Here is a 55,910-nt window from a genome sequence, read left to right on the forward strand (position 1 = left end):
TGGGCGTTCTCGGCCGCGGTGACGACCGACCCCTCCGAAGGGGCGGCGGGCGCCGGGGACGGGGCGGAGGTCAGGGCCAGCGCCCCCCGCTGCGACGGCTGAGGCTGCTCCCGCACCGCGTCGGCTGCCGGAACCGTGCCCGGGGCCGCCTCGGCCGGGCTGGGACGCCCGCGCCGACGCCCGGAACCCTCGCCCTGCTGGGCCGGGATCAGCTCGGGGGCCTGCTGCTCCTCGGGCGCGGCCGGTCCACGGCGCGCCCGCCGCCGCCCGGTCGGCTCGGCGACGGGCCGGTCGTCGGCGACGGGAGCAGCGGCCTCGGCCGTGCCGTCACCCGCGCTCTCCGGCGTACCGACCGGGCTGTCCAGGAACGTGTCGGTGGAGGACCTGCGCGCCCGCCGCCGGCCGCCGCTGGTGACGCCCGGTGCTCCGAGGCCCTCGGGCGAGGAGGACGCGACGGGAGCAGGTTCCGGCGGCAGGGCGTTGCCGTCCGTCTCCGGCGGGGCGATCGTGCCGGACGCGGTGCCGATGGGCAGGTCGAGGACGTACGCGCTGCCGCTCATGCCCGGCATCTCGTGCGTCTGGAGGACCCCGCCGTGCGCCTGCACGATGCCGCGCACGATCGGCTCGTGCACCGGGTCGCCCCCGGCGAACGGCCCCCGCACCTCGATCCGTACGACGTCACCGCGCTGGGCGGCGGCCACGACCACGGTGGAGTCGACGTAGCCGCCGCCGGGCACCGCCCGGGTCTTGCCGGTCGAATCGACCCCGCAGACGTCCGCGACGAGGTGGGCGATGGCGGTCGCGAGCCGGGGCGCGTCGACCTCGGCCTCGATCGGCGGGGCGTGCACGGCGAACTGGGCGCGCCCGGGGCCGATCAGCTCGACCGCCCCGTCGATACCGCCCGTGACGATGCCGTCCACCATCGCCGGGGCCTTGTGCAGCCCCTCCACCCCCGCGTCCAGGCGCTGGTACCCCAGCACGTTGTCGACGAGCGTGGTCATCCGGGCGTACCCGGCGGCGAGGTGGTGCAGGATCTGGTTGGCCTCGGGCCACAGCTGCCCGGCCGGGTCGGAGGCGAGCGTGGTCAGCTCGCCGCGCAGCTCCTCCAGGGGCCCGCGCAGCGAACCCCCGAGGACGGCGGTGAGCTGGGAGTGCTGGGCGCCCAGGGAGGCGAGCAGCTCGGCCTGCCCCTCGATCTCGGCGGCGTACCGCTCGGTCCGGTCGGCGAGCTCGGCGGCGTGCGCCTCCTTCAGCGCCTCCAGTTCGGCGGCGTGCGCCTCCTTGAGCGCGGTGACCTCGGCGGAGTGGCTCGTGGTCAGCTCGGCGACGACGCTCGTGTGCTGCGTCGACAACTCCTCGTACGGCCGGCGGTCGGTGAACGTCATCACCGCGCCGACGAGCTGGTCCCCGTCCCGTACCGGCGCGGTCGTGAGGTCCACCGGCACCTGCGCGCCGCTCTTGGACCACAGCACCTGCCCGCGCACCCTGTGCTTGCGCCCGGACTTGAGGGTGTCGGCGAGCGGGGAGTCCTCGTACGGGAACGGCTCGCCCTCCGCCCGCGAGTGCAGGATCAGCGGATGCAGCTCCTGGCCGCCGAGGTCGCTGGCCCGGAAGCCGAGGATCTGCGCGGCGGCGGGGTTCACGAGGACGACGCGCCCGTCGGTGTCCGTGCCGACGACGCCCTCGGAGGCGGCCCGCAGGATCATCTCGGTCTGCCGCTGCGAACGGGCCAGCTCCGCCTCGGTGTCGACGGTGCCGGAGAGGTCCCGCACCACGAGCATGAGCAGCTCGTCACCGGTGTAGCTGGAGTGGATGTCGTTGTACGCGGCCTGCCCGCTGTCGAGGCTCGCGCTGGTGACCTCGACGGGGTACTCGTTGCCGTCGGTGCGCCGCGCGGTCATCCGCGTCGGCTTGGTCCTGCCCTGCTCGTCCGCAGCCTCGGGCCTGCGCATCGACCCCGGGATCAGCTTGGAGTCGAACTCCGGCAGCAGATCGAGCAGTCCGCGACCGACGAGCGCGGTGCCCGGGGTCTCGAACATTTCGAGGGCGATGGCGTTGGCGTTGACGACCGTGCCGTTGCAATTGACGAGCAGAAGCCCGTCAGGAAGGGCATCGAGTATGGCTGCGAGGCGAGCAGTGCCTCGGGATGGCCTGCTGCTCACGACGACGCTTCCTCCCTGATTACCGCACCTTGCCGACAGCGGGCCCCATCTTGCCCCTCGGGCCGCAGACTGTCACTGGAGGAGTCTAAGGGCAGGGGAGGCTCCGGGGGCGGCGGATGAGGGGGAGCTCTCACCAAGGTTCTGTGCGCGCCGTGTACGCCACGGGCCTATGACGTGAGCGTCCGCGCACCCCGTGACGTGCGCGGACGCGCGGCGCGGCCCCACCGCTCAGGGCGCGCCCGGCCCGGGAGCCGGCTGCGACAGGCACGGGAGGGCGAACGCTTTTACGCCATCACCGACGGACTATCGGACATCCGGAAGCACCGGCACGAGGCTGTTCCAGCGCGCGATCTCGCATCCGTCGCGGCGGCTCGCGGTGGTGTCCACGGCCCGGCCCTCCCAGGTGCCCACGATGCGCGCGGTGGCGTCGCCGCCGTGGATCATCGTGCACATCGTGCCCTCGGGAGTCGGCCGGAACAGCTCCTGCCGCCCGGCCCTGGTGGCGCCGGCCTCCGCCAGCCGGTCACAGGCGGCCTGCCCCTGCGGGTGGCTGCCCCCGGTGGGCCCGCACTCCAGCTCGAAGGTGCCGTCGGCGCCCGCGACCCCGGTGTTCTCGACGGACACGGTGAGCCGCGTCAGCACCTCGTTCGCCTCGCCCGTGCCCTTCCCCTCCCCGCCGTCCAGGAATCCGGGCAGCGGCGGCAACGGCAGCGGGAGCGGCCCGAGGGAGGGCCGGGCGGCGGCGAACGGGCCGGTGGTGGGGACGGCGGAGGGCACGGGCCCGGAAGACGTGGAACCGGAGGCCGTCGAGGCCGGCACGGCGGTGGCGAGCGCGGCGAGCGAGACGACGGCGGTGAGGGCGAGACGGCGCAGCATGCGGAAGCTCCAGGATCTCTGCAGCGGGGTCGGCCACGGGCGGCGGTCACGGGTGATCACCGAACCGCCCGGGCGCCACGGCTGACGGACGACTGACGGGCGACGACGACTGACGGAGACCGGAGCCCCCACCCCTCTCTAACGCGCACCACGCCCGGACGTTGCGGCACCACGCCGAACTGCTTTGCCCTGGCACCCGGAGGCCTAGTAACGTTGCCCGCGATTGGTGGCACGACGCTCGACTGTGTCATCATCTGCACGCACCACTCGCGTCCGCGCGAGGTGTGTGGAGGAGGCGTCGCCTAGTCCGGTCTATGGCGCCGCACTGCTAATGCGGTTTGGGTCTTAAAGCCCATCGAGGGTTCAAATCCCTCCGCCTCCGCTCCATCCCGAAGCCCCGTGCCCCTGGCACGGGGCTTCGGTCGTTCCGGGGCGCGCGAGGGCGCGGAGGGTCGCCGGGGCCGGTTCGGGCGGGTTCGAGACCGGTTCGGGAGGGTGGCCGAGATGCGTCTGGGGAGGCCGTTTCCGCAGGTCGGCAGCGGTGCGACTAATGGATTTCGCGTCACGGCGCAGGTCATGTAATGTTGTTCTCGCAACGCCGACCGGGGAGAAAAAAGCCCGGAACGCCAAGCACTCGTAGCTTAACGGATAGAGCATCTGACTACGGATCAGAAGGTTGCAGGTTCGAATCCTGCCGAGTGCACAGCAGGCCAGAGGCCCCCAGGAGAAATCCTGGGGGCCTCTCGCGTTGCCCGTACAGCAGCGAAGTACAGCAACCGTGTCAGCCGGTACCGCCCATCGCGTCGGACAGCTTGCCGATCGCGGCGCGTACCTCTTCCTCGCTGGCCTCGGCGTAGACCTCCATCGTCATGGCGATCTGTGAGTGCCGAAGGATTCGCTGAGCGATCTTCGGGTGCACTTTGAGCGCGACCAGGAGCGAACTGCATGTGTGCCGCGTGTTCCGCAGCGGGATGACCCGGAGGCCGGCGCGGCGGGCCCGGAGTGCGAACATCCGGGTGAGGTTCCCCGGCTCGATCGGAGTGCCGTACTTGGTGGTGAACACCAGGCCGTGCGCGTCCTGCCAGAGTTCGCCCGCGGCCGTCCGGTCGCCGACCTGCTGAGCCCGGCGCATCCGTAGGGCTTTCAGGCAGAGGGACGGCAGGGGCAGGAAGTCGTCAGAGTCCTCGGTCTTGGTCTCGCGGTGGAGGATCTGCCTGCCAGCCCGCTGGATCTGGTGGTCCACGTACAGTTCGCCAGCCTCGAAGTCGATGGACTTCCACGTAAGCCCCAGAACCTCCCCGCGCCTCAGGCCGAGCGTCAGCACAAGAACCCAGGCTGCAAAGAGGTGGTCATCGCGAGCAGCAGCGTCCGCGAGGAACTGGCCGGCCTCAGCAACAGACCACGGCTTGATCCGGCGTCGACGAGGCTTCGGCACCTTCACGAGCGAGGCGACGTTCTTACCGATCTCCTCCTCTGTGACCGCATGCGTCAGGGCAGCCCGCAGAGCGTCGCGGGATGCCTGGATCACCCGGCGGGACGGGTACGACTCGCAGCAGTCTCCGACCGCGCAGCACTTCCGTCGAGCAGCCGCCCTCTTCTCGTCCTTCCCCTGGGCGCAGCACTGACAGACGGTGCCCAGCTTGGTCAGCCACTCGCGCACATCCCGGACGGTGAGCTTGTCGAGCCGCTTGGAGCCGAGGTGAGGGGTGATGTAGAGCCTGACGTACCCCTCGTACGAGACGTAGGACAGCGGGGCGAGGTTGGGCTTCACGATCGAGTCGAGCCAGTACGCCAGGAAGGCGTCGAGGGTGCGGTGCCGGGTGGCCACGGGCCCCTTCTTCGCTTCCGCGTGGAGGGTCAGCCACTTGTCGTGGACCTCTTCGCGGGTCTTGCCGTACGCGTACTTCCTAGCGCGCTTCCCGTCCGGCTTGGTCACCCAGACGTAGGCCGCGAAGCCGTTCTTGTACGGGTAGATGGAGCCCTCTCCGTTGCCGCGCTTGCCGGTCATGCCGCCCACCCTTCGGTGTCGGCGGAGACGCGCTGGATGTACTCGTCCACCCAGGCCGGGAGGATGCGGCGGTTGCGGCCGACTTTCACGGAGCGGATCTCCCCGGTGAGCACGAGCATTTTCGTCTTGGAGAGCCCGAAGCCGAGCATCTCGGCGACCTCGGTGGTGGAGTGCCACTTGCGCTCGATCACGGTGGTGGTCATGCAACTGTCCCTTCCAGAGCGTCATACCGGGCTTCGCGGGCGGTCTCGCGGTTGGTTTGGAGGTCACGGGCGATGGTGGCGGCAAGGGCCCCTTCGCCGGGGGTGTGCCCGTGGCCGACGTACTGCCAGTCGGTCAGGACGAGGACGGTGTCTGGTTCGCGGTCGGCGAGGCCGAGAGCAGGCGCTTCCTGGGCGGCGCGGTAGTCGGCGCGTTCCTGACGGAGGGCGCCGAGGGTGGTGGAGTAGGTGCGGGACTTGGACGAGAAGTGGCCGCGGAAGCCGAGCATGTGGGCCCAGGCCCAGAGGCGCCGGTCCGGATAGAGGCTGTCGAGCTCACGGCATGCGGTGATGAGACGACGGGTGTGATCGGGAACGCGGTGGCGTTCGAGTTCGGCGAGTTCCCCGATGCGGCGGTCCAGGGTGCCGGTGTTCTCGGCGGCTTTGGTGGCGTACTTGGCCACGTACGAGGCGACGGCCTGTTCGGTGACGTCTGAACCGTCGCCGAAGGCCTTGACCGGGCGGACGTCGAGCTGTCGGCCCCACCGGAAGGTCCGGGGCGGCTGTCCACCGGCAGCCGGGACGGAGACCGACGTGTACGAGTGCGCGGCTGCGGTGCGTATAGCGTCGGTGAGGAGGTCGACCGTGGCCCAAGAGGGCGGCGGAGTACAAGGCCCTTCCGGGCCGTCGAGACGTACGACGGCGTGGAAGTGGAGGGCTCCGCGCTTCTGGAATTCGGCGACCTTGCCGAAGGAGACGCGGAGGTGGTCGCCCAGCTCACGGCGTGGGATTCCTGCGTGGATGGCGAGTTCGCGGCGGAGTCGGGTGGTGAAGCGCTGCCAGAGCTCCCCGGCGTGGTTGTTGAAGAGCACGGCGCCCGCGTAGTCGTAGGTCTCCGGATCAAGGGCGGAGCCCAGGTCCCCGGAGTCCAAGGCGTGCGCGGTGCCGCACCGGCAGCTGCCCCGGTCGGGGCGGTTGTGGACGGGGCCGAACGAGGGTGCGGTGAGGGTGGCGAAGACGCGCGGGTGTTTGCGGACGGCGGCGGTGATGTCTCGGCGGTCGTCTCCGGCGAGGCCGGCGCGGATCAGGTGGTAGGTGTCGCCCGCGTAGGTCCAGGCGCAGGAGGGGCAGCGGGAGGCGCGACGGTTGCCGCAGGCGATACGGAGGCGCCCGCCCGGCTCGTACGCGGTCGAGTAGCGGTGCAGGGTCTCGCCGGTGGTCTTGTCCTTATGAGTTACCCAGCCGCTCAGATGGACAGGGTCGGCACAGCCGCCGGTGCGGCGGATCTGGTCCTCCCAGCGCGTGTAGTCGGAAGCCGAGGCCACGCGGAGGACATCCCCGAGGACGGTCGGGTCGAGCTGTGGGGCGGGCATGGGCCGCTTCTGTTTCGAGGGTGAGGGCCGGTGCGCCATGCTGGGGGTTCCTTCCGGTTGCAAGATCGATCGGTGGGCACGGCTCCCGGGCGGCGGATGCTTGGCGGTATCGAGGCCGCCCGGGGGCCGGTCAGCGGCGTTTGGCGTCGGACGCGATCAGGGAGCGCAGGACGACCGCGCAGACCGCGACCGAGGCACTGGTGACGGCGACCGCCAGGAGCAGCGAGACCAGGACGGTGCCGACGACCAGGACGACGGCGGTACCGGCGCCGACGAGCGCGACCGCGGTGCCGGGGGTGAGCTGGACGACCGGACGGGACGGCTCAGGGGCGGCGGCGGGTGCCGGGGCAGGCGTGCCGGGCGTGATGGTGGTCGGCTGGACGACGGCGGGCGGGGTGACCAGGCCCGAGGGCTGCGGCATGGTCGGGATCTTGGGCTGGAACATGGGTGGTTCTCCTCTCCCGGGCGCGGGTTACTTGACGGCGGTGTCGATGACGGACGCGAAGAGGCTGTCGGCGAGGAGGTAGCCGCCGAGGAGGAGCACGCAGATCAGCCACACCGGCGGACGGAAGAGCTTGATGCCGAGGTAGCCGACGACCAGCAGGGCGATCCAGAGGGGGACGTCCATGGACGCTGTCTCCTAACGGACGGTGCAGCGGTGGGTACGGGCGGCGAGTTGGGCGGCGGTCCGGCTGGAGTAGTCGGCGGACCAGCCGCAGCGGTCGGCAGTGCAGACGGCGGCGTGGACGGTGCGGCCGGTGCGGTCGCGGTGGGTGCCGATCTGCACGGGGCCGATTCGCATCACGGAGTGGAAGCTGTCGCGGGCGGGCATACCGGTCAGTCCCTGTCGGTCGTCGGGTCGGTGTACTGGGCGCGGATGCTGCGGGCGGTGGCCGGGTCGTCGACGCGCCGTGCGGCTTCCTCGGCGAGCAGGTGGGCGAGGAAGGGGCGTCCTGTTGCGGCCATCTCACGCGCTCCGTCGAGGTAGTCGGCCACGGTCAGGTCGGCGGGATTGTGGGTCATCTCAGTTCTCCTTCGCGGTCAGCTGAGGCGGGCAGCGATGGCATCGGCGAGGTGGGGCGGAACGCCGAGGCGGGAGCGGAGGGTGTCGGTGTCGATCGGTGATCCGGTACGGGTGCGGTACTCGTCGGCGACCTTGCGGGCGTGGTCGATCAGCACGGCGGGGACGGGCGTATCCGGGGACGGGGCCGGCGGCGAGGACAGGGCCTTTGTCGCAGGGGGTTCATCGGCCTGGGATGGGATCGGGGCAGCGTCAGGCACACGCGTCGGCCCGACGTCCTTTGTCTCCGTGACGGCGGCTGGCGAAGCTGGCTCCGGCTTCCCCGACGAGTGGGCTAGGAGAGTGCCGCCGAGGAAGGCGAGTGCGGGCCATCCGGCGATGCCGAGCCGGAGCGGGGCCGGCGGGTCGGCCAGGTCGAGGAATCCGGCGGTGGCGACGTTGGCGCCGAGGGACGCGAACAGGGCGATCAGGAACCAGCACCAGGCCAACCGAGACGGACCCTCACTGCGCAGCCGACGCCAGGAGGCGACAAGGAGCAGGTCGACGCTGACCGGGTAGGCCCATGCCTTCCAGCCGTCCTGTCCGGCCGCGGCGGCGAGGTCGTGCAGGTGGGCGAAGGACAGAGCTCCGGCGATGACCGCCTGGATCAACACCGCGTCGATCCGGAGACCGTGCCGGGCGCTCATCAGGAGTCCTCAGCGGGGTCGGAGTCGTCCGGGAACGTGCCCGGCGGCGGCTCCGGCAGCGACACGGCGAGGGACGGGCTGACGACGTCCACGAAGTCGAGGTCGGCGCCGGCCATGTCGGCGTACAGAGCGAGTTGGCCGAGCAGAAGCACTGTCCGGGCGAAGTCCTCGCAGTCGGGGCACATGGCGGTTCTCCCTTCTCTGGGCATGGCAGTGGTAGGGACTCGGCGCGAAGACGGTCACGCCTACCGGGTGGGGGGAGAGATCAGGCGGTGGCCGGAGCGGCCTTCGCCGATGGCACGAGCTCGGTGGCGGTGCCGGTGGTGGGCCGGAAAGGGGCCAGCTCGGGCAGGTCCGGGGTCCTGTCGGCGTACCGGTTGCAGAGGTTCACGGCCTGGCGGAGCGAGGTGTGCGGAGCGCGGATGCGGTGCCAGCCGCCGGACGCGTCTCCCGCGATGGCGAGGCCTCGCAGTTCGGCGGGAATCTGGATGGCGGCGAGGACCGCGTCCGGGGCGATGTCGCCGAAGGCCATGTTGGCGGAGGTCTCGTCGTTGAGACGGTGGGCGGTGCGGCCGGTGAGTTGGGCGCGGAGCATGGTGATGCCCTTGCCGAGTTCGGAGCCGAAGCGCTGTCCGCAGATTTCGAGGTAGATACCGGCGGCGCGGCCGAGCTGTGCGAGACGGACCAGGGCGGTGATGATGCGGTCTCGCCGCCTCTCCTCCTCCTTCGTTGCGTACAGGGCGAGTTCGGCCACCTCGTCGACCAGGACGACGACCGGGGTCGGGCGGAGCTCATCAGGAAGGTCCCAGATGTCGGCGGCGATCTCCGCGTCCGGCACATCGACGGTGATGCGCTGCTGGGTACGGATGAGGCGGTAGACGTCCGCCATCCGCGCTACGAGTGCATCGAGGAGTTCGGCAGCGGTGTCCGGGCTGTCGGCCAGTGCTGAGAACCGGCGTGCCAGCGGGAAGAGTTCGACCCCTTGTTTGCAGTCGATGCCGACGAGGGCAACGTCCAGAGGAGCAAGGCCGGCGACCAGGTTGCGTTGGTAGACCGACTTGCCGGACTCCGTGGCGCCGAGGGTGAGGGCGTGAGGTATCGCGCGGTAGTCGCGGTAGTGCACCGACCCGTCCTCCCGAAGGGCGACCGGTACCCGCATCGCCCGGGTCTCCGTCTCTGCAGGCATCTGCACCCGCTTGAGCACGTCGTATCCGGTCATCCGCACCTCGACGACACCGGACCGCACCTCACGCGAGGTCACGCCGAACATCGAGAACGAGTGCCGAAGCCGGTCCGAGGCCGCGGCGATGTCGAAGACGTCCTGACCGGGACGGAGCTTGAGTCGGAGGACCAGGCCGGTGCGAGTCGGCCGCAGTCGCCGGATACGCGGTGGGCGGGGCTCAGGTATCGGCCGGTTGGTGGCCCGAGCCAGGGATAACCGCCACCGCGCCGGCGGAACGGTCAACCCGCACGCGTCCATGACCGAGCGGTATCGGACCAAGACCCGCAGCGCGGCCAGGGTGACCCCGAAGGCCAACCAGTACCAGGCGGGCCGCCGCCACCGCAGGAGACCCGCAGCGGCGACGACCAGCACCAGAGCGACCTTGAAGGCGGTCATGATCAGGCCGCCTTCGACCCTGCGGCGGCGACGTCGGCGAGCGAGGTGACCGCGACCGCGCGGAACGCGATGCCGTGCCGCCGCTGGCCGTTGAAGTCGTTCTCCCACGGACGGGCGACCAGGCCGGTGAGCGCGACCGGCGTACCCATGGCCAGCTCACCGGTGATCCCGGGCTCCGGAACGGTGACGGACAGGATCTCCACCTCCTCGTTCGCCGCGAACATCACGTCCACGGTCATGAGCTGAGCACCGGTCTCCATGTCGGTGGCGATCTCACCGGTGCGGCGGTCACGGACCTTGACCTGCGGAATCTTGGCGACCATCACGACAGCGCTGGAGGTGTCGACGGGAATCTGACGCACAGCAGATCACTCCTCTATAGATGCTGAACTCCGCCACTCATGTATATGAGTGACATGAAGAAGAGTGCCTGACTCCTGTACATGAGTCAACCCGCCGCGAGGAAGAACTCGCGACGGGTTGAGGGAAGTTGAGCGGACGTCAGTCGTCGGCAGGGATCCGATATTCGAAAACGAACTGGTCAGCGGCCATGAGCGTGTCGCAGACCTCGACCACCCGACCCGCGGTCGTACGGGCCTCACGGATCAGGTGAACCACGGGCGCACCAGGGCTGAGCGCCAGTTCCGAGGCCTCCGACTTCGAGGCCGGGCGCGCTTGCAGCGTCTCGACGAACTCCGCGAACTCATGCCCATGGTCTTCGAGTCGGGCATAGATGCCGCCGCCCCCGGGGTTCTCGGCGAACAGCTCCGGGATCTCCTTCACCACGTCCCAGGGCAGGTACGACGAGGCGGTCTCCACCGGGGTGCCGTTACGGAAGTAGAGGCGCCGACGGGCCAACACCTGCGTACCGGCGGGCACGCCCAGACGCTCGGCGGCATCCTCGGGCGCGTCCATGGGACCGATGTAGAGGACGCTGACTTTCGCGGTGGCGCCGGACTGTGCGGACTCCGCGAGGTAGGCGGCCTGGCCACCTTGCCGGAGCGAGCGCCGGAACCGATCGGAGGAGCGGCGCCGCACGGGGGGCCGATTTCTCACGATCGAGCCCTTGCCATGCCTGGTCTCGACGAGCCCACTCGCCCGTACCTCGACCATGGCCTTGCGGATCGTCCCGCCGGAGACGCCGTAGCGGTCCACCAGCTCGGATTCGCTCGGCACCATGTCGCCGGCCTTGAGGACGCCTGCCCGGATCTGCTGCACGAGGTCATCAGCGATCTGTACATACCGAGGACCGGAACCGGCCCCTCCCGCCGCAGTTCCCATAGTCCTTCCCTGCCTCCTATGCTCCTCTACATGAGTCAACCACAGGAAGCGGCACCCACTCCCCTGCACTCCGTGTCCGTCGCCGGAGTAGTGGTGCGCGAGGACGGCCGCCTCTTGGCGATCCGCCGAGCCGACAACGGCACCTGGGAGCTCCCCGGCGGCATCCTCGAACTCAACGAAACACCCGAGTCCGGCGTTGCCCGCGAGGTCTGGGAGGAGACAGGCATCCACGTCGAGGTGGACCATCTCACCGGCGTCTACAAGAACACGACCCGAGGCATCGTCGCTCTAGTCTTCCGCTGCAAGCCCTCTGGCGGCACGGAGCGCACATCAAGCGAGTCGACAGCCGTCTCCTGGCTCACACCCGACGAGGTCAGCGAGCGCATGGCCGAGGTCTACGCGGTCCGCCTCCTGGACGCCCTGGACGGCAACGGCCCTCACGTGCGGAGCCACGACGGCAAGCAGCTCATCACAGCGGGATAAGACTTTCTCTACTTCATCAAGGCCCGCGCACGGCGCGGGCGCGCGCCGCCTCTGCGGCGCGGCCTGCCTCCTGTCTCCGCCCCGGCTGGCCGCGCCCGGCGGCGCGCTCGGCGGCTGCGGGCATGAAGTGGGGAGACACTCTCTGTGGCAGGGGCGGTCGGCTCCACGGCTTTAGGCAGCCACTTTGGGGCGAGCCTCTAAGATCATGGCCCCAACGTCGTGCTTTAACGGGCAGGTCCACAGACTGCCCGACTCGCTGGAAGCTTAAGGGGCCATGATCACTCGCCCCAAAGCAGCTCCAGCCCAAAGCCGCTCCACCGACCTCGGTAACTAGTTGGCTGAATTCTTATTGCGACTTGGGCTTGCTCCGGTAGCGAAGTTAGGTTCACAGAAGCATCGAACCGGCGTAGCCATATCGCTCCGATTCAACAACTCTGAATCGTAGGAAATATGCCTATCCTGGTACGCCAACCCATCCTTCCGCGAAAGAGAGGCCGTCTCTGGCTTAACGTTGGCTCGGCGCGCATCAAAGATGAACAAGAATCCACGCCTATCGTAAGTTCCAGCCCTAGACCTGAGCAGGTCTAGGTACTCAGCCAACTGACGCAACCCGCTTCGGGCCCTCGCTTCTGTCCATTCCTTAGTTTGCCTCGGCTGAGGAGTCAATGCACCACTACGCCCAAGCCATTTGATCTCGATGAGGGCAATACGATTCGAGTTTTCCCACGTCACCTGAATGTCGATAGGATTCGCATCGTCGACGTTGGTCTCCTGAGTGATATCTGGATTACCATGACGCAAACCGCTTTTGAGGTGCTGATACAAACTAGCCCTCATTCGACTTTCCGGGCCGGGCTTCCACATGACGCGACCTTCTTCGCGCCAGAGGTCACCAATTATTTGACACTCACTCGATCTGGCAAGCTTTACTGAATACTCCTGAAGACATTGAGCCAGGTCCTCAAATCTGGATATTCCAAAAAGTCGCGCAAAGCCCACCGAAGGTGGAACTTCGCCAGGTGACCCATCTACCCAGAATTTCTCACCCTGACTCGGCTCGTAATGGTAGACAACGCACCTACTGTCGAAGCCGTCCGGTTCGTACTTCTCTTTCCAGACGAAATATGATCCATCATCGCGAACTTCGACTGTCAGAACCCCGTCGTTATGTAGGGCCAACATACTCGGATCAGATACTCTGTGGGCCGCTGCATAATCAAGGTGTGAATCTTGGCCAACAACGTAGAAGACAGTGAGAGCCACGTTGATGGACTCATAGTCCACACAACGATGAATCTCCTTGAGCCGAGGCAAAAATTCACGGAGTGCTGTAGTGCCTTGTTTTCCCATGGCATCGGCCGCCACCGTTACGTAGTGGTTCCGCGCCATCTCCGTGAGCCGATCAAGCCGATCCACGGTCCCCCCTCCAACTAACCTTCTGTGCCGGCCGACTGTTCCAACAGAAAACTCAGCCACACCACGGCTGGAACCATGTAATCCGGCACGGGGTTACCTAGGGCCTTCTCTAGGGCGCCGAACTGTGCATATACCTGAACTAGCCCAGAATCCTCAAGAAGATCACGAGAAACGTTGAGCTTCGTCACGCGTGAAAGGTGAGGTTCCAGACTCACCCCCTCTTGGACAGTCGCAATGGGCATTGCCGTAGAGGCACCTGTTGCTCCATCCAAGTATGGAATCCGATCTGAGAAGCGACTGAGGTCTGACCAAAGCGCCAACTCGCGCTTACCAGCCTCGGCGATTCGGCACGTATCTCCATCCGATGAAATCAGCCCCTTCCCAGCGAGAAAATCAATAGCATTGATTACATCAACACTAAAGAGTTTGGCCGATGGTGTCGATAGGAAGCTGTAGCCCCACTTCGATACTGGTCGCTTGTCGTACAGCCCCAAAAGACATGCCAGGTAAACGAAAACCTGAATCTCTAGGGCGGAGATTAGTCTTTCTTCATTGGATACACGACTGATGACAAACAAAGCATCAAAGGATGCTTCCGGTGTTGCATCCTTCACAGCAGCATCCCATCCAAGCTCACCTGGATATCTTCGTAGGACTTGTCGAAGAGATTCTCTGACTGTGCCTGCACTTCGCTGAGCACAGACCAGTTCGTCATTCGTTCAACGTGCATGAGATCTCGACGGCAGACATTCGCCAACTCCAGCACAAGACGGTTAGAGTTGAGGTTCGCAGTCATAATGATTCGATTGCCACGCGCCACAAACTCGCCGAACATCTCTCCAGCGCGGGCCTCGTACGCAATATCCAGCGAGCCCTCTGGTGTATCAATGAGAAGACTGGCGGATCCGCCCGGACCGATCATGTACTCCGTCAGCGCCATTCGAAGAGCTATGTCGATGAAATAGCGCTGACTCTCAGACAACTGGTTCTGCTCTCGTCTCTTCTGGTTGTTAATAGTCACAACCAATTCGGGACCTCTTGCCTTTTTGTCCAATTCGCAATGCAAATCAAGGCCGAGGAAAGCCCGAGCAAGAGTCTGGAAACGAGGAAGGAAGTCGATCTCCGCCTCGGCATAGCGCTCCGCAAGCTCCTGCTTGACCGGCTCTATCAGCGCATAGAACTCATCTCGTTTGCGCCTAAAGTCATCACGCCGATCGATCGCATTCAGGCGCTCAGCCTCGAGCTGCTGTACGACTTTCGAGACTCCCGAGCGAGAGGATTGATCTAGCAGCCATTCCGAATGAATTTTCTCAAAGTCCTGAAGCTTTTTCGAAACGTCACTTAGATCTTGACGGGCTTCTTCAAGCTCTCGCGTAGCACGGTCTAGGGCCTTCTGTGCGTTCAAAAGTTGATCGTTGCTGCCTTGCAGCTGAACATCCAGCTCCCGCAGAATACTGAAATCATCCGATTCACCTGAATCAGAACTAGGTGTTCGACAGAGGGGGCAGACGCCTTGATCGATGAGTCCAGCGACTTCGTCAACTGAAGCCACGTCCTCAGTGCCGCAGACACCGCAGTGCCGCTCATGAAGTAGCCGTAGAATGACGGAGCTCTCAGCTGCACCAGCATGATTTGCGGAACGGTCAGAAAAGGCTCGATTGTATTCGATCGTCAGAGCATGGTGCTCGGCTGCCGCAATGCCGACCTGCAGGCGTTGGTCCTTTTCTTGAGCAATCTTTTCTTCAACTCGGGCAGCAGCCTCGTCGCGTTCCGCGCTCAGTCCCCTATGTTCCCCTTCCAGATCAGTGTCAACGTCAACTTCACCTCCAGCTCGGGTAAGAAGGTCCCGAATTTGTGACCTTGCTGATGTGGCCTGGTACTGCGCGTTCCTGGCTTGTGATTCCAAACGATCAGCCTTGCGCTGCCAATCCCCGACTTTGTCCGCACGAGCCGTGTCCATCCCGAAAACGAGGAACAGGGCGAATCGCGCCACCTCAGGATCCCAGAAAAGAAGGTGCCTGCGTTCATCAAAGGTAACGAGAAAGTGCTGCAAATAGACGAGTTGCTCAAACTGGGCGAGTCCCGTGTGCTTCAGGATGTGAGATACATACTCCTCGTGCATTTCCTGGCCAGCCACGGAGTCCTCAAGCCCGGCCTCCCGCTGGACGTTGACGTCAGGCCCAGTGATTGAAAGAGATCTGAGCTCTGTCGGATAGAACATCCCGCGAGTAACTACATAGGAGTACTCACCGAGACTGAACTCGACAGTTACTTCGGCAATTTCTCGATCGTCGTCCGTTACACGCCCCGTAAAATAGTCGAGGGCATACGTTTTCGACTTTTTAAAGTACTCAGGCAGAGAGAGCACCTTCACATCTGGCTGCGCCACAGCTCCGGTGATGGAATAGTTCAAGATAGCCAAGAAGGTGGACTTCCCAAGTCCGTTCGCTCCAGCCAAACAGAAGACTCGCTTGTCGAACGAAACGACGTTCTCCGAGCGATTCCTGTACAAGGAGAAATGGGAAATCGTCATGCGCTTGACCAGCGGTAGACGCACTCGCTCAGTGCCTTGGCCCACGACGTTCACCTTCGCTAGAGTGACTAACCGTCAGGGAGGTGATCGTAACTGGTGAGCCCCTCGCGCGCTAGGATGCCGCTGCATCAAGTGCTGCCGGGCCCCTGCCCCGCAGGTCAACCGGGCCGGCTGAGCTGGGCGCGATGCCCGCTAGAGCCTGCGTAGAGCGCCCCATCGTCGAAGCTCCACTGTGATAGGATCTCGCGGATTATCGCGGTAAGCCGCTGCATAGCCTCCGGCACATCTTTGCCTGCGCAGGGGAATCGAGTCCGCGTAGACAATAAGGAGCGGCAGTGACTAAACCCAGCGGCGAAGCGCTGATCAGTCACTACCGGGCACTACAAAAGCCCTGGCAAGTGACGCAGCAAGAAGCACAGTACGGGAAGCTAGTGATTCCTACGGGAAATTCGCAGCTCCCATTTCATCGATGGTTTCATTTGAAGGAAGCCTACTCCTCGCGACTTCTTGCGCAACTTTTCACGGATGCCGACTATTGCGGTGGAGAACGCTTTTCTGTTTTCGATCCGTTTTCAGGGAGCGGCACTACGGCGCTAAGCGCTCTGGACCTGGCCACTACCACCGGCGCGTCCGTATCTTTTGCAGGAATCGAGCGAAACCCATTCATTTGGGAACTATCGCAGGCCAAGCTCCAAGGACGCGTGTACGGCTGGAGCCTTACGCCGGAATTCGAATCCGCACTTGATGAGGTAGCTCGACACTTTCGCGCACCAGGGGCAGGTAAGTGTGAAGTGCCACAGCAGTCAACGCTGCAAAATAATGAGTACTTTCCAAAAGAAAACGTAGAAGATCTTATTGCGATTCGCAGCGCAATCGATTCAGTAGTCGAGGGCCCTATTCGTACCATTCTTCGCGCTGCCCTAGCATCCAGCGTCGAATCCTGTGGACGTCTGCGGAGGGACGGTCGGGCTCTACGCTATGAGCCATCGCGACGTCCTCGCCCCGCTTGGGAAGTATTCTCCGAGCGCGCAGCAATTATCCTGCAAGACCTGTCCATTACGGAGCCCACGAACTCAATCGCAAACATTTCTCTGGGAGATGGGCGAGGTAGGTACACTGCTAGCGAGGGCGGTTCGGAAAAATACGACTGGATTGTTTTTTCGCCTCCGTACCCCAATAATATTGACTACACCGAAGTATACAAGACTGAAGCCTGGATCCTTGGTTGTTACGAGAGCGCCGAGGATATGCGGGCGCAGAGACTCCTAACCGTTCGAAGCCACCCCAGCGTCCGCTTCAATAGGCAGTACGCATTTGAGAACTCTTCAAATGCAGACGCGATCGAAAGAACAATTCGTCCGATCTTGCAAGCGGTACCCGAGGACAGGTATAAGGCGGGCCGGATTGAGCTCATAAGGGGTTACGCCGATGACATGCTTACTACCCTGGAATCTTGTAGGCACGTGATGGCGGAAAACGGTAAACTAGCGTTCGTCGTTGGAAACTCGGCCCACGGTGCGGGGGAAGATTCCTTTGTCATCGCTGCCGATATTCTTATGGGTTCGTTGGCAGAGTTGGTTGGCTGGCGAGTAGCGGACCTCCGTGTCGCAAGGCACCTCAAGCGCCGCACTGGGGACCTTCTACGTGAAAGTGTCGTCATTCTTGAGCCCGTCTAGTGCGAGGGTCCCGCCGCGCCAAAGGGTTTGAGAGCCGAAGCGGTCCTCAGGCAGTCCAGCGTCTACGAAAGACGGCCAGAAAATCCAGAAGCCCATGGCATCTGATCAGGTCAGAGCCACGGGCTTCTCTTGCCGTGCTGGTCGGCGGGATCTTAGATCATTAGTTGGACTCGCGCGGAGCGCTCGTTGCCAGGAGGTGGCCGCGGCTCATTGCGACGCGGTAGACGTCCCCCAGAGCCCCCGTCAGCTCTTTGACCAGACTCCGCATCCCTTGAAGGGACGTGTCCTGGGTGTCGAGAACTTCCGACGCCTCCTCCAACAGTTCCTTTGCCGTGCCGAGTTGGATCGCTTCGATGCTGTCCGCGAGGCGGGACATGTAGCCGTCCGGGTCGTCAGTGCTCAGGTAGCAGGGCTTGTCACCCGGGCCTGACCACGGGAGGAGCCGAAGTTCGTTCGGTGTTGTCATCCTTGGTTTGGCCTCTCGTTGAGCACGTGGTGGGCGGTGAAGACGGCGTCGACTCGGTCTCCCGGAAAGGCCAGGAGCGCGGCTTCAACGACGCGTCCGGTGGCGTCGGTGGCGATGCGCGTGATCGCGAGAACGGCCATGTTGTTTCCGATGCGGAGGGCCGACGCTTCGTCCGGAGTGGGAGAACGGGCGGAGACCGTCTCTCGGATGGTGGCCGGCGACGGGCCTAGGACGGCGAATCGCGTGACTGCCTCCCGGCACACGGAGTCGTCGTCGAGGACTCCGGCCGGGGCCAGGTCGCGCGGGATGTAGATGCGGGCCAATCCGTGCGGCGACCCTTGTTCGAGGCTGAGACAGGTGAACTCGGCGAGAGGGCTGCCCGTTGGCACCTTCAGCAACGTCGTTAGCTGCACGGAGGCCGGAACCGTGGTGTTGCGAACCGTAATGCGCAACGTGGGCTCAGCGGCAGTCCAGGGGTCCAGCGTGCCCCAGCCGCCGACGTACATGATCTTGCGGCGCGGATGACGGACGTAGTTCCCCTTGCCGTGGATCTTCTCGACGAGTCCTTCGCCCTGGAGTACAGCGAGAGCGCGTCGCAGGGTCACCGTGCTGACCCTGTACCGAGCGGCCAGGCCGGCTTCGGACGGGAGGCGTTCGCCAGGCTTGATGCTGCCCGTCGTGATCTGGTGGCGTAGATCGTCGGCGATGTCGTGATGGCGTCGAGGCACGAAGCCGGTCACCGCCTTCTCAGCAGTCGTAGGGCGATGAGCCGGGTACGGGCGTGTATGGCCATCAGTTCGCCCGACTCGAAGACCAGTTGCTTGGCCCCCTGGGGAAGCTGGAAGAGGTCACTCACTCGGCAGGCCTGACCGCCGAGTTCGATGATGTCGCCGCGCTGCACGGTGGCCGCGGTGACCTCGACGGAAGAGACCAGTGCACCGCCGGGGGCTGGGACCCTCATGCCATCACCTTCACGGGTACGGACGGGTCCGGGGTCGAATGGCACGGGCAGATGCACACCTCGTAGATCACCGGCACGTCGTCCGTCGTCGTAGGCGGAGACGGCTCGATGCAGGAGTGGTGCGTCCCGATCCAGCAGGCGATCGAGCGATAGGGGACTGAAGTCGTACCCGTCGGGTCCGGTTGTCGGCAAGGAGGCATCAGTGGGCCCCCCCGAGGGCCGACCAGGCATCGGTCGGCAGGTGCGGGGCGACGAGGACTGTGCGCGTCCGTGCGCGCTGCTCTTCCCACGCCAGCAGGTACGGACGGACGAGCGCGACGTCCTCTCCCCTCAGCGGGTAACGATGGACCGTGCCCACCGGAGTCCGTCCAAGGGCGACGGTCGAAGCGTCAGCGGGCTCAGGGCAGGTGAGAGAGGCCGGCGGCCGGGAAGGCGTTAACGCGCGGCGGTGCCGACCGTTGGGAAAGCACCGCGCTCTGGTGCGCGAGATGGCTTGGCGGATACGGTTGAGCATGCTGTTCAGCTCCTATCGCTGATAGCCCGGTCCCCCGACGTCGCCTGTCGTGGGGACCGTTTTACGTACGACCGCCCATAAGGTGCAGCCGTTCAAGCTGGTGGCCACGAGCCCGAATCGATCGGCATCGGCCACCGCGTCCAGGACCTCCCGCCATGAGTCGGCGGAGAGTGTGTCCGGTACTTCTGCCTCGACCGTCGTGAACCGGGTGTGCTCCTCCACGCGCGGCCGGAGGCCAGCGGCGGACAAGCGGACGGCGATAGCCGCCGCGGTGTTTCCCGAAGCGGACACAGCGCACCCTCCGTTGCCAGCGATCACTTTCAGTGAAGCTAGTTAACTAGATTAGAGCTAGTGGACTAGATTTTCCATATGTCTGAGCAACCGCCGTACCTCCGCCTCGCCGACGAACTCCGGCAGCGCATCGCGGAGCACGTCTGGGAACCGGGCGACCGCCTCCCATCCCGCGCCCAGATCGGCCAGGAGTGCGGCGTGGGCGAGAACGTGGTGCGCAGGGCACAGGAGTTGCTGATCTCCCAAGGCGTGCTGGAAGGCCGGGCCGGATCGGGGACCTACGTCGCCGAGCCCCGAGAGCGCGTGAGAGTCGTCCGGTCGTCGGCACGTGAGCAGCCCAGTGGATCCCCGTTCCGCCAGGACATGAAGGCCCTTCGCCGACAGAGCGACTGGGAGAGCCGGACCGACGCCAAGGTGCCGGCCCCGGCGGAGATCGCGACGCGGCTCGGCATCGCTCAGGGGGAGCTGTGCGTGCGGACGACGTACGAGTTCCTGGCGGACGGGAAGCCGGTCCAGCTGTCGACGAGTTGGGAGCCGTACGCCGTCACCGGCGGAACCCTCGTCGTTCTCCCCGAGGGAGGGCCCCACGCGGGGGCCGGGGTCGTAAACCGCATGGCCGCGATCGGAGTCACCATCAGCCACGCGGTCGAGCAGCCCGAACCCCGGCACGCGACCGCCGAGGAAGCATCACTACTCGGCATCCAGAAAGCCGCACTCGTGACGCACATCCGGCGGACGTACTACAGCGACGAGGGCCGTCCCGTGGAGACAGCGGACATCGTGGTGCCCGCAGCGCACTGCGAGATCGTCTACGAGATCCCGATCAACCGCTGACGAGCAGCCCCCGGCAGCCCAAGCCGTGCCCCCCGCGTGCCCGACGGAGCGGGAAACCAGAGGGAACAGCGGTGTCCGGCGGGGAGCAGGCATGGCAGAGGCCCCCGACGCCTCGGGCGCTTCTAGCAACCTCGGACGGCCTAGAGACAGCACAGCGGCGATCATTCGTCGGCTGCAAGCACGAGGTTGCCAGGAACTGGTGATTTATGCTTGCGAGCCCTCGCTATCGACTGGTCACGGAATGGAGAAGATCTTTCAGTAGTTGAATGGATTCGCGCACTTGACTGGCGTCGAAATCGGATGGCCAAGCCGCAATGCGCCATAGTGGCCTGTAAAGTCTGCCGATAGTGGTAGTTCTTGCTTCATCGCTGGAATGGGCAGAATTTAGAGCCTCGACTGACAGTGTGTCGATGTTTGATGTGGCGTCTACCAGAGCGTGCGCGTACTGAAGGTCGTGGGGCGTGGGCATCCAATCTTGACTCTCAATTTGTTCGATCATTTGCGCGCACATGACGTTGAGTGCTACCAACGGGGGGCATCTACCTAACCCTTCGGCCCTGCCCCACGGATGCCAGTAGTTATCCCACCGAACGCGAATATTGTCGGAGTACCATTTATCTTCAGGATCCCATGGATGTATTCGTGGGTCGTGTGAAATTTCCTCCGGAGCGGCCCAAGGGTCTCGCATGGGGAAACTGGCCCCTGCGCGTCTTTGTCTTTTCGAAAGCGTCTCTTGGTTTTCGGCCGTGAGCTTCCTTGCGCGATAAGCGGCCTGCTTGCATGCGTTAGAGCAGTACATCCGGGGCCGCCCGGTGGCAGCAAAATCTCTTATTGTCTCGGAGCAGGTGTTGCACTGAGATAGCCCTGTGAGGCCCATTCTTTTCGCCACTTCATGAAGTGGCTTTGAGTATTTGGGCCCGTGCTCTGATCTCAGTTCTTCGAGGAGTGCCTCAAAGGCTTCGGCTCCGCGAATCTGCTGCAACGAGGACGAGACGATTGCGTCAAGGCTCCAGCGGGACTCGCCATTTCCGAACGTTGCTCGATCGAGCGCTCTCCAGGAAACGCCGTAAAGGTACGCGGTAAGGATTTCCTGATCCTGGATTGGAAGTTTCTGGAACGCCGCTCCTAGGGCATCCTCTCCGGCGTAGCGCGACGTTGGGTCTCGATGTGACGTGACTCGCTTTCGCTTCACCGTCCCCCTCGCTTCATGCGCGGCTTGGTTGACCCCCTGCGTAGCAGGCTGGAAAGCGCCAGGCCGGTAGCTTCGAGCACCTTCACGAGGTCCTCGTTGCGAGCCCGGCTAACCACTTTCCAGGCAACCACGCCGAAAATTACCAGAGCTAGTGCTGTCAACCCGGCGACGAGCACCATTCCGTAAGCGATACTCGACCAACCTTCGGCCTGAACCACGTCAAGCACGGGGCCTCCTTAGGGACTAGAAACGGCAGAAGCCCCCAGCTAGGCATACGCTGGGGGCTTCTGAGGGCAAACAAAAAACCCGCCGGGGAGGCGGGTTGAGTTGCTGCGGCCATACTGGTGGCCGCGCAGATACAAAGTACCACACCTTCCGTCAGGGTGGCTTCAGTATGAAGTTTATGCAGGTCAACGAGGTACTGGGGCGCCCAACGGAGTCGTGCAGGTTCTCTGGTGGTTTCGTAACACAGTGGCTGCCAGGGAAGCGACCCACCCGCAGCTTCACTCTCTCCCGCTTCAATCCCGTCCGTCGTCGGCATCGTCATTGACGGCGAGTTGAGCCGTGCGCTCGCCCGCTTCGAGCCCTGCCCCAATCACGTGGGCGGGCGCAGGTGCAGCGCCCGTAGCGCGGGCCGGAGGCATAGGGGCGAAGGGCGGCGGTGCCGGGAGCCTGCCCGGCGGAGCGGAGGGTAGCTGGTCTTGACGAGGTGTGGACATTCTTGCGGTGTCTGATCCGCTGGCCACGATCGCGCGATACCCAGGGTGACGTGCATCCGCATGGGCGACCTGTAGCTGGGGCTGCTGTACAGCAGCGGAGTACCGCAACCACAGCAACTGCCCCCGCCCGTCACCGTCTCTCCGGACCCTCCTAACGGCCGGTATGGCCGTCACTGACCGATCCGGCTAGAGCTACGGATCAGAAGGTTGCAGGTTCGAATCCTGCCGAGTGCACAGCAGGTCAGAGGCCCCCAGGAGAAATCCTGGGGGCCTCTGGCGTTGTCTGCGCCGTGCACGACGGCGAGTTTTGCGGCTAGTTCGGCGGCTTCGTCCACGACGCTGTCGCGGTGCCCGTAGGTGAAGACCTTGACGGTGCCGCGTCCACGCCGGGTCAGGGTGGGGATGAGGGTGTTTTCGGGCTGGTGCACCACGTCTTCGCGGAGGACAGTCTCGTCCTTCTCGCCGCCCCACCGCCTGTCCTTGTCGTAGGGCAGGAAGTCCCTGGTGACGGCCGCTCGCAGGATGTCCTCGAAGATGTCGACGGACAGGGCATCGGGATGGACGGGGCCAAGAGTCGACACGATCGGCGCGGTCGGTACGGGCCGGAGCGTGGCGAGCGTCGTGGGAGCTCCCATCCGGACCACCAAGTGGGTCAGACGCCGGGGTACGCGAGTATGTCAGCAGAGCTGAGCTGACAGAGGGGGACCCGTGCAGATAGCGGGAGTGGACTTGTACGTCAACCATCCGGTCATGGCCTTGGGGTCTCCCGACTGGATCAGCACTGACCTGAAGCTGGGCGGCGCTCCCGCTGCGTCCACCGACACTCACGTCATCGTCCGCGTACAGCCACAGACGGCTCTGATCAAGGTGCGGCTGTTCCAGGACTACGGTGAGGACATCGCCGCTGACCCATCATTCACCACAGTGTTTGATGGGTCCCTCTACTTGGCAGACAGGCGCTTCGTGATCGGTGACGTGATGGGAGAGAGCCGGTTCGTCAAGTACATCGGGGGACCGCAACGCTGGCGAGTGCGGGTCGCGGTGGATAGCCCGAAGGGGTACGCGCGAGCTGCCGACGTGGTTCTCAGCGCCGAGGAGTAGAGCCGCATGCGCTGTCAAGCCTGCGTGGTGTGACTGTCATCAGCGACTGACACCAACAAGCGCGAACAGCAGCGATCGACGCCGAACCTCAGTGGACCGTTGGCCGAGGCGCAGAGCTGGTTGGCCGACGTCGACTGCCTGTCGTGACCGACCTGATAAGGGTGAGGCTGCGACATGAACTCTTGCCCCCGCAGCGAGCTCGCGTCTGGTGGAGGTCATACGGGTCTGCCAGGATCGAGCTGTGAACCAGCCTTCGATACCCGACAGATTGAACAGGGCCCTCGACTGGGCAGGACTGCCCCTGTCCGTTCTCCTTCTCGCCATTGGCGTCAGGGACTATCGCGATGGTGCCTCCGTGGGTTGGCCCATCGGTGGAGCGGTGCTTGTTCTGGTCAGCCTCTGGGTGATCTACCGCGGGATGCGTCGCCGGAGTGCCGGGACCACCAAGTCGGCGTAGGTGTGGCCGTAGCTGGCCGATCCGGCTGGAGCTACGGATCAGAAGGTTGCGGGTTCGAATCCTGCCGATCGCACAGCAGGCCAGAGGCCCCCAGGAGGAATCCCGGGGGCCTCTCGCGTTGCCGTCAGCAGTTTCTAGGCGGCCTCGGCCGCTACCTTCATCCGGGCCGGCTCCGTCGTCACTCGGCGGCGGCGGGTCGGCAGGCCCATCGTCGGGTTGGCGACGCCCCAGGCCGCGCCCTTGCAGACCAGTTCCTTGTAGAGGGCGGCCACGCGGCCGGTCAGGGCTGCGCTGACGGCTCGGTCGTCGGCGGTGACGTACTGGATCAGGCCCTCCTTGCGGCCCAGGGAGACGCACTGGTTGAAGTAGCGGGGTGCGGTGGTCGGGAGCTTGGTGCCGGTGAGGCGGGCCGCGATGGCGTCGGCCGCCTGCCAGGCGGTGGGGATGCCCGAGGCGCACGACATGCGCAGCGGCTTGCCGCCGGGGCCGGCGACCAGGGCCGCGTCGCCGATGGCGTACACGTCCGGGTGCGAGGTCGAGCGCATGGTGGCGTCGACCACGATCTGGCCGGTGTCGCCGGTCTCCAGGGTCGTGGCCCGGGCGATCGGGTGGACCGCGAAGCCCGTCGTCCAGACCGTGATCGCGGCCGGGACGTCGCCCTCCGTGGTGGTGACCCGGTCGGCGTGCACGGCGGTGACGTCGGCGTGTTCGTGGGCGGTGATCCGCAGGTCGGTGAAGACCTTCCGCAGGTGCCTGGCGCCCTTGGGGGAGAGCCAGTCGCCCAGTGCTCCCCGGGCGACCAGGGCCACGTCCAGGTCCGGGCGGGTCTCGGCCAGCTCCGTCGCGGCCTCCACGCCGGTGAGGCCGCCGCCGACGACGACCACGGGCGTGCCGGGGGCGACGGCGGCCAGACGCTCGCGCAGGCGCAGTGCGCCGGGGCGGCCGGCGATGTCGTGGGCGTGTTCGGCGGCGCCGGGGACGGCGTGGGTGCTCCAGGCGCTGCCGAGGGCGTACACGAGGGTGTCGTACGACAAGGCCTCCGGCCCGCCGGTTCCTTCCGGGGCGGTGACGGACACCGTGCGGCCGTCGACGTCGATGCCCGTGACCTTCCCGAGGCGCAGCCGGACGCCCGTGCCGGCGAACATCTCGTCGAAGGGCCGGGGGCGGAGGTCCTGGCCCACCGCGAGCTGGTGCATCCGGACGCGCTCGACGAAGTCCGCTTCGGCGTTGACGAGGGTGATGGAGACATCCTCACGCCGCAGCCGCCTGGCGAGGCGTCCGGCGGCACTCGCTCCGGTGTAGCCGGCTCCGATGACGATGACGCGGTGCTGCTGGATGTTCTGCTGCATGTCCTGCACTCCTGTCTCGCGCGGTTTCGCCCCTTGAACCGGACAGCCCGTCGATTCCTGACAGGTGGGCGATGTGACGCGCGGCACAGGGGATCAGTTGATGCGGAGGACCGGTTCTCCGTGGTCCGTCGCCGCCCACAGCCGCGTCGCTCGTTCGAGCTTGTCGGGGTTGGCCTGGTTACGGAACGCGGCGATACCGTCCGCCGTGATCTCCAGGCACATGACGCCGATGACCCGGCCGTCGACGGTGACCACGAGCGCGGGCAGCCCGTTGGCGTACGAGACGTGGATCTCCGCGGTGCCACCGAGGAGGTTGCGAGCGGCCTGGTTGGGGGTGAACAGGCTCCGCATGAACTTCGCGACGGCCACGGCCCCCTCGAACGGCCTGGTGCGGGCCGGTACCTTTCCGCCGCCGTCGCCGATCGCGACGGCGTCCGCGGTGAGCAGCCGGACGAGCGGTTCGGTCCGGCCGCTGGTGGCGGCCGTGAGGAACTCGTCGACGATCCGCCGGGCGGCGGCCTCGTCGATCTCCGTACGGGTCCTGCCGTCCGCGATGTGCTTCTTGGCGCGGTGGAAGATCTGCTGACCGGAGGCCTCGGTGATGTCGAGGATCTCCGCGATCCTCCGGTGCGGGTAGCCGAAGGCCTCCCGCAGCACGTACACCACCCGCTCGTTGGGGGACAGGCGCTCCATGAGGGCGAGTACGGCGAACGAGACCGACTCGCGCTGTTCGACGGTGTCGGCCGGGCCGAGCATCGGGTCCCCGGCGAGCAGCGGTTCGGGCAGCCACTGGCCCACATAGGTCTCGCGCCGGGCGCGGGCCGAGGTGAGCTGGTTGAGGCAGAGGTTGGTGAGGACCTTCGTCAGCCAGGCCTCGGGGACCTCGATGCGGTCGACGTCGGCGGACTGCCAGCGCAGGAACGTGTCCTGAACGGCGTCCTCGGCATCGCTCGCGGAGCCGAGGAGGCGGTAGGCGATGGCCTTCAGACGGGGCATGGAAGCCTCGAACAGGTCGATCTGGTTCCCGGTCAGCACCATGGATCGGATCCTAAGGGGAGCGGCGCGCGACGGTGCAACGGGTGCGCCCCGCCGTCTCCTCGGAGGAGCGGCGGGGCGCGCGGGTGGTGGTGTGTGCGGGCCGGTTAGGCGGGTGCGTCCGCCGCGGCGAAGTCGGCCTCCAGCCGCGGGATGTAGTCGGCGAACGCGGGGGCCCAGCAGCCGTAGTTGTGGCCGCCGTCGCACGTGGGCGACAGCGAGGAGCCGTTGCCGTAGTCGACCACGCGGGCGGGCAGGCCGAGCTGGTCCAGCCGGGACTTGACCGTCCTGGTGGCGACCGCGGTGACGGAGTCGATCAGCCCCTGGTCACCGGTGTAGAGCGTGACCTTCGCGCCCCGCAGCCGGGCGAGGTTGGCCGAGGCGGCCGGGTTGACCGCGTTCCAGACGCGGTCCGCGCCGAAGACCGGGTACGGGGAGCCGAAGACGGCGTCGCTGTCGACGTAGGGCCCGTAGCCCGTGCAGGCGCCGGTGCCCGACGGGGTCGAGGTGCTCACCGCGCACCACGCGCCGGTGAGGTTCAGTTCCGTGGCGACGACGGCGGCGCGGATCGTCGGCATGCCGAAGTCGATGCCGCCGGAAAGCGCGGCCGTGTGGCCGAACAGGTCGGGGCGGGCCTCGGCGTAGCGGAGCGCTCCGTAACCGCCCATCGACAGGCCGACGACCGCCCGGTGGTCCTTGCCGGGCAGGGTGCGGAGGTTGGCGTCGATGAAGGGGACGACCTGTTCGAGGTGGAAGGTCTGCCAGTTGGCCGCGCCCACCGCGGTGTTCTGCATGACCCAGTCGGCGTACCAGCCCTTCAGCCCACCGTCCGGCACGACGGTGATCATCTTGTCCGAGCGCAGTGCGGGGACCGCGGCGGCGTCGTCGACGGTGCCGCCCCCGCCGTGCAGGAAGTACGTCACGGGCCACCGCTTGCCGGGGTCCGCCGCGTAGCCCTCGGGGAGGAAGACGCGGATCTTGTGGGGGCCGGACACCTGCGGGGTGGTCACGGTGAGGGTGAAGTCGGTCTCCGAGCGCACCTCCGTGGCGTCGACGACCCGGGTCAGGCCGTGGCTGTCGGTGAAGTCGGGGATCGCGGGGGCGTCGGCCCGCGCTGTCGGCGCTGCGGCGAACGCGGTCAGCATCGTCATCGCCACGGTCGCCGCGGCCGCGGCCGCGGCTCCGGCGCGCAACCCGGCGAGGGCTCGTACACCGGATATCAAGGGGTTCATGAGGCGGTTCTCCTTCGATCGGACGGGGCGGTTGCTCGCGGGCCGGCTACGGGTTGGTGGTGACCTGGAAACCCGCGCCGTAGACACCGGGCTGTGCGGCGTTCCGGGCGCGCAGGTCGGCGAGGATGTTCGCGGAGCTGGTGTAGACGTACGGCGGCACTCCCAGGGCGATGGCCTTGGTGATGCCGGCCCAGGGTCCGGCGGCCTGGAAGCCGTTCGCGGACGAGGGGTAGGCGCTGCCGGGTACGTGCCAGATCGCCGGGCCTCCCGAATCGCCGCCCTTGTGCGGGGCCCAGGACTGGTAGATGCCCTGGGCGGCGTTGGTGACGCGGCCGTAGTTGACGCCGAGCTGGCCCGAGACCACCAGTTCGTTGTTGTTGAACAGGGCCGCGCCGAGCAGGCGTTCGCTGTTCGGCGCCGGGCTGAGGGCGTTGGGGCTGGGCTGCCCGCCGGGGACCTCCAGCACGCCCGTCTGCTTCAGGTGCGGACCCTGCGAGGAGAGGACCACCGTCTGCTCCAGCTCGATGATCATGTAGTCCTTGGTGGCGTGCCCCACCATCGAGCCCTCGGGGTCCTTGAAGTAGCGCAGGTGCCCGATCGGACCGGAGGCGATGTCGTTCCGGTCGTAGACGGGCTGGATGTTCTCGGGGATGTCACGGTCGGCGTACTCCTTGCCGTTCACGCAGTGCCCCGCGGAGATGGCGATCTTCCGCTGGTACGCGTCGGTGCCGACCGCGCCGATCGTGCAGAAGGCGTTGGGCGTGTCCGTCCGGAAGATGATCTGCATGCCGTTGAACACGCGCTTCTCCGCGCCGGCGCCGGGCGCGGTGGCGGCAGCGGCGGTGGAGGCCGTGATGCCCGTCAGGACCAGGAGGAACCCCAGGACTCCTGCTAGCAGTCCGGGTATTCGTTGTATCCGCTCCGTCCGTTCCCTTCGCTCCGTCCGCTCCGTCCGCTCCGTCCGTTCCATTCGCTGATTTCGTCGTCGGTACATGGGTGTTCCTCTCGGTCGGTCGGTGGGTTCGGGTTCCGGTGGGTTTCGGCTATCGGCGGCACGAGGCCGCGATGACCAGCAGCACGATGGTGATGCCCAGGAACGGCAGGCAGCCCAGACCTCCCTGCGGATTTCCGCGATGGACTTCCACATGGCCGCCGGGAGGAATTCCGGGGTGTTTCCGGGTGTAGTGATCGATCTGCTGCTGCTCGGCCCGGGACTCGTCGAGCCAGGGCGTCTTTGCGGTGCATTCGCCGCACCAGTAGCGATAGGCCATGCCGGTTCCTCACCCGTCGTTCTTCCGCTGCTCCGCCGACGATCGCGTTTCCGCAGCTCGGCGGACAGGCCAGGGCACCGGCCATCTGTGGCCGGTCCGGTCACCGCGCTAGACTCGCCGCCGTCCGGGCGGGCTAGGCGGGGGACCGAAGTGACGGATCGGCTCGGCATATTGGTGCGCCGCTTGCGCACCCAGGCGGGACTGACGCAGGAACAGATGGCGGAGCGGTCCGGGGTGAGCGTGCGCACCATCCGCCGGCTGGAGACGGGAAAGGCCGCCGATCACCGGCTGGGCACGGTGAACCTCCTGGCCGATGCCCTCGATCTCGGAGCCGAGGACCGTCGGCAGCTTGCGGCCGTACTCGCACCGGCGCACCCCTCGCCTATTCCTTTACAGGGAAAGGTGAATGGTGATTCGAGCGGACCTTTCGAACCAGAACCCGAACCAGATCCCGAATCCGAACCAGAACCCGAATCCGAAGTCGATCGTGTGCTTGCCGGTGCGGCCGCCGAATTGGCGCGGGAGGTCGGGCGCCGTTGGCAGAAGGAAGAGGAACAACGCCGGGTCCACGACCCGTTCCCGTTGCCGGTGCGCTGGAACAGGGCGCCCGCCCGGCTGACCGACCACGCGGAGAACATCCAGCGCCTTCCACCGGGCGTCCGGCCGGAGCCCATGGAACCGGCGGGTGATCTGCGGAGCGTGGCCGAGGCCTACCGGGGGATTCCGTCCGGGCGGCTGGTGATTCTCGGCCGGGCCGGTTCGGGCAAGTCCATCATGGCGATCCGGCTCGTCCTGGATCTGCTCGGCGGGAGCGGTCCGGACCGCTCCCGCCGGGTTCCGGTGATCTTCGGCGTCGGAGCCTGGGACGCGACGGCCGTCGCGTTACGGGACTGGCTCGTCGATCTCCTCCTGCGCGACTACCCGCATCTCGCCCGCCGGACCCCCGGTGGCTCCACCCTGGCCGCCGCGCTGGTCGACGCCGGGCTCATCCTTCCCGTCCTGGACGGGTTCGACGAGATCGCCGAGGGGCTGCGGCAGGAGGCGCTCGAAGCGCTGAACGCGACGTCGTTGCCGCTCGTGCTGACCAGCAGGGCCGGGGAGTACGCCGAGGCGGTGAGCGCGGCCCGTGCGCCGCTGGTCTGGGCCGCCGGGATCGAACTCGCCGGTCTCACCCCCGACGACCTCTCGGCCTACCTGTCGAGGACCACCCGCCCGGCCGCCCAGGGCGGACGGGCGCCCGGAGGGGACGGCGGCGAGGGCGGCGAGGCGCTGTGGGACAGCGTTCTGGAGGTGCTGCGGAGCGGGAACGACCCGGCGGGCGGACGTCTCGCCGAGGTGCTGAGCACCCCTTTGATGATCGCCCTGGCCCGCACGATGTACAGCGAGGCCCCCGGCCGGGACCCCGCGGAACTGCTGGACGCCGGACGGTTCCCCACCGCGAGTTCCCTGGAGGACCATCTGCTGGCGGGCTTCGTGCCCACGGTCTACCGGCCCCGCGTCGCCGAGCGGGCCGCGACGGGGGACCCGGACCGGGACCGGCGACAGGACCGGAGGGACCGGGACCGGCGGCGCAACTGGGACCCCGACCGTGCCCGGCACTGGCTGGGTCACCTCGCCCATCATCTGGTCCGGCTCGACCGCGACCGGCACGACCTCGCCTGGTGGCAGATCGGCGAATCGCTGCCCCGTTCGACGCGTGTCCTGACCGTCGCCCTGGTCTCCGCGCTCTGCGTCACTGTGTCCGACTGGGCCGTCGTCCTGCTCGTCGCCCCGATCACCCCCGGCGAGGCACTGGTGCAGGGAGCCGTGGTCGGCCCGGTCGGCGGCCTCGCCTTCGGGTGCTTCTACGCGGTGATGGCCGCGTTCGGCGGCGGCTCCTTCGCCCCGAGCCAGGTGCGCCTTCGGCTGCGCGGCAGGACCGACGGCATCGGCCGCAGACCGGTGCGCACGTTCACCGACCGGTTCGCGGCCGTCGTGCCGGGCGGGTTCGTGATGGGGATCGGGTGCGCGTGCGCGTTCGCCCTCCAACGGGCCCTGTACGAGGGGCGTTCGCTCACCGACCCCGCGCTGGTCGAGGCCCTGCTCATCAACATGCTGGTCCTCGGGCTGATCTTCAGCTCGGCCGCCGGTCTGGTCTTCGGGCTCCTGGCCGCGCTCGAAACGCCCCTGGACGTCGGGTCCGCGGCCACTCCGGCCGGTCTGCTGTCCGCGAACCGGGCGACCGTGTACCGGCAGGTCCTCGTCATCGTGCCCGTGCTCACCCTGGCCATCGCGCTCGGCGGCGGCCTCGTCGTCCGTCTGCTCGCGGGCGTTCTCGGGCCGCTGAGCTGGAAGCTGCCGGAAGGACTCGTCATCGGGGCCGTGGGCGGGCTCGGCGGTGGCCTCTCGTACGCCCTCTGCTTCACCGCCTGGGGCCAGTGGCTGATCTTCTCGCGGCTCCTGCTGCCGCTCACCGGGAAGCTGCCCTGGAGCCCGGAGGACTTCCTCGACGACGCCTACCGGCGGGGTGTGCTGCGCCGCTCCGGGGCCGTCTACCAGTTCCGCCACGTCCGACTCCAGCACCACCTCGGGCACACGTACCGCCGGAGGCAGGGCAACTACACGCCGGCCACGTTCCCCATGCCGCCCCGCTAGCATCGCCGGGCCGGTCCGACCGGTAGATCTGGTGCCGAGGTGAGCGGGGTCCGGGGTGTCCGGTGGGTGGTGGTGCGACGGGGTGCGGTGGCCCGGGCAGGCGCCCGAACTGGGGTGGAGCAGGGGCGGTGACCGGCGGGTGAGCGTGCTCGCGTACGGGGCCGGCATCGGGTTCCGGGCCCTCGGGGAGCGGCACTGCGTGGGGGCCCGGGGGAACGTGTGCCCGCTGGGCGCGGTGGTGCCGGGGCGCTCCACCGGCGGGCGGTGCGCGGAGTGCGCGCGGCTGGACCGGGCGCACTCGGTGGCCGCCGACACGATGGCGGACGATCCCCGGACGTACCGCGTGTACCTCGCCTGGTTCGGGCCCGGCATGGTCAAGGTCGGGATCACCGGGGAGGATCGCGGGGCGGCCCGGCTGCGGGAGCAGGGGGCCGTGGTCTTCAGCTGGCTCGGGCGCGGGCCCCTCATGGCGGCCCGGCGGACCGAGGAGGTGCTGCGGGCGGCCCTCGGGGTGCCCGACCGGATTGCGTACGCCAGGAAGCGGGCCGTGCGCGGGCGGCTGCCGGGGGCCGAGGAGCGGGCCGCCGAGGTGGCGGAGCTGTACGGGCGGGTCGCGCGGCTCGAAGGGGGCGGCGGGCCCGAGTCGTTGGAGCGGCTGCCTCTCGAAGTCGTCGACCAGGCGGAGCTTTTCGGGATCGACCGGACGCCCGCTCCCGTCCGGTCGGTGCGGGAGCTGGTCGACGGGGGCGTCGTCTCGGGGCGGCTCGTCGCGGCGGCCGGACCCGATCTGCACCTGGCGGTGGACGGCGTGGGCGTGGTCGTCCTGGACACGCGGCTGATCACCGGGTGGGACCTCGCGGCCGTACCGGACGTGCCCGTACGCGCGGGGGCCGGATCCGACGCGGCAGCGTCCGCGAAGGCAAGCCCCGACGCGTCCGCATCCGTGAAGGCCACGCCCGACGCGTCCGGCGCGTCCGGCGGCGAAATGCGTGTCCCCCTCATCGACATCGGCGGCGGCGGTGTGCAGGGTGGGTTGTTCTGACCGTCGATCGAGGGAGAGCGTCCGTGGGGCCGGAGAGCGATGACGTGGTGCGGTTCTGGGAGCGGCTCGGGCTGCCCGGGATCATCGACGTGCACACCCACTTCATGCCGGAGCAGGTCCTGCGCAAGGTGTGGGCGTACTTCGACGCCGCCGGGCCGCTCACCGGCCTGGAGTGGCCGATCACCTACCGGTACGAGGAGGAGGCGCGGCTGGCGGTGCTGCGGTCGTTCGGGGTGCTGCGCTTCACCTCCATGCTCTACCCGCACAAGCCCGGCATGGCCCGCTGGCTGAACGGCTGGGCCGCCGACTTCGCCGCCCGGACCCCCGACTGTCTGCACACCGCGACCCTCTTCCCGGAGGACGGCGTGGAGGTGTACGTGAAGGAGGCCGTCGAGGCGGGGGCCCGGGTCTTCAAGTCGCACCTCCAGGTCGGCGCGTGCGACGCCAACGACCCGCTCCTGGACCCCGTGTGGGGGCTGCTCGCGGAGGCCGGGATCCCGGTGGTCACGCACTGCGGGTCGGGGCCGGCGCCGGGTGCGTACACCGGGCCCGAGCCGATCGGGCGGCTGCTCGCGCGCCATCCCCGGCTGCGGCTGGTCGTCGCGCACATGGGGATGCCGGAGTACGCGGAGTTCCTGGCGCTGGCGGAGGCGTATCCGGAGGTCAGGCTCGACACGACGATGGCGTTCACCGACTTCAGCGAGGGGTTCAGCCCCTTCCCGGCGGCGGAGCTGGGGCGGCTCGCCGACCTCGGGGACCGCATCCTGCTGGGGACCGACTTCCCGAACATCCCCTACCCGTACGTCCATCAGCTCCATGCGCTGGAGCGGCTCGGGCTGGGGGAGGAGTGGTTGCGGGCGGTCTGTCACGGGAACGCCGCCGCGTTGTTCCCCGCTCAGGACTCCTAGAACCCTCGCCGTTTCTCAGGAAATTCACAGGAACGGGTCAGGCTTCTCTCACGGGTGACTCACAGAGTGGTCCCCATGACGACGACGACCTCGCCCCAGGGGCGTACCGAACTGCTCAGGCCGGACCGTACCCCCGTGAGGGTCCTGGTCGTGGACGACGAGGCTCCGCTCACCGAGCTGCTCTCGATGGCCCTGCGGTACGAGGGGTGGGAGGTGCGCAGCGCCGGGGACGGGGCCGGGGCCGTCCGTGCCGCGCGGGACTTCCGTCCGGACGCGGTGGTCCTGGACGTGATGCTCCCGGACATGGACGGGCTGTCCGTGCTGGGCCGGCTGCGCCGCGAGTACGACGATGTGCCGGTCCTCTTCCTGACCGCCCGGGACTCCGTCGAGGACCGGATCGCCGGGCTCACCGCCGGTGGCGACGACTACGTGACCAAGCCCTTCAGCCTGGAGGAGGTCGTGGCCCGGCTGCGCGGGCTCATCCGCCGCTCGGGCTCGGCCGTCGCCGCCGGGCGCGGCGAGTCCACGCTCGTCGTCGGGGACCTGGTGCTCGACGAGGACAGCCACGAGGTGAGCCGGGGCGGGGACGCGATCCACGTCACGGCCACCGAGTTCGAGCTGCTGCGCTTCCTGATGCGCAATCCGCGCCGGGTCCTCAGCAAGGCGCAGATCCTCGACCGGGTCTGGAACTACGACTTCGGCGGCCAGGCCAACGTCGTCGAGCTCTACATCTCCTACCTCCGCAAGAAGATCGACGCCGGGCGCACGCCGATGATCCACACCCGGCGCGGCGCGGGGTATCTGATCAAGCCCGGTGAGTAGGCGAGGGGGCGTGGGGGTGCTGCGGCGGCCCTGGACGCTGCGGACCCGGCTCGTCGTGTCCGCCGTCTCGCTCATCGCGGTCGTCGCGGCCGTCATCGGGTCCGTCACCGCCATCGCCTTCCACAGCTACATGTACGGCAAGCTCGACGACCAGCTGCACTCCGTCGCCGAGCGGGCCCAGCGCCCGCCCGGGCCGGGTCCGCTGCCCCAGGCGCTGCGCGCGGCGGGCCCGCTCGGCTTCGTCGGCGGGGGCGGGCAGCCGCTCGGCACGTTCGGGGCGCTCCTCGGCGAGGACGGGGACGTCACCGCGTCGAAGGTCGTCGAGGACAGCGGGCTGCGCGCCCAGGAGAGCGCGAAGCCGCTGACCGGGGAGCAGCGGAGCGCCCTGGAGGAGGCCGCTCCGGGCACCGGTGAGGGGGCCCGGAGCGTCGATCTTCCGGGGCTCGGCGGCTACCGGGTGGAGGCCGCGACCACCATCGAGGGGTACACCGTCCTCGTCGGGATCCCCAGTGCCGAGGTGAGCGGGGCGCTGACCACCCTGATCGTCGTCGAGGTCTGCGTCACCGCCGCCGGGCTCCTCGCCGCCTCGATCGCGGGCACCGTCCTCGTCGGGGTCGCCCTGCGGCCGTTGCGCCGGGTCGCCGCCACGGCCACCCGGGTCTCCGAACTCCCTCTGCACAGCGGCGAGGTGGCCCTCCTGGAGCGGGTCCCGGACGCCGAGGCCGACCCGCGCACCGAGGTCGGGCAGGTGGGCGCGGCGCTCAACCGGATGCTCGGGCACGTCGGTTCGGCCCTCACGGCCCGCCAGGAGAGCGAGACGCGGGTCCGGCAGTTCGTCGCGGACGCCAGCCACGAGCTGCGCACCCCGCTGGCCTCGATCCGGGGCTACGCCGAGCTGACCCGGCGCGCCACCGGAAGCCGGGAGGCGCCGGAGCCCGATCCGGTCACCCGGCACGCGCTGGGCCGGATCGAGTCCGAGGCGGACCGGATGACGGGCCTGGTGGAGGATCTGCTGCTGCTCGCCCGGCTGGACTCCGGGCGTCCGCTCTCGTACGGGAGCACCGATCTGCTGCCGCTGGTCGTGGACGCGATCAGCGACGCGCGGGCGGCGGACCAGGGGGCGCCGGGCCAGGACGCCCGGCACCGCTGGCGGCTGGAGCTGCCCGCGGAGCCCGTGACCGTACGCGCCGATCCCGACCGGTTCCAGCAGGTGCTGGTCAACCTGCTGGCCAACGCCCGCACCCACACCCCGCCGGGGACCACCGTCACCGTGTCCGTACGGCCGCCCGTGCGCGCCGGGGGGCGGGTCGCGCTGGAGGTGCGGGACGACGGGCCCGGCATCCCGGCGGAGCTGCTGCCGCATGTCTTCGAACGGTTCGCCCGGGGTGACGCCTCCCGCTCGCGCGGGGCCGGTACGGGTACGGCGACCGGATCCACCGGGCTCGGACTGGCCATCGTGCAGGCCGTCGTCTCCGCGCACGGCGGGAGCGTACGGGTGGACTCGGAGCCGGGCCGCACGGTGTTCGTGATCGAGCTGCCGGCGGAAGCGGATGAAGCGCGCCACGCGGGGTCGGCGGGAGCGGATGAAGCGCGCCACGCGGGGTCGGCGGGAGCGGATGAAGCGCTCCGTGCGGACTCGGCGGGAGCGGATGAAGCGCGCCGCGCGGACTCACAGGGCAGGGACAGGCTCAGCACACCGGTGTGACAGCGCGGTTGGCGAACGTCGGAGCATGACAACCGACAGCCTCCGGAGCGGCCCCGGTGCGACCGGCCGCAGCAGCAGGGACGGCAGGCACAGCGCCCGCCTGCCGGTCAGGGAGCACCTTCCGGCCCGTGACTCGGCCACCGCCGCCGATGTCCCCGTGCTCGATGTCGTCATCCCCGTGTACAACGAGGAGAAGGACCTCCGCCCCTGCGTCGTGCGCCTGAACGGCCATCTCGCGCGGACCTTCCCGTACCCCTTCCGCATCACCGTCGCCGACAACGCCAGCACCGACTCCACCCCCGCTGTCGCCGCCGCGCTCGCCGCGGAGCTGCCCGGGGTGCGGTACGTGAGGCTGGAGGAGAAGGGCCGGGGGCGGGCGCTGCGCACGGTCTGGTCGGCGTCCGACGCACCCGTCCTCGCCTATATGGACGTCGACCTCTCCACCGACCTCAACGCCCTCCTCCCGCTGGTCGCCCCGCTGATCTCCGGCCACTCCGACCTGGCCATCGGCTCGCGGCTGGCGCGGAGTTCGCGGGTGGTGCGCGGGCCGAAGCGGGAGTTCATCTCGCGCGCCTACAACCTGATCCTGCGCTCCTCGCTGGCCGCCGGGTTCAGCGACGCCCAGTGCGGGTTCAAGGCGATCCGGCGTGAGGTCGCCGAGCGGCTGCTGCCGATGGTGGAGGACAGCGGCTGGTTCTTCGACACCGAGCTGCTGGTCCTCGCCGAGCGGGCCGGGCTGCGCATCCACGAGGTGCCCGTCGACTGGATCGACGACCCCGACTCGACCGTCCACATCGTGCGGACGGCCACCGAGGACCTGAAAGGGGTGTGGCGGGTGGGGCGCGCGCTGGCCGTCGGCGCGCTGCCGCTGGACCGGCTGGCCCGGCCCTTCGGGGACGATCCGCGCGACCGGGCGCTGACCGGGGTACCGCGCGGACTGGCCCGCCAGCTCGTCGGGTTCTGCTTCGTGGGCGTGCTGTCGACGTTGTTCTACCTCGCCCTGTACTCCCTCTTCCGGCTCGGCGTCGGCCCGCAGATCGCCAACGGCGGCGCGCTGCTCGTCTCCGCCGTCGCCAACACGGCCGCCAACCGCCGTCTCACCTTCGGTGTGCGCGGCCGGGGCGGGGCGGTCCGCCACCAGGCGCAGGGGCTCGTGGTCTTCGCCATCGGCCTCGCGCTGACCAGCGGCTCGCTCGCCGCGCTGGGGGCGGCCTCCGGTGCGCCCTCGCACGGCACGGAGCTGGCCGTACTGATCACCGCCAACCTCGCGGCCACCGTGCTGCGCTTCCTGCTCCTGCGCGCCTGGGTCTTCCCGGAGCGCCGCACCACCGAACGGGACGAGGTGGAGGCGCCGTTGCCCGCGACAGCCGCCCTCCCGGTCCGCAACGAATCCGAGGATGCCCGATGACCACGACCGCCGCCGTCCCCCCGATCCCGGTTCCGGCGCCGCCGCCCCGGCCGTCGGAACCCGGTCCCGGCCCCCGCTGGGCGCGACCCGCGCTGTACGGGCTGCTGCTGGCCGTCGGGCTCGCGTACTTCTGGAACCTCAGTGCCTCCGGTTACGCCAACTCCTTCTACTCCGCCGCCGTCCAGGCGGGCAGCCAGAGCTGGAAGGCCCTCTTCTTCGGCTCGCTGGACTCGGCGAACGCCATCACCGTCGACAAGCCGCCCGCCGCGCTCTGGCCGATGGCCCTGTCGGTGCGGCTGTTCGGGCTGAACTCCTGGGCGATCCTGGCCCCCCAGGTCCTGATGGCGCTCGCCACGGGGGCCGTGCTGAACACCGCCGTACGCCGTCGTTTCGGGCCGGTCGCCGGGCTGATCGCGGTGGGCGTGTTCGCGCTGACGCCGGTCGCGGCGCTGATGTTCCGCTTCAACAACCCGGACGCGCTGCTGGCCCTGCTGATGACGGTCACCGTCTGGTGCGTGCTGCGGGCCCTGGAGCAGGGGCGGACGACGTGGCTGCTGTGGGCGGGCGCGGCGGTCGGGTTCGCGTTCCTGACGAAGACCCTCCAGGCATTCCTGATCCTGCCGCCGCTGGCGGTGCTGTACGCGGTGTGCGCCCCCGTTCCCGTACGGAAGCGGCTCGGCCAACTCGCCGTGTCCACACTGACGATGGTCGTGGCAGGTGGCTGGTGGGTCGCGATCGTGGAGCTGATGCCGGCCTCCTCGCGCCCGTACGTCGGCGGCTCGCAGAACAACTCCTTCCTGGAGCTGACCTTCGGCTACAACGGGCTCGGCCGGATCAACGGCGAGGAGACCGGAAGCGTGGGCGGCGGCGGCCGCGGGGGCGGAGGCGGCGGTGGCTGGGGCGATACCGGCATCGGCCGGATGTTCAACTCCGAGATCGGCGGCCAGATCGCATGGCTGCTCCCCGCCGCGCTGATCCTGCTGGCGGCCGGGCTCTGGCTGACCAGGAAGGCGGCGCGGACCGACTCCGCGCGGGCCGCGTTCGTCGCCTGGGGCGGTGCGCTGATCATGACCGCGGCCGTGTTCAGCTTCATGGCCGGGATCTTCCACCAGTACTACACGGTGGCCCTCGCCCCGTACGTCGCGGCGCTCGTCGCCATGGGCGTCACGGTGCTGTGGGAGGAGCGGGGCGCGTGGTGGCCGCGCGCGGTCCTCGCGGGCACGGTCGTCGTGACGGTGGTCTTGGCGTACGTCCTGCTGGGCCGCACCCCGGACTACCTGCCGTGGCTGCGGTGGACGGTACTGGCGGCGGGGCTCGTCGGTGCGCTCGGGCTGCTGGTGGCGGGCCGGTTCGGCGGACGGGGCCTGGCGGCCGCCGTGGTGGGGCTGAGCTGCGCGGCGTCGCTGGCGGGGCCGGCGGCGTACACCGTGTCCACCCTGAACAGCGGTCACCAGGGCTCGATCGTGACCGCCGGTCCTTCGGCCGGCTTCGGCATGGGCGGTCCCGGGGGCGGGGGTGGCCGGGGCGGACCCGGCGGGCTCGGTGGCGGTGACGGCGGGCAGCGCGGCGGTATGCAGCAGCCTCCCGGCCAGGGCCGGGGCACACCTCCGGGTCAGGGCCAGGGGAATCAGCAGGGGAACCAGCAGGGCAATGCGCCGGGCGGCATGCCCACCGCACCGGGAGGCACCGCACCGGGAGGCACCGCACCGGGAGGCACCGCACCCGGCGGTGCGGGCACGGGCACCGGCGCCGGTACGAACCCGGGCTCCGGCGAGGGCATGAGGGGCGGCGGCGGTGGCGGCATGGGCGGACTGCTCAACGGCGCGTCCGTCGACGCCGAGGCGAAGGCGCTGCTGGAGAAGGGCGCGGACGACTACACCTGGGTCGCCGCGGCCGTCGGTGCGCAGAACGCGGCCAGCTACCAACTCGCGACCGGAGAACCGGTGATGGCGATCGGCGGCTTCAACGGGAGCGACCCGTCACCGACGCTCGCGCAGTTCAAGAAGTACGTCGCGGAGGGGAAGATCCACTACTTCGTCTCGGGCGGCGGCATGGGCGGCGGAACGGGTGGCGGTAGGGAAGGTGGCGGCGGCGGTATGGGAGGCGACTCCGGTACCTCGTCGCAGATCTCCTCCTGGGTGACGGAGAACTTCACCGAGGTCACCGTCGGCAGCGCCACGTTCTACGACCTGACACAGCCGGCCGGTTGACCGCGGGCGCGTACGCGGCCGGGCTCAGAACCCGGCCGCGTACGTCCAGAAGTCCCGCATCACCTGCGGTGCGGCGGGCCCGGACATCTCCATCTGGGTGAGCAGCACGGCGACGGCGCCCGTGGACGGGACGATGTGCGCCGTGGTGCCGGTGCCGCCGACCCAGCCGTAGCGGCCGAGGACGTTCCAGGGGGCCGCGATCTCGACGTCCACCGCACCGCCGAACCCCCAGCCCTGGCCCTCCGTGAACAGCCCGCTCGCCGCACGCTGCTCGGGGGTCAGGTGGTCGGTGACCATCTGGCGGACCGACCCGGCGTCCAGCACCCGGCGGCCGTCGTCGCTCAACCCTCCGGCGAGCAGCATCCGGCCGAAGGCGGCCCAGTCGTCGACGGTCGAGACCAGGCCGCCCGCGCCGGAAGGGAAGGCGGGCGGGCTGCTCCACTGCCCGTCCGGGGCGTCCACCAGCACCGGATCGTCGCCGCTGTCCGCCCCGGCCCGGTAGGAGCTCGTGAACCGGTCCAGCGCGGCGGGCTGCACGGCGAACCCGGTGTCCGTCATGCCGAGGGGCTCGAACAGCCGCTCCGCCAGATACGCGGGCAGCGGGCGGTCGGCGACCCGGGCGACGAGGACGCCGAGGATGTCGGAGCACGTGTTGTAGAGCCAGCCGTCGCCCGGCTGGTGCAGCAACGGGATACGGGACAGCGCGGCCATCCAGGCGTCCGGCGCGAGGACGGCCTGCGGCTGCGGCGGGCCCTGTTTCAGCTCGGCGAACAGCGGGGCGACGGCCGGGAGCGAGAAGTCGGACGGGAAGCCGTATCCGGCCCGGAAGGTCAGCAGGTCCAGCAGGGTGATCGGGCGGACCGCCGACACCACGTCGTCGACCGGGCTCCGCGGGGTCCGTACGACCAGCGGCGAGGCCAGCTCGGGCAGCCAGGCCGCGACCGGGTCGGCGGGGGCGATCAGGCCGTCCTCGACGAGCGTCATGGCGGCCGCCGCCACGATCGGCTTGGTGATCGAGGCGATCCGGAAGAGCGAGTCCCGTCGCATCGGCGCGGACCCGGCGAGGCCGGCCGTGCCGGCCGACGCCACCTCGGTCCGTCCGCCCCGGGAGACCAGGGCCACCGCGCCCGGCATCGACCCCTTGGCGATGTGGGCGTCCAGCAGTTCGTGCAGGGGGGTGGTGGTCATGGGTCGTCCTTCGTCCGCTACCGCGTGTGCTGTCGGAGGCCTGCGCCCCGGGAGGTGTCCCGCAGCGTCCGACCGCGGGTGGTGGGCCGTGCGCGGCCCTCGGACAGGAGGACGCGCGCCGACCGTAAAAGGAAGCATTCGGGCCGAAAATGGAGACTCCCGGACCGCCCCGGACTCATCGGTTCCGCCCGGGACTCATCCGACTCGGCTACGGACTCATCGGCTCCGCACCGGAATCATCCGACCCGGATCCGAACTCATCTGCTCCGCACCGGAATTATCCGTCCCGGATCCGGAGTCATCGGTCCCGGCTCCGGAATCGTCGGCCCCGCCCCGGAATCGTCCGTCCCGGCTCCGGAATTATCGGCCCCGCTCACCTTCGCGGGCCCCGCCGCTCGGCGGCGGCCTCATCGGTGCGGCCCGGGGTTCATCGCCCCGGCCCCCGCCCCGGCCCCCGTCGGTGGGTTCATCGCCCCTTCCCTCGCCGTACCAGCAGGTCCGCCACCACCGGCAGGTGGTCGGAGGCGACGGTCTCCGGCACCCACGCCTTCCGCACCGTGATCCCGGTGCCCGGCCCGCCCTTCGACACCGCCACGAAGTCGATCCGCTTGACCGGGTCCTGCGCCGGGAAGGTGGGCGCTCCCGGGTCGGCGTCCGCCAGCTCCCGCCACAGCGGGGACAGTTCGGGGGCGTCGGGCTCCGCGTTGAAGTCGCCGAGCAGGATCCGCGGGCCCCGGTCCTCGGCCATGATCCGCCGGGTGTCGGCGACCTGGGCGACGCGTACGGCGGGGTCCGGGCGGTAGTCGAGGTGGGTCACGTACACGTGTACGGGCAGGCCCCGCACCCGTACGACGACCTCCCCGAACCCCGGGGCGGGGGCCGGGACCGGGTTGGGGTCCTGGGTGGAGAGCCGCGTGATCTCGTGGTTCTCGGCGCCCACGATCCGGTGGCGCGACAGCACGGCGACCCCGTACTCCGCCCGGGGGCCGCCCGGTCGGTCCGGGTCCAGGCTGTAGATCGGCGCGAAGGAGACGTGCATGCGCAGCCGCCGCGCCAGCTCTCCGGCGAGATCCCGCCACTCGCTGCGGTCGCCCCAGTGCCGGTCGACTTCCTGAAGGCCGATCACATCGGCGTCCAGCGCACGGAGTTCGGCGGTCTGACGGTCCAGGTCGAAGACGCCGTCCACCCCCGCCCCGGCGTGGATGTTGTACGTGGCGACCCGCAGCGGCAGGTCCCCGCCGGAAGGGGGGCGGGCCGTCGTGGCGGCGGCGGGCGGCGCGACGAGGGCACCCAAGAGGGATGCGGCGAACAGAAGTTGAGGGATACGAGAGGTACGGCGACGCAGCGACATGGCTCTCCAACCGGCCGAAAATCGCGCACTTTGTCAGGTCAGCGTCGAGAACCGTACCGCCCGGCCGCCGCGAGGTCCCACCGGCGCGGCGGGTCCGGGGGCACGGAAATCGACTTGTACGTTGTACAGGACCTGTCTTACGCTGTATATCAACGAAGTCCTCTACGCCGTACAGTGCCGAATGCCGTACGGCCCTCCGGAGCGAGCTGTCACCGCACCGGACCCCCCGGAGCCCAAGGAGTCCGCATGACGGCGCCCGCCGCACAGCGACCAGACCTCGCCCCCCAGGGGCATCCGCAGCGCTGGCTGATCCTCGGCGTCATCTGCCTGGCCCAGCTCACGGTGCTGCTCGACAACACCGTCCTCAACGTCGCGATCCCCTCCCTCACCGCGGAGCTGGACGCCTCCACCTCCGACGTGCAGTGGATGATCAACGCCTACTCACTCGTCCAGGCAGGTCTGCTGCTCACCGCCGGCAGCTCCGCCGACCGCTACGGGCGCAAGAAGATGCTGATCGTGGGCCTCGCCCTGTTCGGCGTCGGCTCGCTCGTGGCCGGGCTCTCCCAGTCCTCGGGTCAGCTCATCGCGGCCCGCGCCGGGATGGGTGTCGGCGGCGCGCTGCTGCTCACCACCACGCTCGCCGTCGTGGTCCAGATCTTCGACGAGACCGAGCGGGTCAAGGCGATCGGGATCTGGTCGACCGTCGCCTCCCTCGGCTTCGCGGCGGGACCGCTGTTCGGCGGGTTCGTCCTCGACCACTTCTGGTGGGGCGCGATCTTCCTGATCAACATCCCGGTCGCCCTGATCGCCCTGGTCGCCGTCGCCCGGCTCGTACCGGAGTCGAAGAACGGCCAGGGGGAGCGCCCCGACCTGCTGGGGGCGCTGCTCTCCACGATCGGCATGACCGCCGTCGTCTTCGCGATCATCTCCGGGCCCGAGCACGGCTGGGCGTCCGGCCAGGTGCTGCTGACGGCATTTGTCGGGGTCGCGGTGCTGGCCGGGTTCGTGCTGTGGGAGCTGCGCATTCCGCACCCGATGCTCGACATGCACTTCTTCCGGAACCAGAAGTTCGTCGGTGCGGTGGCGGGGGCGATCCTGGTCGCCTTCGGGATGACCGGCTCGCTCTTCCTGCTCACCCAGCATCTTCAGTTCGTCCTCGGTTACGGGCCGTTGGAGGCGGGTCTGCGGACCGCGCCGATGGCGCTCACCGTGGTCGTCCTCAACCTCGCGGGCCTCGGCGCGCGCATGGTCCAGAAGTTCGGCACGCCCGTCGTCATCGCGGCGGGGATGAGCTGCCTGGCCGCCGGTCTCGCCGCGATCGCGGTGCTCGGTGGGGGCGACGGCGGGTACGGCGGCATGCTGTTCGGCCTGGTCGTGATGGGCGTGGGTGTCGCCTTCGCGATGCCCGCGATGGCCAACGCCATCATGAGCGCGATCCCGCCGGAGAAGGCCGGAGTGGGCGCGGGGGTCAACGGCATGCTCGCGGAGTTCGGCAACGGGCTGGGGGTCGCGGTGCTCGGCGCGGTGCTGAACGCCCGCTTCGCCGCCCTGGTGCCGGCCGCCGTCGGCGCCGCCTCGCTGCCCGCGGCCCTGGCCGCCGCCGACGGGCCCGCCGCCCGGGAGGAGATCAAGGAGGCCTTCGCCTCGGGCCTGGAGGTCAGCCAACTGGCGGGCGCGGTCGCGGTGCTGGCGGGCGGACTGCTCGCCGCGTTCCTGCTGCGCCGGGCCGAGCGTGCGGAGGCGCGTCCGGCCGTGGCCGCGAAGGAGCCGGTGGCCGAGACCGCGAAGGCCGGGGACCGGGCAGACTCGACGGGACCGGCGGCATAGCATCGGAGCGGACGCGCATACCGGACCGTCAGCGTCCGGTACGCCGTCCTTCCGGCAGGACGGCTCGGTCCCGCCCTTCCGGCAGGACCGATCGGCGGAGAGGTCCGCGCAAGACGAGGAGAGTGCGCCATGGTGTCCGAGTCCGACCGCGAGTCCGTGTCCGAGCCCGAGCCGGATTCCGGGGCCGGGGCCGGGGCCGACCGTCCGAACAACCCCGCGCGGACCAGCGTGTGGCTGGACCGGCAGACCCCCTCACGCTCCCGCAGGTCCGAGTCCCCGGCGGGCCTGGACCGCAACCGGATCACCGAGGCGTCGGTGCGGCTGCTGGACGCCGACGGCCTCGCCAAGTTCTCGATGCGCCGGCTCGCCGCCGAGCTGGACGTCACCGCGATGTCCCTCTACTGGTACGTCGACACCAAGGACGACCTCCTGGAACTGGCGCTCGACTCGGTCTACGCCGAGATCGCCCCGCCCCGCGAGGACGCCGACTGGCGGGACCGGCTGCGGGATCTGGCCCGCAGCTACCGCGAACTCCTCGTCCGCCACATCTGGGTCTCCCCGCTGGCCGGGACCTTCCTCAACATCGGGCCGAACTCGATGCTGTTCTCGTACGCCGTCCAGGACGTCGTACGGGCCACCGGGCTGTCCCTGGAACGGCAGACGGGCGCGCTGTCGGCGGTCTTCCAGTTCGTGTACGGATTCGGCACCGTCGAGGGTCACTTCAAGGCGCGGTGCGACGCGACCGGACTGTCCCAGGACGAGTACTTCCAGCAGGCGATGGGCACGATCAGGGCGCAGCCGCACATGCGGCAGATCGTGGAGGCGTCGGACGACCTGATGGCGGCGCGGGGCGGGAAGACGGTCGAGGAAATGCGCGAACGGGACTTCGTCTTCGCGCTGGACCTGCTGGTCGCGGGCATCGAGGCGGTGCGCGACCGGACGGGCTCGCCCGCCCGGTAGCCGCGAACCGCGTTCGCGTTCATCAGCCGCGTACCGCGTACCGCGTTCGAGTTCATCAGCCGCGTGCCGCGGTCGTCAGCCTCGAACCGGCTTCGATGCCCGCGCACCGGCTTCAGTACCCGCGCCCCGCGTCCACCGTCAGCTCGGGCCGGCGGCCCGCCGTCACGGCCTCCCAGCAGGCGGCGAAGTCGACGGAGACGTCCTCGTCGGTGGTGATCCCCGAGGAGTGCGAGGTGATGACCGTACGGGGCAGCTTCCACACCGGGGCGTCGGGCGCGGCCGGTTCCTCCGGCAGCACGTCCAGCACCGCCCGCCGCACCCGGCCGTCCCGCAGCGCGGTCTCCAACGCCCCCATGTCCACGGTCGCGCCCCGCCCCACGTTGACGAACGTCGCCCCGCGCACCGCCGCGAACCGGGCCTCCCCGAAGAAGCCCTCGGTGGCCCCGGTCAGCGGCAGCGTGGAGATCACCCAGCGGGCCCCGCCCAGTACCTCGGTGTCCTCGGCGGCCCCGATCACGCGGTCGAAGCCCGGCACCACCCGGGCGACGCCCGGCGCGGGCCCGAAGCGCGTCGTGCGGGCGACGCCCACGGTGCGCACCCCGCAGGCCCCCAGCAGCCGCCCGACGGCCGCGCCGATGCGGCCGGTCCCGTAGATCAGCGCGGTCTGCCCGGTGACGAGCTCCGAGGGGAGGCGCTCCCAGTGCGCGCGGGCGTGCCGCTCGGTGAACTCCGGCACGGACTGGCACTCGGCGAGGATCCAGGCCAGGACGTACTGGGCCATCCGCTCGCCCATCCGTCCCACGGTCCGGGTCAGGAGCGCCGAGCCGGGCCAGGGACCCCCGGCGAACAGCGGGTCCGTCCCCGCGTTGACGCTGTGGAACCAGAGCAGACGGCTCGTCCGCAGCGCGTCGGGCAGCGTCTCGCCCACGCACAGCAGGGGCGCGTCGGACGGCGGCGGGACGTCCTCCAGCGGCTCCGCGCCCCGCCCGGTGATCCGCTCCAGCTCCCGTACCAGGCCGCCGTCGAGCGAGGGCGCGACCAGCAGCCGGGCCTTCGCGAGGGCGTCGGGCGCGGGCAGCGGGGTCGGGAAGGGCAGCCCGCAGCCGAGGGTCGAGTAGGGCTGTCCCGGGACGGATATGGGCGGAACGGGCTCGGTGTTCCCGGTCTCTCCGGTCATCGCGCGGTCAGCTCCCCGGTGCGAGGTGGGCCGGGAAGCCGCCGGTGGCGACGGGACCCCAGCGCTCCGGGGTGACCCGGATGATCGACTTGCCCTGCTTCACCATCGCGGCCCGGTACTCGTCCCAGTCCGGGTGCTCGCCCGAGATGTTCCGGAAGTACTCGACGAGCGGTTCGACCGAGTCCGGGGTGTCGATGACCTCCGCCGAACCGTCGACCTGCACCCACGGCCCGTCCCACTCGTCCGACAGCACGATCACGCTGACCCGCTCGTCGCGCCGCGCGTTGCGGGTCTTGGCTCGTTCGGGGTACGTCGACATGACGATCCGCCCCGAGTCGTCCACGCCGCAGGTCAGCGGGGAGCCCTGGGGGCGGCCGTCGGACCGGACGGTGAGCAGGACCGCCCGGTGCCGGGGGCGTACGAACGCCAGCAACTCGTCGAGTTCCACGGCGGTGTTGGTCGCGATGTTCGGTGCCATGCCCACCACCCTACGACCGGGTCCGGTCACTGCCCGGGCAGCGCCTCGCCCTGGACCGCCTGGATGTCCAGCTCCACGCGCAGGGTCGTGCCGATCGCGGAGATGCCCGCCTGGACGACCTGGTTGTAGTTCATCGCGAAGTCGGCGCGGCGCAGTTCGGCGGTGGCGTGGAAGGCCGCCCGCACCCCGCCCCACGGGTCGGGCCCGGTGCCGAGGTAGCTGAGGTCCAGGTCGACGGGGCGCGAGACGCCGTGCATGGTCAGCTCGCCGTGCACGGTCCAGCGGTCGGGTCCTGCCGGGTCCAGCGAGGTGGAGCTGTAGGCGATCTCCGGGTACCGGTCCACGTCCAGGAAGTCGGGCGAGCGCAGATGCTTGTCCCGCATCTCGTTGCCGGTGTCGATGCCGGCCGCCCTGATCACCGCGTCGACCCGGGAGCGGGAGACGTCCTCGGCGATCTCGATGCGGCCGCCGAAGTCGGTGAAGCGGCCGTGCACGCTGGAGATCCCCAGGTGCTGGGCGACCGCGCCGACCGAGGAGTGCGCGGGGTCCAGCGACCAGACGCCCGGCGGCGGCAGCTCCACCCCGCCCTGGCGGGCCAGCACGATCTGGCCGCCCTCGATCCGGCCGCTCGCGGTGACGAGAGCGGTGGAGGCGGCGGGCGCGTACCCGACCGCCGTGACGATCACCGTGTACGCGCCGGCCGCCAGGGAGCCGTCCGTGCGGACGGCCCCGTCCTCGTCGGCCGCGGCGCGCAGCACCTGGGCGCCGGTCATGTCGGTGACGGTGACGACGGCGTGCTGGACCGCCCAGCCGTCCCGCGTCCGTACCTGTGCGCGAAGTCCCATCCCGTATCTCTCTCCTAGCTCGATGACCCGCGGCCGGCCCGAAAGGAACCGGGCCGCATGAGTCGGGCCCCGGGGCGGTCACGGCAGGCCGTCCCCTGCTCGCCGTACCCGCCACCGGGGCCCATTTCCACCCGGTCGCGACAGCCTCTCCGCTGGAAGTGCCGTCCGACCAGGGGTCTTCGCGATCCCTTCACGTGCTCGCGCGCATCCTTATGGGTGCACGCGCGCCCGTACCGAAGGGATCAGTCCCGAGGAATCGGCCCCGAGGGGCCGGTCCCGAAGGGTCGGTCCCGAGGGGTCGATCACTCGCCCGGGTGGGCGAGTTCGATGTCGTGCCCGTCGACTCCCGGGCCGCTCACGGTCAGCGATCCGGCCACCGGCGGGTAGCCGGTCGCGATGACCGCGTACTCGCCCGCGTCCAAATCGGTGAAGGCGTACGCCCCGTCCTCGCCGGTCGTCGCGGTGGCGACCACGTTGCCCGCCGCGTCGATCAGCGTGACCCGCGCGTCGGCCAGCGGGCTCCGGGCGGACCCGGCCCGCACGACGCCCCGGACCAGCGCACCGGACCGCAGCGCGGCCTCGACCCGGGTGACGCCCTGGCCGCCGATCTCCACCGGCAGCGCCAGCGGACGGAAGCCGGCCGCGTTGACCGCGACGGTCACGGAGCCCGGGATCAGCTCGCCGAAGGCGAACTCACCGGCCGGCCCGGACGCGCCGGTGGCCAGCACGTCGCCCCGGACGTCGGTCACGACGACCATCGCGCCGTCGACGGGGGCGCCGGACTCGGCGGCCTTGACCGTTCCGGCCAGTCCGCTCGTACCGGACAACAGGATGTCGAAGGCCAGCGGCTCCTCGCCGACGACCACCGTGGACGCCTGCGGCTGGAAGCCGTCGGCGGAGGCGATCAGCACGTAGCTGCCGGAGCCGGGGGCGTCCAGGGTGTAGCCGCCGTCGGGCCGGGCCACGGAGCGCCCGAGCTGCCGGCCGCCCAGTGAGATCAGGGTGACGGCGGCGCGGGCGACCGGAGCGCCCTCCGCACCGCGCACCACACCGTGCACCGGGGTGCCCCGGACGCCGTCGACGGTGTCGTACGGGGCGGGGACGGGAGCGGGTGCGTCGGCGGGGGCCTCGGCCGTGTCGACCGAGGTGACCCCGGCCGCGCCCTCGGAGGCGAGCCCGGCCGCGCCGACGACGGCGGGCACGGGGACCTCGGCCGTCCCGTCGGCGGCCGATGCCTCGGCGGGGGCATCGGTCGTCACGCTGCTCTTCAACGCGACCTCCTTGATGAAGAGCGTCACGACGAAGGCGACGAGCGCGGCCGGAGCGGCGTACAGGAAGACGTCTCCGACGCCGTGCCCGTACGCGGCCTCCATGACCAGGCGCAGGGGCTCGGGCAGCTTGTCCAGGTCGGGGATGCCCCCGCCGCCGGTACCGCCGTGGCCGAACGCCGCACCCTCCGGGCCGAGGTCGGCGATGCCTTCCTTGACGTAGTGGGTGACCCGGTTGCCCAGGACCGCGCCGAGCGCCGAGACGCCGATCGCGCCGCCGAGGGAGCGGAAGAAGGTGACGACGGAACTCGCGGAACCGAGGTCCTCGGGAGCGACCTGGTTCTGCGTGGCGAGGACCAGGTTCTGCATCATCATGCCGATGCCGAGACCCATGACGAACATGTAGACGGCGACGTGCCAGTACTCGGTGTCGTACCGGATCGTGCCGAGCATCCCGAGCCCGGCCGTGACCAGGAAGCCGCCGCTGACCAGCCACGCCTTCCAGCGCCCGGTCTTGGTGATGACCTGGCCGGAAATGGTCGAGGAGAGGAAGAGCCCCGCGATCATCGGGATGGTCATCACGCCGGACATCGTCGGCGACTTGCCGCGCGCCAGCTGGAAGTACTGGCTGAAGAAGACGGTGCCCGCGAACATCGCGATGCCGACGAACAGCGAGGCGATCGAGGCCAGCGTGATGGTGCGGTTGCGGAAGAGGCGCAGCGGGATGATCGGCTCGGCGGCCCGCGACTCGGTGAAGACGAAGATCAGGCCGAGCAGGACCGAGCCCGCGACCATCACGCCACTCTGCCACGAGAGCCAGTCGTACTTGTCGCCCGCGAAGGTCACCCAGACCAGCAGCAGGGAGACGGCGGCGCTGATGAAGAACGCGCCGGTCCAGTCGACCTTGACGCCCTCGCGCTTGACGACCGGGAGCTTGAGGGTCTTCTGGAGCACGATCAGCGCGATGATCGCGAACGGCACGCCCACGTAGAAGCACCAGCGCCAGCCCATCCAGCTGGTGTCGGTGATGACGCCGCCGAGCAGCGGACCGCCGACGGTGGCGACGGCGAAGACCGCGCCCAGGTAGCCGCTGTAGCGGCCGCGCTCGCGCGGGGCGATCATCGCGGCCATGACGATCTGCGCGAGGGCGGAGAGACCGCCGACGCCGATGCCCTGGACGACCCGGCAGGCGATGAGCATGCCGCTGCTGGTCGACAGACCGGCGACGACCGAGCCCAGGACGTAGATGATCAGGGCTATCTGGACCAGCAGCTTCTTGCTGAAGAGGTCCGAGAGCTTGCCCCAGAGCGGGGTGGTGGCGGTCATGGCCAGCAGCGAGGCCGTCACGACCCAGGTGTAGGCGCTCTGGCCGCCGCCGAGGTCGGAGATGATCTCGGGCAGGGCGTTGGAGACGACCGTCGACGACAGGATCGCGACGAACATGCCGAGCAGCAGCCCGGTCAGCGCCTCCATGATCTGCCGGTGTGTCATCGGCGTGCCGTCGGAGGCGCCGGAGGCGGTGGCGCCCCCGTGCCCTCCGTGCTTGGCGTGGCCGCCCCGCACACCGGTGGGTGTGGTCGTAGCCATTGAGTTCCTTATCCGTGCGTATTTGCTTCTGTTACACAGGTGTACGGGTGTGAGCCTCGTTGCCGAGGCGGGTCCTGCACTCGCCGGTGTGACGTCCGGGGGCGCAGCCGCCGGATCCGCGACAGGCGAAGCTGTCGCGCAGCCGGGACAGCAGCGCGATGAGCCGGCCGACGTCGTCGTCGGACCAGTCCTCAAGGTTGTGGGCGAACACTTCGGTGGTCCGCCGGGTCAGTTCGTCGAGCTGCTCGTGCCCGCCGGGGGTCAGCCGCAGGATGCGGGACCGCTTGTCCGCCGGGTCCGAACACCGTTCGATCCAGCCGTGATCGGCCACATGAGCCACGTGGCGACTGGTCACCGACATGTCCACGGACAGCAGCTCGGCGAGCCGGCTGATCCGCATCTCGCCGTGCCGGTCCAGAAGGGTCAGTACGGCGGCGGATCCCGCGGGACACTCGGGGGGCAGCGCGCGGGCGAGCCCCCTCTTGACGGCCCCGACGGCGCTGAGCTGCCGTGCCAGTTCCTCGTAACTACTCCGTGCGGCCACGGGAACCCCCAGCACACTCACGACCATGTTGTTGCTTAGGGCAACGATAGAAGCCGTTGGTTGCTACAGGCAAACGAAAACGGCCTTGCAGAAGTAAAGGAACGCAAAAGCCTCCGTAGGGTCCGGGTCAAGCCCGTTCCCCGGCTGCGCCGACGCAGGTCGGACGGGGTGCCGGGTGGCCCCGGGGGTTGGGCCGTGGGCCCGAGTTCGCTAGGGTCCTGCCCCATGGCACACAACCCCCACGCCCCTCAGCCGGGCCCCGAGGGCACCCCTGACCCGGCGGGCAGCACGCAGATGTTCCGCGCCTTCGTCGACGAGGGCGAGCCGCAGCGCCGGCAGCAGCCCGCGGCGACCTCTTCCGGGCCGAAGGCCGGGGTGATCGCGGCGGTGGTCGCGGTCGTCGTCGTCCTCGGTGCGGTGGCCTGGCTCGCACTGGGCTGACCCGCACCCGTACAGGACCGGCTCACGCTCGTACGGGACCGGCTCACGCTCGTACGGGACCGGCTCAGGCTCGTACGGGACGGGACCGGCTCGCGCTCGCAGCGACCGGCTCACGCTCGCACGGGGGAAACGGCCCCGCGCAGGCACAGGGGGGCAGGTCCGCGACGGCGCTGCACGACACCACAGCACGACCGTACGATCCGGCCGCACGGGGACGGGAGGCGGAGCCGCACAGCCGGCCGCCGCTCCACCCCGGGCGGCCTTCGTGCGTGGACGGGCCGCCCGCCGTCCCCCGGTCGGATCACTTCCACACGGCGGAGACGTCCTGCGTCTCGACGTGCATCCCGAGCGGGACCCGCCAGGACTCCACGCAGACGGTGTACGACTCCGAGCGCGCCGAGCCCGCGCCGATCGGGGCGGGCAGGGGCTGGGACGAGGTGATGGTCGCCCAGTCGACGCCGAGGGCGCCGATGATGTGCGTGGCGAAGGTGACGGTCCCCGAGCGAGCAGGGGAGCCGCCGGTGTTGCGGAACTCCACGGTCACCTTCTCGCACCACCGCTTGTCCGCCGCCGCGCGCTGGGGTGCGCTCAACGTCAGCGCGGCCGGGGTCGCGGGCGGAGTGGGAGGCTCCGGTGTGCCGGGGACGCCAGGGGTGCCGTCGCCCGGAGGTGAAGGGGTGCCGGGCCCGCCGCCCGGCTTCGAGGGCTCAGCGGGCTTCGGGGGCTTCGCGCCCGGCCCGTCGGGTGAGCCGCCCCCCTGACCGCCCGGCGTCTCCGTACGCGCCCCGCCGGGACTGTCCTGGGCGCGCCCAGGCTCGCTCGCACCCGGGGAGGAGGGTGCGGACGAGGGATTGCCGGACCCGCGACCGCCTGGGCCGCGCTCATCGCTCCCGCCGCCGTTCCCGTCGAGCGGGACCAGCGTCACCTTGCCCGAAGGCTTCCCGTCGCCGCCCGCCGGCCGGTCCCCGCCGTCGGCGGCGGCGCCCACGGCCACGTATCCGTCGTCGCCCGGTCCGCTCCCGCAGGCGGCCAGCAGGCCGCCGCCCAGACACAGCGCGGCCGCCGAGGCGGCGATGGCGGTGCCCCGGCGGCCGGTCGAGCCGAATGTCTGACGTCGCATCGCGCCAGTGTGGCTGACGGTCCGTCAAATCTGAACCCTGCTGCAGGGATCGGCAGAGTTGCCCGCAGCAGGGATCAGCAGGGATCAGCAGGGACCGGCGGAGGCCAACAGAGGCCGGCCCGCATCAGCAGAACTCTGCCGGCCGCCCTCAGTCCGCGATGAGCCCTTCCCTGAGCTGCGCGAGCGTGCGGGTCAGCAGCCGGGAGACGTGCATCTGGGAGATGCCGACCTCCTCGCCGATCTGCGACTGCGTCATGTTCGCGAAGAACCGCAGCATGATGATCTGGCGCTCGCGCGGGGCGAGCTTGGCCAGCAGCGGCTTGAGCGACTCGCGGTACTCGACGCCCTCCAGCGCCGAGTCCTCGTACCCGAGGCGGTCGGCGAGAGAGCCCTCGCCGCCGTCGTCCTCGGGGGAGGGGGAGTCCAGGGAGGAGGCGGTGTAGGCGTTGCCGACGGCGAGACCGTCGACCACGTCCTCCTCGGAGACCCCGAGCGCGCGGGCCAGCTCCGGAACGGTCGGCGAGCGGTCGAGCTTCTGCGCGAGCTCGTCGCTGGTCTTGGTCAGGGCGAGCCGCAGCTCCTGGAGGCGGCGGGGGACCCGCACGGACCAGGAGGTGTCGCGGAAGAAGCGTTTGATCTCGCCGACGACGGTGGGCATCGCGAACGTCGGGAACTCGACGCCCCGTTCGCAGTCGAACCGGTCGATCGCCTTGATCAGGCCGATCGTGCCGACCTGGACGATGTCCTCCATCGGCTCGTTGCGGCTGCGGAACCGCGCCGCGGCGTACCGCACCAGCGGGAGGTTCAGTTCGATCAGTGTGTCCCGCACATAGGTCCGCTCCGGACTGTCCGTTCCCTCGGGGCCCGATGCGGGGCCGAGCGCGGCAAGCCGCAGGAACAGGGAGCGGGACAGCGTGCGGGTGTCGATGGCTTCCGGTGAGCTGGTGAGCACGGCGGGTGCCGGCACGCTCTTCGTGAGCGTGAGCACCTTCGAGCTGCCCTGTTCTTCGGACATGCCACCCCCTTGAGGTCGCGGACGGTCGCGGTGGCCGCGACCATCGGAGGAACGCAGCCTCCACCTGAATACCGGAGGCGGGGCTGCGGCAAACGCGCTTCGAGCAGAATGTCACATGTCGGCAACACGCTGTAGTGACATGTCGACAAGTCAGCGCCGAATCCGCCCTGGAAACAGGGGGTGTAGGCCTTTTATGCCGTCAGAACTGCTCTGTGGACGGTCTACCCGTTCCGGTTACGCCTCGATCCTGTTTGCGGATCTCAGTCGGGCGAAACTTCTGGCGAGAAGCCTTGACACATGCATCTGGGAGACGCCCAGTTCCGCGCTGATCTGAGACTGGGTCAAGTTGCTGTAGTAGCGCAGGAGGAGGATGCGCTGCTCGCGCTCGGGAAGCTGGACGAGGAGGTGCCGGACGAGATCGCGGTGCTCGACGCCCGCGAGCGCGGGGTCCTCGTAACCGAGCCGGTCGAGGAGTCCGGGCAGCCCGTCGCCCTCCTGGGCGGCTTCCAGTGAGGTCGCGTGGTACGAGCGTCCGGCCTCGATGCAGGCCAGCACCTCGTCCTCGGAGATCTTCAGCCGCTCGGCGATCTCGGCGGTGGTGGGCGAGCGCCCGTGGGCGGTCGTCAGGTCCTCGGTGGCGCCGGTGACCTGGACCCACAGCTCGTGGAGCCGGCGGGGGACGTGGACGGTGCGCACGTTGTCGCGGAAGTACCGCTTGATCTCGCCGACGACGGTGGGCATCGCGAACGTGGGGAACTGGACCCCGCGGTCCGGGTCGAACCGGTCGATGGCGTTGATCAGGCCGATGGTGCCGACCTGGACGACGTCCTCCATCGGCTCGTTGCGGCTGCGGAACCGCGCCGCGGCGTACCGCACGAGGGGGAGGTTCGCCTCGATGAGGGCGGCCCGGACCCGGCGGTGCTCCGGAGTGCCCGGCTCCAGGTTCTTGAGCTGGCCGAAGAGGACCTGGGTGAGCGCCCTGGTGTCGGCGCCGCGGGCCCTGGCGGGCCTGACCGAGGGGTCCGGGGTCTCCGTCTGGATGTCCTCGGTCTGGACGGTCTGGGGAGGCACTTGAGGCGCTGTACTGGCCGGCACGGTGACGCCACCCCTTTGCGGTCAACTACGGTCAACTCATCCGTCAAAAGCGGTCATAGCATCACAAGACATGTCCACTGTGTGCAAGCACCTCATAGTGCCGTGTTGAGGTCATAAGGGTTTAAACAGCACAAAGAAACCCCTCGCCTGACCGGCGAGGGGTTGCTGGAACCGGCGCGAACCGGCACCGGGGGAGCGTCAGAAGGGGTAGTCGGCGATCACCCAAGTGGCGAATTCTCGCCACTGTCCGGCAGCGGCCTGGTGGGCCGGGTGCTCGATGTACCGCTTGAGCGCGTCCTCGTCGGCGACGGCGGAGTTGATGGCGTAGTCGTACGCGATCGGCCGGTCGGTGATGTTCCAGGCGCACTCCCAGAACTCCAGCTCCGGAACCTGCCCCTCCAGCTCCCGGAAGGCCCGGTCCCCGGCGACGACCCGCGGGTCGTCCCGCTCGACGCCCTCGTTCAGCTTGAAAAGGACCAGGTGGCGGATCATCGTGCTGCTCCTACTTCACCAGTTCTGACATGAAGTCACCGACGCTCTGCGCGGCGGTGGAAATGCCTTCGAACCCTACCTGGACCAGTTCGGCGGCCCGCTGCGGAGACATGATGATCGTGTACAGCACGAAGACCACCAATATGTAGATGATGATCGTCTTTGCCTTGGCCACAATCCTGCCCCTCCATCGGCCCCACGTGCGATCGGGCGATTGTATCCGCACAGATGGTCGTATCCGGGTGGCCGTTTCTGATCACTGATGCGGCCTTTAAGGACCTATGACCCCGCCATCAAGGTCTTTTGCCCGCTCTCAAGGCTCCTGTCGCCCGGCAGCATGGATACCGAGCCCAACGGGACCAGGCAGGACCCGGAGGGCCGGAACAGGGCCTCTCTGTGGGGTCACCGCCGCGCGATTCCCCCCTGACCGCGGCGGGCGACCAGCAGGCCCTGTTCTCACCGGGGGAAGCGGCTTGTCCCCCCGATGCCGCTTCCCCCGACCTGAACCGTGAACCGGAGCGCCCGGTCGCCGTACATCCTCTGTACGGCGGCCGGGCGCTTCGCCGTGTGAGGAGAGATCAGACGGGTTTGAGCAGGTCGCGGAGGTTGTTCATGTGGGCCTTGACGTCGGCGATGTCGACGGGGCGGGGTGAATCCTCGGCGGCTCCGGCGTGAGCCGTACGGCAGGGGCGGCAGAGCCCGTCGGGGAGGGCTTGCGGGGGCCCGGGGCGGCCGCAGTCCGTGCATTCCACAAGGAGGTGGCGGACGGGGGCCGGGGCGCCGGGCGAGGGGCTTCCGGCCGTGGGCAGCCGGGGCGGGATCTTGTCGGTGAGTCGGCGGCGGAGGAGGCCGACGGGGGAGTCGACCTTGGCGGGGAGCCCCGCCGTCAGCGCACTGGTCAGGTAGTCGACGCTCACGCCCCGGGCGAGCCATTGTGCCGCTTGGGGTTCCAGGGTGGCGCAGTCGTCGGCGGAGAGGGTGAGGCGGTGGTCGTCCCGGCCGAGGCGGGCCAGGGCGAGGTAGGCGGGGCTGGTTCCG

At 69.1% G+C, this 55,910-nt stretch carries 54 protein-coding genes, 2 tRNA genes and 1 pseudogene (2 of these 57 cut by a window edge); 16 read left to right on the top strand and 41 right to left on the bottom strand.

All coding sequences use genetic code 11. The features are described 5' to 3' along the window. Together IE272_RS10745 and IE272_RS10750 are read right to left on the bottom strand one after the other, a co-directional pair. Nucleotides 1-2,162, bottom strand: the 5' portion of a protein-coding gene (locus IE272_RS10745) for a PAS domain-containing protein (protein ID WP_190006712.1). 1,999 nt of this gene lie to the left of the window's left edge; 2,162 of the gene's 4,161 nt are visible here — the first part of the coding sequence; the start codon lies at nt 2,160-2,162; its stop codon lies beyond the left edge, outside the window. Between the two features lie 303 nt (nt 2,163-2,465). Then, a complete protein-coding gene (locus tag IE272_RS10750) occupies nt 2,466-3,038 on the bottom strand; it encodes an SSI family serine proteinase inhibitor (RefSeq protein ID WP_056702233.1) in 573 nt (190 codons plus the stop codon). 291 nt (nt 3,039-3,329) lie between these two features. On the opposite strand from IE272_RS10750, the gene IE272_RS10755 reads away from it, so the two are divergent. After that, nucleotides 3,330-3,420 (top strand) — tRNA-Ser (locus tag IE272_RS10755). 248 nt (nt 3,421-3,668) lie between these two features. Next, a tRNA-Arg gene (locus IE272_RS10760) sits at nt 3,669-3,741 on the top strand. A 78-nt stretch (nt 3,742-3,819) separates the two neighbouring features. Here IE272_RS10760 and IE272_RS10765 read toward each other — a convergent pair. The 12 genes from IE272_RS10765 to IE272_RS10820 all read right to left on the bottom strand — a co-directional run bounded on the left by IE272_RS10765 (nt 3,820) and on the right by IE272_RS10820 (nt 11,225). After that, entirely contained in the window at nt 3,820-5,046 is a 1,227-nt protein-coding gene (locus IE272_RS10765) for a site-specific integrase (protein ID WP_455753370.1), read from the bottom strand. Then, on the bottom strand, nt 5,043-5,249 hold the full coding sequence (locus tag IE272_RS10770; protein ID WP_190006714.1) for an excisionase family DNA-binding protein: 207 nt from the start codon (nt 5,247-5,249) through the stop codon (nt 5,043-5,045). The genes IE272_RS10765 and IE272_RS10770 overlap by 4 nt, the downstream gene beginning before the upstream one ends. Then, nucleotides 5,246-6,658 (bottom strand): replication initiator protein RepSA, encoded by a 1,413-nt coding sequence (gene repSA / locus IE272_RS10775; protein WP_308433847.1) that lies wholly within the window; start codon nt 6,656-6,658, stop codon nt 5,246-5,248. The genes IE272_RS10770 and repSA overlap by 4 nt, the downstream gene beginning before the upstream one ends. A gap of 91 nt (nt 6,659-6,749) precedes the next feature. Next, a complete protein-coding gene (locus IE272_RS10780) occupies nt 6,750-7,064 on the bottom strand; it encodes a hypothetical protein (protein WP_010060554.1) in 315 nt (104 codons plus the stop codon). 27 nt (nt 7,065-7,091) lie between these two features. After that, nucleotides 7,092-7,247 (bottom strand): hypothetical protein, encoded by a 156-nt coding sequence (locus IE272_RS10785; protein WP_010060553.1) that lies wholly within the window; start codon nt 7,245-7,247, stop codon nt 7,092-7,094. Nucleotides 7,248-7,259: 12 nt separating this feature from the next. Next, the gene (locus IE272_RS10790) at nt 7,260-7,451 is read right to left on the bottom strand and encodes a mobile element transfer protein (protein ID WP_107412428.1); all 192 of its coding nucleotides are present in this window, start codon (nt 7,449-7,451) and stop codon (nt 7,260-7,262) included. 5 nt (nt 7,452-7,456) lie between these two features. Further along, nucleotides 7,457-7,642 carry a hypothetical protein gene (locus IE272_RS10795; protein ID WP_190006716.1) on the bottom strand — a complete coding sequence of 62 codons (186 nt, stop codon included), beginning with the start codon at nt 7,640-7,642 and terminating at the stop codon, nt 7,457-7,459. An 18-nt stretch (nt 7,643-7,660) separates the two neighbouring features. Next, nucleotides 7,661-8,326: a DUF2637 domain-containing protein gene (locus tag IE272_RS10800; protein ID WP_190006717.1), complete on the bottom strand. Its 666-nt coding sequence runs from the start codon at nt 8,324-8,326 to the stop codon at nt 7,661-7,663. Continuing rightward, complete coding sequence (locus IE272_RS10805; RefSeq protein ID WP_015577979.1) at nt 8,326-8,511, bottom strand: hypothetical protein; 186 nt, start codon at nt 8,509-8,511, stop codon at nt 8,326-8,328. The genes IE272_RS10800 and IE272_RS10805 overlap by 1 nt, the downstream gene beginning before the upstream one ends. A gap of 80 nt (nt 8,512-8,591) precedes the next feature. Further along, nucleotides 8,592-9,944, bottom strand: coding sequence for an FtsK/SpoIIIE domain-containing protein (locus tag IE272_RS10810; protein WP_190006718.1), 1,353 nt, complete (start codon nt 9,942-9,944; stop codon nt 8,592-8,594). Nucleotides 9,945-9,946: 2 nt separating this feature from the next. Next, the gene (locus IE272_RS10815) at nt 9,947-10,306 is read right to left on the bottom strand and encodes an SCO3933 family regulatory protein (protein WP_094211126.1); all 360 of its coding nucleotides are present in this window, start codon (nt 10,304-10,306) and stop codon (nt 9,947-9,949) included. 139 nt (nt 10,307-10,445) lie between these two features. After that, nucleotides 10,446-11,225: a GntR family transcriptional regulator gene (locus IE272_RS10820; protein ID WP_190006719.1), complete on the bottom strand. Its 780-nt coding sequence runs from the start codon at nt 11,223-11,225 to the stop codon at nt 10,446-10,448. A gap of 18 nt (nt 11,226-11,243) precedes the next feature. Here IE272_RS10820 and IE272_RS10825 point away from each other — a divergent pair, with 18 nt between their 5' ends. Beyond that, nucleotides 11,244-11,708, top strand: a complete 465-nt coding sequence (locus IE272_RS10825) for an NUDIX hydrolase (RefSeq protein WP_190006720.1) — start codon at nt 11,244-11,246, stop codon at nt 11,706-11,708. Between the two features lie 330 nt (nt 11,709-12,038). Here the strand turns inward: IE272_RS10825 and IE272_RS10830 are convergent, their stop codons facing one another. The 3 genes from IE272_RS10830 to IE272_RS10840 are packed head-to-tail and all read right to left on the bottom strand — an operon-like array spanning nt 12,039 to nt 15,702. After that, nucleotides 12,039-13,124: a hypothetical protein gene (locus IE272_RS10830; RefSeq protein WP_190006721.1), complete on the bottom strand. Its 1,086-nt coding sequence runs from the start codon at nt 13,122-13,124 to the stop codon at nt 12,039-12,041. 14 nt (nt 13,125-13,138) lie between these two features. Further along, nucleotides 13,139-13,738 carry a hypothetical protein gene (locus IE272_RS10835; protein WP_190006722.1) on the bottom strand — a complete coding sequence of 200 codons (600 nt, stop codon included), beginning with the start codon at nt 13,736-13,738 and terminating at the stop codon, nt 13,139-13,141. Next, entirely contained in the window at nt 13,735-15,702 is a 1,968-nt protein-coding gene (locus tag IE272_RS10840) for an ATP-binding protein (protein WP_190006723.1), read from the bottom strand. The genes IE272_RS10835 and IE272_RS10840 overlap by 4 nt, the downstream gene beginning before the upstream one ends. A 290-nt stretch (nt 15,703-15,992) precedes the next feature. Here IE272_RS10840 and IE272_RS10845 point away from each other — a divergent pair, with 290 nt between their 5' ends. Then, entirely contained in the window at nt 15,993-17,333 is a 1,341-nt protein-coding gene (locus IE272_RS10845) for a site-specific DNA-methyltransferase (RefSeq protein WP_190006724.1), read from the top strand. Between the two features lie 160 nt (nt 17,334-17,493). Here IE272_RS10845 and IE272_RS10850 read toward each other — a convergent pair whose 3' ends face one another. From IE272_RS10850 to IE272_RS38650, 4 genes are all read right to left on the bottom strand, one after another. Beyond that, nucleotides 17,494-17,799: a hypothetical protein gene (locus tag IE272_RS10850; protein WP_190006725.1), complete on the bottom strand. Its 306-nt coding sequence runs from the start codon at nt 17,797-17,799 to the stop codon at nt 17,494-17,496. Continuing rightward, nucleotides 17,796-18,539, bottom strand: a complete 744-nt coding sequence (locus IE272_RS10855; protein ID WP_190006726.1) for a GntR family transcriptional regulator — start codon at nt 18,537-18,539, stop codon at nt 17,796-17,798. The genes IE272_RS10850 and IE272_RS10855 overlap by 4 nt, the downstream gene beginning before the upstream one ends. After that, nucleotides 18,536-18,760: a hypothetical protein gene (locus tag IE272_RS10860; protein ID WP_190006727.1), complete on the bottom strand. Its 225-nt coding sequence runs from the start codon at nt 18,758-18,760 to the stop codon at nt 18,536-18,538. The genes IE272_RS10855 and IE272_RS10860 overlap by 4 nt, the downstream gene beginning before the upstream one ends. Nucleotides 18,761-19,286: 526 nt before the next feature. Beyond that, nucleotides 19,287-19,565, bottom strand: a complete 279-nt coding sequence (locus IE272_RS38650) for a hypothetical protein (RefSeq protein WP_229897263.1) — start codon at nt 19,563-19,565, stop codon at nt 19,287-19,289. A gap of 78 nt (nt 19,566-19,643) precedes the next feature. Here IE272_RS38650 and IE272_RS10865 point away from each other — a divergent pair, with 78 nt between their 5' ends. Further along, the gene (locus IE272_RS10865) at nt 19,644-20,399 is read left to right on the top strand and encodes a GntR family transcriptional regulator (RefSeq protein ID WP_190006728.1); all 756 of its coding nucleotides are present in this window, start codon (nt 19,644-19,646) and stop codon (nt 20,397-20,399) included. Nucleotides 20,400-21,587: 1,188 nt separating this feature from the next. On the opposite strand, the gene IE272_RS10870 is transcribed toward IE272_RS10865, so the two are convergent. After that, nucleotides 21,588-21,818, bottom strand: coding sequence for a hypothetical protein (locus IE272_RS10870; RefSeq protein WP_190006729.1), 231 nt, complete (start codon nt 21,816-21,818; stop codon nt 21,588-21,590). Nucleotides 21,819-22,582: 764 nt separating this feature from the next. Further along, nucleotides 22,583-22,945 (bottom strand): annotated as a pseudogene (locus tag IE272_RS10875) (GNAT family N-acetyltransferase); the annotation flags it as partial. Between the two features lie 73 nt (nt 22,946-23,018). On the opposite strand from IE272_RS10875, the gene IE272_RS10880 reads away from it, so the two are divergent. Beyond that, complete coding sequence (locus tag IE272_RS10880; RefSeq protein ID WP_190006730.1) at nt 23,019-23,411, top strand: hypothetical protein; 393 nt, start codon at nt 23,019-23,021, stop codon at nt 23,409-23,411. Between the two features lie 591 nt (nt 23,412-24,002). On the opposite strand, the gene IE272_RS10885 is transcribed toward IE272_RS10880, so the two are convergent. The 5 genes from IE272_RS10885 to IE272_RS10905 all read right to left on the bottom strand — a co-directional run bounded on the left by IE272_RS10885 (nt 24,003) and on the right by IE272_RS10905 (nt 28,755). Continuing rightward, nucleotides 24,003-25,217 carry an NAD(P)/FAD-dependent oxidoreductase gene (locus IE272_RS10885; protein WP_190006731.1) on the bottom strand — a complete coding sequence of 405 codons (1,215 nt, stop codon included), beginning with the start codon at nt 25,215-25,217 and terminating at the stop codon, nt 24,003-24,005. A 93-nt stretch (nt 25,218-25,310) separates the two neighbouring features. After that, nucleotides 25,311-26,255, bottom strand: a complete 945-nt coding sequence (sigJ, locus tag IE272_RS10890; protein ID WP_190006732.1) for an RNA polymerase sigma factor SigJ — start codon at nt 26,253-26,255, stop codon at nt 25,311-25,313. 104 nt (nt 26,256-26,359) lie between these two features. Continuing rightward, entirely contained in the window at nt 26,360-27,484 is a 1,125-nt protein-coding gene (locus IE272_RS10895) for an alpha/beta hydrolase (RefSeq protein ID WP_190006733.1), read from the bottom strand. Nucleotides 27,485-27,530: 46 nt separating this feature from the next. Continuing rightward, complete coding sequence (locus IE272_RS10900; protein WP_229897264.1) at nt 27,531-28,454, bottom strand: hypothetical protein; 924 nt, start codon at nt 28,452-28,454, stop codon at nt 27,531-27,533. A gap of 73 nt (nt 28,455-28,527) precedes the next feature. Continuing rightward, nucleotides 28,528-28,755, bottom strand: a complete 228-nt coding sequence (locus IE272_RS10905; RefSeq protein WP_007446230.1) for a hypothetical protein — start codon at nt 28,753-28,755, stop codon at nt 28,528-28,530. A 174-nt stretch (nt 28,756-28,929) separates the two neighbouring features. Here IE272_RS10905 and IE272_RS10910 point away from each other — a divergent pair, with 174 nt between their 5' ends. From IE272_RS10910 to IE272_RS10940, 7 genes are all read left to right on the top strand, one after another. After that, complete coding sequence (locus IE272_RS10910) at nt 28,930-31,389, top strand: helix-turn-helix domain-containing protein (protein WP_229897279.1); 2,460 nt, start codon at nt 28,930-28,932, stop codon at nt 31,387-31,389. A 55-nt stretch (nt 31,390-31,444) separates the two neighbouring features. Beyond that, the gene (locus IE272_RS10915) at nt 31,445-32,431 is read left to right on the top strand and encodes a DUF2797 domain-containing protein (RefSeq protein WP_190006735.1); all 987 of its coding nucleotides are present in this window, start codon (nt 31,445-31,447) and stop codon (nt 32,429-32,431) included. 23 nt (nt 32,432-32,454) lie between these two features. Further along, nucleotides 32,455-33,339, top strand: a complete 885-nt coding sequence (locus IE272_RS10920; protein WP_190006736.1) for an amidohydrolase family protein — start codon at nt 32,455-32,457, stop codon at nt 33,337-33,339. 75 nt (nt 33,340-33,414) lie between these two features. Next, entirely contained in the window at nt 33,415-34,161 is a 747-nt protein-coding gene (locus tag IE272_RS10925; RefSeq protein ID WP_032789847.1) for a response regulator transcription factor, read from the top strand. A gap of 16 nt (nt 34,162-34,177) precedes the next feature. Then, on the top strand, nt 34,178-35,866 hold the full coding sequence (locus IE272_RS10930) for a sensor histidine kinase (protein WP_190006799.1): 1,689 nt from the start codon (nt 34,178-34,180) through the stop codon (nt 35,864-35,866). Nucleotides 35,867-35,891: 25 nt separating this feature from the next. Continuing rightward, entirely contained in the window at nt 35,892-37,274 is a 1,383-nt protein-coding gene (locus IE272_RS10935; RefSeq protein WP_190006737.1) for a bifunctional glycosyltransferase family 2/GtrA family protein, read from the top strand. Continuing rightward, nucleotides 37,271-39,484 (top strand): ArnT family glycosyltransferase, encoded by a 2,214-nt coding sequence (locus IE272_RS10940; RefSeq protein WP_190006738.1) that lies wholly within the window; start codon nt 37,271-37,273, stop codon nt 39,482-39,484. The genes IE272_RS10935 and IE272_RS10940 overlap by 4 nt, the downstream gene beginning before the upstream one ends. Before the next feature lie 24 nt (nt 39,485-39,508). On the opposite strand, the gene IE272_RS10945 is transcribed toward IE272_RS10940, so the two are convergent. Both IE272_RS10945 and IE272_RS10950 read right to left on the bottom strand, forming a co-directional pair. Further along, on the bottom strand, nt 39,509-40,672 hold the full coding sequence (locus IE272_RS10945) for a serine hydrolase domain-containing protein (protein WP_190006739.1): 1,164 nt from the start codon (nt 40,670-40,672) through the stop codon (nt 39,509-39,511). 466 nt (nt 40,673-41,138) lie between these two features. Beyond that, entirely contained in the window at nt 41,139-42,023 is an 885-nt protein-coding gene (locus tag IE272_RS10950) for an endonuclease/exonuclease/phosphatase family protein (protein WP_098891001.1), read from the bottom strand. Between the two features lie 246 nt (nt 42,024-42,269). On the opposite strand from IE272_RS10950, the gene IE272_RS10955 reads away from it, so the two are divergent. Both IE272_RS10955 and IE272_RS10960 read left to right on the top strand, forming a co-directional pair. Next, nucleotides 42,270-43,850, top strand: a complete 1,581-nt coding sequence (locus tag IE272_RS10955; protein WP_050359948.1) for a DHA2 family efflux MFS transporter permease subunit — start codon at nt 42,270-42,272, stop codon at nt 43,848-43,850. Nucleotides 43,851-43,979: 129 nt separating this feature from the next. Next, a complete protein-coding gene (locus IE272_RS10960) occupies nt 43,980-44,810 on the top strand; it encodes a TetR/AcrR family transcriptional regulator (RefSeq protein ID WP_229897265.1) in 831 nt (276 codons plus the stop codon). 112 nt (nt 44,811-44,922) lie between these two features. On the opposite strand, the gene IE272_RS10965 is transcribed toward IE272_RS10960, so the two are convergent. From IE272_RS10965 to IE272_RS10985, 5 genes are all read right to left on the bottom strand, one after another. After that, nucleotides 44,923-45,906, bottom strand: coding sequence for an NAD(P)-dependent oxidoreductase (locus tag IE272_RS10965; RefSeq protein WP_073958533.1), 984 nt, complete (start codon nt 45,904-45,906; stop codon nt 44,923-44,925). An 88-nt stretch (nt 45,907-45,994) separates the two neighbouring features. After that, entirely contained in the window at nt 45,995-46,465 is a 471-nt protein-coding gene (locus tag IE272_RS10970; protein WP_057664259.1) for a PPOX class F420-dependent oxidoreductase, read from the bottom strand. Nucleotides 46,466-46,491: 26 nt separating this feature from the next. Further along, a complete protein-coding gene (locus IE272_RS10975; protein WP_056702291.1) occupies nt 46,492-47,310 on the bottom strand; it encodes a YceI family protein in 819 nt (272 codons plus the stop codon). A 302-nt stretch (nt 47,311-47,612) separates the two neighbouring features. Beyond that, the gene (locus tag IE272_RS10980; protein ID WP_459542086.1) at nt 47,613-50,069 is read right to left on the bottom strand and encodes an MFS transporter; all 2,457 of its coding nucleotides are present in this window, start codon (nt 50,067-50,069) and stop codon (nt 47,613-47,615) included. Nucleotides 50,070-50,196: 127 nt separating this feature from the next. Then, nucleotides 50,197-50,709, bottom strand: a complete 513-nt coding sequence (locus tag IE272_RS10985) for a MarR family winged helix-turn-helix transcriptional regulator (protein ID WP_050360036.1) — start codon at nt 50,707-50,709, stop codon at nt 50,197-50,199. A gap of 225 nt (nt 50,710-50,934) precedes the next feature. Between IE272_RS10985 and IE272_RS10990 the strand changes: the two genes are divergently transcribed. Next, entirely contained in the window at nt 50,935-51,150 is a 216-nt protein-coding gene (locus tag IE272_RS10990; protein WP_050359951.1) for a hypothetical protein, read from the top strand. 301 nt (nt 51,151-51,451) lie between these two features. Here the strand turns inward: IE272_RS10990 and IE272_RS10995 are convergent, their stop codons facing one another. The 6 genes from IE272_RS10995 to IE272_RS11020 all read right to left on the bottom strand — a co-directional run. Further along, nucleotides 51,452-52,270, bottom strand: coding sequence for a hypothetical protein (locus IE272_RS10995; RefSeq protein ID WP_190006740.1), 819 nt, complete (start codon nt 52,268-52,270; stop codon nt 51,452-51,454). A gap of 148 nt (nt 52,271-52,418) precedes the next feature. After that, nucleotides 52,419-53,285 carry an RNA polymerase sigma factor SigF gene (locus IE272_RS11000; RefSeq protein WP_018958648.1) on the bottom strand — a complete coding sequence of 289 codons (867 nt, stop codon included), beginning with the start codon at nt 53,283-53,285 and terminating at the stop codon, nt 52,419-52,421. A gap of 234 nt (nt 53,286-53,519) precedes the next feature. Beyond that, the gene (locus IE272_RS11005; protein ID WP_050359953.1) at nt 53,520-54,380 is read right to left on the bottom strand and encodes an RNA polymerase sigma factor SigF; all 861 of its coding nucleotides are present in this window, start codon (nt 54,378-54,380) and stop codon (nt 53,520-53,522) included. A gap of 198 nt (nt 54,381-54,578) precedes the next feature. Next, nucleotides 54,579-54,872: a Dabb family protein gene (locus tag IE272_RS11010; protein ID WP_003967684.1), complete on the bottom strand. Its 294-nt coding sequence runs from the start codon at nt 54,870-54,872 to the stop codon at nt 54,579-54,581. Nucleotides 54,873-54,882: 10 nt separating this feature from the next. Continuing rightward, nucleotides 54,883-55,047 (bottom strand): hypothetical protein, encoded by a 165-nt coding sequence (locus IE272_RS11015; RefSeq protein WP_007446295.1) that lies wholly within the window; start codon nt 55,045-55,047, stop codon nt 54,883-54,885. A gap of 403 nt (nt 55,048-55,450) precedes the next feature. After that, on the bottom strand, nt 55,451-55,910 hold the 3' end of the coding sequence (locus IE272_RS11020) for a MarR family transcriptional regulator (RefSeq protein ID WP_229897266.1). 605 nt of this gene lie beyond the right edge of the window; the window shows 460 of its 1,065 coding nt (coding positions 606-1,065); its start codon lies off the right edge, out of view; it ends in the stop codon at nt 55,451-55,453.

The organism is Streptomyces anulatus, assembly GCF_014650675.1.
Classification (GTDB): domain Bacteria; phylum Actinomycetota; class Actinomycetes; order Streptomycetales; family Streptomycetaceae; genus Streptomyces; species Streptomyces anulatus.

Excerpts from the sequence above, each read along its gene's own strand:
- IE272_RS10995 (WP_190006740.1), bottom strand. The coding sequence starts at position 52,270 with ATGCGACGTCAGACATTCGGCTCGACCGGCCGCCGGGGCACCGCCATC.
- IE272_RS10805 (WP_015577979.1), bottom strand. The coding sequence starts at position 8,511 with ATGTGCCCCGACTGCGAGGACTTCGCCCGGACAGTGCTTCTGCTCGGC.
- IE272_RS10975 (WP_056702291.1), bottom strand. The coding sequence starts at position 47,310 with ATGGGACTTCGCGCACAGGTACGGACGCGGGACGGCTGGGCGGTCCAG.
- IE272_RS10780 (WP_010060554.1), bottom strand. The coding sequence starts at position 7,064 with ATGTTCCAGCCCAAGATCCCGACCATGCCGCAGCCCTCGGGCCTGGTC.
- IE272_RS10795 (WP_190006716.1), bottom strand. The coding sequence starts at position 7,642 with ATGACCCACAATCCCGCCGACCTGACCGTGGCCGACTACCTCGACGGA.
- IE272_RS10940 (WP_190006738.1), top strand. The coding sequence starts at position 37,271 with ATGACCACGACCGCCGCCGTCCCCCCGATCCCGGTTCCGGCGCCGCCG.
- IE272_RS10955 (WP_050359948.1), top strand. The coding sequence starts at position 42,270 with ATGACGGCGCCCGCCGCACAGCGACCAGACCTCGCCCCCCAGGGGCAT.
- IE272_RS10945 (WP_190006739.1), bottom strand. The coding sequence starts at position 40,672 with ATGACCACCACCCCCCTGCACGAACTGCTGGACGCCCACATCGCCAAG.
- IE272_RS10765 (WP_455753370.1), bottom strand. The coding sequence starts at position 5,046 with ATGACCGGCAAGCGCGGCAACGGAGAGGGCTCCATCTACCCGTACAAG.
- IE272_RS10820 (WP_190006719.1), bottom strand. The coding sequence starts at position 11,225 with ATGGGAACTGCGGCGGGAGGGGCCGGTTCCGGTCCTCGGTATGTACAG.
- IE272_RS10860 (WP_190006727.1), bottom strand. The coding sequence starts at position 18,760 with ATGAGGGTCCCAGCCCCCGGCGGTGCACTGGTCTCTTCCGTCGAGGTC.
- IE272_RS10900 (WP_229897264.1), bottom strand. The coding sequence starts at position 28,454 with ATGGAACGGACGGAGCGGACGGAGCGGACGGAGCGAAGGGAACGGACG.
- IE272_RS10750 (WP_056702233.1), bottom strand. The coding sequence starts at position 3,038 with ATGCTGCGCCGTCTCGCCCTCACCGCCGTCGTCTCGCTCGCCGCGCTC.
- IE272_RS10785 (WP_010060553.1), bottom strand. The coding sequence starts at position 7,247 with ATGGACGTCCCCCTCTGGATCGCCCTGCTGGTCGTCGGCTACCTCGGC.
- IE272_RS10905 (WP_007446230.1), bottom strand. The coding sequence starts at position 28,755 with ATGGCCTATCGCTACTGGTGCGGCGAATGCACCGCAAAGACGCCCTGG.
- IE272_RS10925 (WP_032789847.1), top strand. The coding sequence starts at position 33,415 with ATGACGACGACGACCTCGCCCCAGGGGCGTACCGAACTGCTCAGGCCG.
- IE272_RS10865 (WP_190006728.1), top strand. The coding sequence starts at position 19,644 with ATGTCTGAGCAACCGCCGTACCTCCGCCTCGCCGACGAACTCCGGCAG.
- IE272_RS11000 (WP_018958648.1), bottom strand. The coding sequence starts at position 53,285 with ATGTCCGAAGAACAGGGCAGCTCGAAGGTGCTCACGCTCACGAAGAGC.
- IE272_RS10895 (WP_190006733.1), bottom strand. The coding sequence starts at position 27,484 with ATGAACCCCTTGATATCCGGTGTACGAGCCCTCGCCGGGTTGCGCGCC.
- repSA (WP_308433847.1), bottom strand. The coding sequence starts at position 6,658 with ATGGCGCACCGGCCCTCACCCTCGAAACAGAAGCGGCCCATGCCCGCC.
- IE272_RS10825 (WP_190006720.1), top strand. The coding sequence starts at position 11,244 with ATGCTCCTCTACATGAGTCAACCACAGGAAGCGGCACCCACTCCCCTG.
- IE272_RS10770 (WP_190006714.1), bottom strand. The coding sequence starts at position 5,249 with ATGACCACCACCGTGATCGAGCGCAAGTGGCACTCCACCACCGAGGTC.
- sigJ (WP_190006732.1), bottom strand. The coding sequence starts at position 26,255 with ATGGTGCTGACCGGGAACCAGATCGACCTGTTCGAGGCTTCCATGCCC.
- IE272_RS11010 (WP_003967684.1), bottom strand. The coding sequence starts at position 54,872 with ATGATCCGCCACCTGGTCCTTTTCAAGCTGAACGAGGGCGTCGAGCGG.
- IE272_RS10935 (WP_190006737.1), top strand. The coding sequence starts at position 35,892 with ATGACAACCGACAGCCTCCGGAGCGGCCCCGGTGCGACCGGCCGCAGC.
- IE272_RS10990 (WP_050359951.1), top strand. The coding sequence starts at position 50,935 with ATGGCACACAACCCCCACGCCCCTCAGCCGGGCCCCGAGGGCACCCCT.
- IE272_RS10980 (WP_459542086.1), bottom strand. The coding sequence starts at position 50,069 with ATGACACACCGGCAGATCATGGAGGCGCTGACCGGGCTGCTGCTCGGC.
- IE272_RS10790 (WP_107412428.1), bottom strand. The coding sequence starts at position 7,451 with ATGCCCGCCCGCGACAGCTTCCACTCCGTGATGCGAATCGGCCCCGTG.
- IE272_RS10950 (WP_098891001.1), bottom strand. The coding sequence starts at position 42,023 with ATGTCGCTGCGTCGCCGTACCTCTCGTATCCCTCAACTTCTGTTCGCC.
- IE272_RS10970 (WP_057664259.1), bottom strand. The coding sequence starts at position 46,465 with ATGGCACCGAACATCGCGACCAACACCGCCGTGGAACTCGACGAGTTG.
- IE272_RS10850 (WP_190006725.1), bottom strand. The coding sequence starts at position 17,799 with ATGACAACACCGAACGAACTTCGGCTCCTCCCGTGGTCAGGCCCGGGT.
- IE272_RS10885 (WP_190006731.1), bottom strand. The coding sequence starts at position 25,217 with ATGCAGCAGAACATCCAGCAGCACCGCGTCATCGTCATCGGAGCCGGC.
- IE272_RS10810 (WP_190006718.1), bottom strand. The coding sequence starts at position 9,944 with ATGACCGCCTTCAAGGTCGCTCTGGTGCTGGTCGTCGCCGCTGCGGGT.
- IE272_RS10960 (WP_229897265.1), top strand. The coding sequence starts at position 43,980 with ATGGTGTCCGAGTCCGACCGCGAGTCCGTGTCCGAGCCCGAGCCGGAT.
- IE272_RS10800 (WP_190006717.1), bottom strand. The coding sequence starts at position 8,326 with ATGAGCGCCCGGCACGGTCTCCGGATCGACGCGGTGTTGATCCAGGCG.